We start from the raw sequence: 57,671 nt of genomic DNA on the forward strand, positions 1-57,671 counted from the left end.
CTTGCCGTTCTCGTCGCCGGGATACCAGTTTTGCACGGTCGAATATTTGATCTCCGCATCATCCATCGCGACCAGTTCGACCACGGCGGCGTGCAGCTGGTTCTCGTCGCGCATCGGCGCAGTGCAGCCTTCAAGATAGCTGACATAGCTGCCTTCGTCGGCAACGATCAGGGTGCGCTCGAACTGGCCGGTATTTTCCGCGTTGATCCGGAAATAGGTGCTCAGCTCCATCGGGCAGCGGACGCCCTTGGGAATGTAGACAAAGGTGCCATCGCTAAACACGGCGCAATTGAGCGTGGCGAAATAATTGTCGTGCATTGGCACAACTTTGCCCAAATATTTACGGACAAGGTCAGGATATTCCTTGATTGCTTCGGAAATTGACCGAAAAATGACGCCCGCTTCTTCCAGCTCCTGCCGGAAAGTGGTCGCCACCGACACGCTGTCAAACACAGCGTCTACGGCAACCTTGCGCGCGCCTTCGACGCCGGCGAGCACTTTTTGTTCCTCGATCGGGATGCCCAGCTTTTCATAGACCCGCAATATTTCCGGATCGACCTCGTCGAGGCTGCCCAGCTTTTCCTTCGCCTTGGGCTCGGCGTAATAATAGGCATCCTGATAATCGATCATCGGGATTTCCAGCTTCGCCCAGTCCGGCGATTCCATCTTTTCCCACTGGCGGAAAGCCTTGAGACGCCAGTCGAGCATCCACTGTGGCTCGCCCTTCTTGTCGGAGATGAACCGGACGGTTTCTTCGTTCAGACCCTTGGGCGCGAAATCTTGCTCGATATCCGAGGACCAGCCGAATTCATAGGTGCTGGCCTTGTCGACCGCTTCCTGCGCCTCGGCGTTCATTTCCGTGCGCTCGGCATCATAGTCAGAGGTTTTGACTGAATCACTCATAGCATTATCCCGTTCGTGTCGAGCGAAGTCGAGACACTCCGCCCGCTGTCACCGTCTCTCGATTTCAATCGAGACGAGCGGTGGTTCATGTTTGTTGAAGGCAAATCCGACAGGCTCGCCAGGCTGACATCGTCCAGCGCCTGGCGGATCGTCCGGTTAATCACGCCCCAATGGGGCTTCACTGTACAGCCACTCTCCAGCACGCAATCATGATTGCCGTCGATGGTGCAGCAGGTGATCGCCAGCGGGCCTTCGACCGCCTCGACAATATCGGCAAGACTGATTGATGACGGCGGCCGGGCCAGCCGGATACCGCCGCCGATACCGCGGGTTGATTCGAACAGGCCGGCGGCGGTCAAGCGGCTGACCAGTTTTTTCGCGGTGGGCAGCGGGACGCCGGTTTCCTGCGAGAGCTTGGTTGCGTTGAGCTTGCCTTCCGCGAGCAGCGCAGCACCACAATGGCGCGCGGCGGCGGACATCAGGACTACGGCATAGTCGGCAAGGTTGGAAAGGCGCATATTTCTCGAATCGCTGGGGGTTAAAAACCAAACAAGACCGATTTAGTCTCATTTATCCAACATTGCAAGCACAGCGCGGCTTCAAGGGATGCGAGAAAAGGCAAAAACATGCTTCCAATTCTTCCAATCACGTATCGGAAGTCAGCGTTGCAATCTTACCCTTCAAGTCACTGCGCTGATCAATCAGCCGGGCGGTCTCCCCCTCTCCCACCCGCAACTGGGTCGGGGTTACGCCGGCGAAAAATTTTACTTCGCGAATCATGTGTGACTGATCGTAAAAGGCGTCGACCAGTTCGAGCAATTCTTCTTCATTATGCTCGGCATAGGCCCGCGCTGCCCGCAAAGCGCGATATTTGCGCGCCAAATATTTGGGCGGCATGCCATAGAGCTTGTTCACCGTGCGCAGCACCTGCCGAGAGCTTTGCTCAGACCGTTCCATCAACTTGCTGACCGGCGGCGAGGGTTCCGACGACAGCCACTCGTCGATCATTTTGGTGAACGCTGCGGTTTCGGGCTTCAGCCGTGGTTTCAGCGCCCGATAAATCTTGTCCGCCCAGGCCACCATCTCTTCGGGAGTCTGGCAACTGCGCAAATATTCAAGGTTCTTTTCAATTTCCTGCGTAAAAACTTCCGCGGCGTTGACGGCCCGATCGGTATAGTCCGCTGCCGATTTCCGGGTAGAAATCGCCCAACCAGCGGGCAAAATGCCGACCCCGAACATGCGGAACGGTCCCGTCACATCAAAATGCATCGCCCCGGTCGAAGGCCCCTGCAGCATCGCACCGGAAGCAGGGAAACTGTTACCATTGGCAAAACTCAGGACCGCCTCGCCTTCCAGCAAAAAGCGAATCTGTGCGATAGCGGCCCGCTCGTTATCGGCGAAACGTGGCTCCTGTACCTCGAACAAATAATAAACCGAGACAAGGTCCCGGACGTCTTCCGCAGGCGCGAAATATCTCAAACTAACCAAATTACGACCCCTTTATCTGTCCCCCCTCAAGTTCAGATAGTCTACCGATGCGCCATTATAGCTAGAAAACAAAGGTAAAAAAAAGGCCTGACTAAAATAATAGCCAGGCCGATAAGGAAAAGAACTCTCGAACCTTCGCAATGCGATGGTCGGAGCCTTCAGGGTCGCAGAGCCCCTATGCACTTGCGAGAGTGCAGATTAATTGGACAAATACGACAGATTCATCGGGAGCATTTGACTATTTAGGCCATCTTTCCCGATTGCGGTGCCAACTCAGCTTTTCGCCTCGATCCAGGAATTCACCCTTTCTTCCATGATGTCGAGCGGCACCGGACCACTTTTCAGAATCACGTCATGGAATTCGCCCATGGTGAACTTGTCCCCCAACGCGTCCTGTGCCCGGTTGCGAAGCTCCAGTATTTTCAGCTTTCCGATCATATAGGCGGTCGCCTGTCCAGGGTAGACGATATAACGCTCGATTGCCTTGCGAATATCGCCTTCGGGATTAGGCGTATTGTCTGTGAGATATTGGATCGCTTCCTCACGGCTCCAGCGCTTGTGATGGATGCCGGTGTCGACAACCAGCCGGCAAGCCCGCCACAATTCCATCCCGAGCCGGCCGAAATCGCTATAGGGATCTTCATAAAAACCCATGTCCTTGCCGAGTTCCTCCGAATAGAGACCCCAGCCTTCGGTATAGGCAGTCCATCCGCCAAATCTCCGGAATGGTGGCAAATCTCCCAATTCGGTCTGAATCGACCGCTGCAAATGATGGCCGGGCAGTCCTTCGTGATAGGCCAGCGCTTCCAGTTCGGTTTTCGACATGCTCCGCAAATTATAGAGGTTGACGTAATAAGTCCCGGGACGCGAACCATCGACTGCGGGACTGTTATAAAACGCCTTGCCCGCAGATTTTTCGCGAAACGCCTCAACCGGCTTGATCACCAGTGGCGCTTTCGGCAGTGTGTTGAAATATTCAGGCAGCTTGGCTGTCATCGCAGCCAGCTTGCTGTCGACATCCGCCAGATAGGCCTCGCGTGTATCATAATAAAATTCGTCACTGGTCCGCAAATGCTGGAAAAAATCCTGCAAACTGCCGTCAAAACCGACATCCGCCATGATTTTGCGCATCAACCCGTGAATGCGCGCGACATTATCGAGGCCGATTTGATGGATTTCGTCTGCGGTCAAATCGGTGGTGGTATAGTTGTTCAACCGCTCGGCATAATAGGCGGCGCCATCGGTGAAACGCCAGATACCGTCACCGTCGACCGCCATGGCCTGTTGGCGTTCCATCTCGGCGATCAGCTTCTCATAGGCTGGCTTGAGACTTTCGTTCAGCGCTGTTTCACCGCGCGATATAAGACTCGCTTTTTCCGCATCGGCAATATCCAGTGCCGTCACTTTCTTTTTGAGATCGGCATAAATGGGCGAATCCGGTCCATCGCCAAAGGGGGCACCGCTGATCACATTCCTGGCATCGGCTATCACATAGGGGAACACCCAGTCTGGCACGATAATGCCCTTATTTGCCCGCTCCGCCGACTGGACGACCAGCGTCTCGATCAACGGACCAGCGCCATCAAGCCGGCTAACATAGGCTTCCGCATCCGCTTGATTCGACACCCGATGGATATTGATCATGAACGCTGGAATCTGGCTTTGCGCGCCGTTCATCTGATCAAAAATATAGGCATTGTGACGAAACGGAAAGGCGTTGGTCGATCGTTCGGCCCGCGCTTCAAACAGACGATAGCTCAATCGGCTGTCCGCATTGAGCTGATCGGTGTCAAATCCGGTCTTCATCTCCGCAAGAGCGGCCTGGCCACGTTCATATTCCGCTATTTCCGCAGCATCGCTCGGGTCATTCCATTTGCCATAATCGGCGTCCCTTATCCCGCGATAGGCTTTCGACATCGGAGAATGAGCAAGTTCCTGATCATCATATTGTTTGAAAAACTCGGACAGTTCCACATTGACGTCTGCCTTGGCCGGAACCGTAGCTTCGCGAGCCTGTGCATGGCTTGCCGGCCCGACCGTGACGCCGCCCAGCGCCAGAACAGAAACAGCGGTCAGCAACAGATATCTCATTCCATATATTCCTTGTGCAATTGGGATGCTCTTGGCCCTATCATCCCGACAGGATTTGCACAAATCCGCTTTTCTGTCGCCGGCATAGCAAATAGAAACGCATCTCGTCGATCGGGGGGCCTGTCGATCCGGAACAGGGTGATTTGACCCGGAGGATTGTGGGTTGCTGCGGCGATTGACCGCTGTTAGGCCGAACCATCATGCACGCACATCCACTGGACGCGTTGATCATCGGCGGGGGCCATAACGGTCTGGTCTGCGCCTATTATCTTGCCCGCGCCGGGATGAAGGTGCGCATATTGGAAGCGCGCGGCGTGATCGGTGGCGCAGCAGTAACCGAAGAGTTCCATCCCGGTTTCCACAACAGCACGGCGAGCTACACGGTCTCGCTGCTGCAGCCGAAAATCATCACCGATATGGAACTGGTGAAACGCGGCTACCGCGTAATCGAACGGCCCAGAAGCAACTTTCTGCCGCTTGGTGGCGGGGAATATCTGCTCGTCGGCGGTTCGCTCGCGGCCACGCAGCAGGAGATTGCGCGTTTCTCGAAGACCGATGCCGCGCGGTTGCCGGAATATTATGACATGCTGGAATCGGCGGCAGTCATATTGCGCGATCTGGCGCTGGAAATTCCTCCAAATGCCGGCGACCGGTCGCGTTCCCTGCTGGCAGGAATCCGGACGGCCCGCCAGTTCGCCCGACTGTCGGTGCTGAAACAGCATGAAATTATCAAATTGTTCACGCTGAGCGCACGCGAACTGCTCGACCAATGGTTTGAAAGCGCTCCGATCAAGGCCGCCTTCGGTTTTGATGCGATAGTCGGCAATTACGCCAGCCCGGATACGCCGGGCAGCGCCTATGTTTTGCTGCACCACGTCTTCGGCGAAGTAAACGGCAAGCAGGGCCAATGGGGTCATGTAGTCGGCGGCATGGGCCAGATCACGCAATTGATGGCCGAGGCTTGCGATGAAGCGGGAGTCGAGATCAGCCTCGAAACTCCGGTGGCAAAACTTCTGGTCGAGAACAGCACCGCGGTTGGTATATGCACGGCAAACGGCGAGCAGATTCATGCGCGAAAGATCATCGCCAATGTCGGCCCGAAACTGCTCTATGACCGGTTGATCGACGCCGCAGACCTCCCCGATGATTTCCGCCAGATGATGGCTGGCTATCGATGTGGCTCTGGCAGTTTCCGGATGAATCTGGCGCTGGACGGCCTGCCCGAATTCACCGACCTTCCCGGTAACGGGGATCATCTGAAATCCGGGATCATCATGGCGCCCTCACTGGACTATATGAATCGGGCCTATCAAGACGCGCGCCGATGGGGCTGGTCGCGCAAGCCGGTTGTTGAAATGCTGATCCCAAGCCTCGTCGACGATAGCCTTGCGCCAGCTGATCAGCACGTCGCCAGTCTGTTCTGCCAGCAATTTGCGCCTGAACTGCCAACGGGCCGCAATTGGAACGAGGAGCGCGATGCAGCGGTAGAGGCGATACTGACGGTTGTCGAAGATCACGCGCCCGGCTTTCGCAAGCTAATATTAGGACAGATGGCGCTGTCTCCACTCGATCTGGAACGAAAATTCGGTCTGGTCGGCGGCGATATATTTCACGGTCGCATGTCTCTCGATCAGCTTTGGGCGGCGCGGCCAGTCGTCGGTTCAGCCAATTACAAAGGACCGCTCAAGCATCTCTATATGTGTGGTTCCGGGACCCATCCGGGCGGGGGCGTAACCGGCGCGCCGGGCCACAATGCCGCCAAAGCGGTCATAGGGGACCGCAGCTTTTTGGGCCGATGGTTCGGCTGACGCTACGTCAGGCTAGCGAAATCGACTGCCTATTGCACACACGCCCAGAGACGGATAGCTTCAGGATATTGGGAGGGGAGACTCAATTATGCGTAAATCACTGATGTGGGCAGCATGCACGGCTGCTCTGGCTTTATCGGGCTGTTCGAAAATCGATAACGATGACGACGGCAGTACAGAGGTTACCAACACCGAATATCCTGAGCAGGTTTACTGGGGAGATACCCATCTCCACACTGACAACAGCATCGACGCATTCGGATTTGGCAATCGGCTGGACGCTGAGAATGCTCTCAGATTTGCGCGCGGAGAAGAAGTCACAGCCAGCAAAGGTGCCAAGGCCAAATTATCAAGGCCTCTCGATTTTCTGGTGATCGCCGACCATAGCGACGCGATGGGCGCAACCAAGGCGATCATGGAAGCGCCGCGGATCGCACTGCTCACCAATAAATTCCTGCTCCGCTGGCATGACATGATGAACGAGAGCGACGAGGGATCCTTGCGGGTGACGGCAGAGCTCATCGACGGTGCGGCCAAGGGCACGCTGCCGGAATCGCTTACTGATCCCGAACAATCGCGGGAACGCACAGCGGACCTATGGGAAAAACATGGCGAGACCGTCGACCAGTATAATGAACCCGGGAAATTCACGGCGTTCATGGGCTTTGAATTTACCTCGATGCCGGATGGCGACAATCTCCACCGGGTTGTCATGTTCCGTGACGGTCCAAAAAAAATGGGCGATACCGTCCCTTATGGCGCGCTGGGTTCGCAGGACCCGGAAAAGCTCTGGGCCTATATGGACGCCTATGAAAAAAATACCGGTGGCAAGGTGCTGGCCATTCCGCACAACAGCAATGTTTCCAATGGCCGGATGTTCGCAATGAACAAATTTGACGGCAGTCCGATTGACGCGGCCTATATCAAAACCCGCGCTCTGCGCGAACCGCTGGTCGAGGTGACCCAGATCAAGGGGGATAGCGAAACGCACCCGTTTCTGTCTCCCAATGACGAATTTGCCGATTTCGGCGTTGCTGGCTGGGACAAATGCAACTTGAGCTGTACGAGGGATATGCCGCCTGAAAGCTATGGCGGCAGCTATGTCCGAGAAGCATTGAAGCGGGGCCTTGAACTGACGCTTTCCGTCGGCGCCAATCCCTTCAAATTCGGAATGATCGGTTCGACCGACAGCCATACCTCGCTGGCGACTGCCGACGAGAATAATTTCTTTGGCAAGCACACCGGAAACGAAGCAAACAACAAGGCGCGCGCGCTAGACCCCCAGAATCTCGGGACCCGTGAAGGCCGTTTCGGCTGGCATTATCTGTCCAGCGGCTACGCGGCTGTCTGGGCGACAAGCAACACGCGCGAAGCCATATTCGATGCGATGATGCGCCGCGAAGTCTATGCAACCACTGGCCCGCGGATGCAGGTCCGTTTCTTCGGCGGCTTTGATTTTACTGCCGACGATATCAGTGATCTGGTCAAAGCCGGCTATGCCAAGGGCGTGCCGATGGGCGGCGATCTGAGTGGCGGTAACGGCGAAGCACCGAAATTCCTGATCAGCGCACTGATGGACCCGGAAAGCGCCAGCCTCGATCGGGTTCAGGTTATCAAGGGTTGGGTCGATGCGACCGGCAAGAGCCAGGAAAAAATCTATAATGTCAGCTGGAGCGGCGCGGATACCCGCAAGCTCGGGGCAGATGGCAAGCTAAACCCTGTTCCCAATACGGTCGATCTGACCAAGGGCACCTGGGACAATGCAACCGGTGCACCCGAACTGGTAACCTTTTGGCAGGATCCCGATTTCAATGCTGCGCAAAATGCATTCTATTATGTGCGCGTGCTGGAAATCCCGACGCCGACATGGCCGGTCTATGATGCGCTCAAATTCAGTCTGACCTTGCCTGATGACGTGATCAAAATTCAGCAGGAACGGGCCTATAGCTCGCCGATCTGGTATACACCGACCGCATAAGCCAGCTTCACCTTATCTCACGGCGCCCGTCCCCCGACAGCTCCGTGATCCATCGACTGGCTGCGACTGAATATAATGGGTTACATGATATATGTTGCGTAAATTTATCCGAGAACCGCTGGTCCATTTTCTTGGCGGGGCGCTCCTGATCTTTGCATTCTTCTGGGCCACCGGCAGTAGCCGAGATCCGGCAGATTATACGATCAGCATCGATGAAACGGATATCGCCCGGTTACGGTCGGACTGGGTTCGAAATTTTCGACGCGCCCCGACCCAGACCGAACTGGACAGCCTGATCGATCAGGAAATCGCAGAAGAAATATACTATCGCGAAGCCTTGCGATTAGGGCTCGACAAAAATGACCCCATGATCCGGCGTCGACTCTTCACAAAGATGCGCTTCGTCGATGGCCAAGAGGTTGATAATGTCGCGCCGACCGATGCTATGCTCCAGCAATGGATGGACAAGGATCCTGACAAATATGCTTTGTCTCCGCTCTATGATTTCGAGCAAATCTATCTCGGCCGGATTAGCGGGGCAGAAGCTGGCAAACGGATCGATCAACTGAACGCCGGCACCGGGGCCGCGGCCTTTGCACAATCCATTTCCCTGCCAGAGACTCTAAAGCAAGCCAGCATCGAAGAAATCGGCCGCCAGTTTGGCGATAAATTTGCCGGACAACTGGAGGGCTTGAAAACCGGCGTCTGGAGTGGCCCTGTCACATCGGGTTTTGGCGTTCATGCGGTCAAGGTCACCGCGAAGGCACCTGGCAAAGCGGCTAGACTGGACGATGTCCGGCAGCGGGTTGTCACCGAGTGGCGCGCGGCGCAACAGGCCGAACAGAAAGAAAAAGCACTTGCCCGCTACCGGGCACAATATGAAATCACGGTGGCCGGCCGACCATGAATCGCTGGTGCGCTGTCCTGTGGACCTGTCTGGCGCTTGCCCTTTGCCCGACCGCGGCCCGCGCGGATGAACTGCGTCCGGCCTATATCGAAATGACCGAACAGGCACCGGGCCAATGGTCTCTGCTGTGGAAAGCATCGGCCAATTCGCGTCTTGGCCATAGTGGCGAAGTCATGATACCCAAAAATTGCAAAATTGATGGCGAGTCTCAGCGTGAATTTGCGGCCAGCAATATCCTCACCCGCCTTTCGCTGCTCTGCGACGGGTCGGTGCAGGGCCAGACTATCGGTCTCAAGGGTCTGGAACTTTCGACCACTGATGCGCTGGTTCGTATTGCACCGATCGACGCCGCCATGCAGACCGTGCGGCTGACGCCGGACCAGCCGATTGCCACCCTGGCCAAGCCCTCGATAATCTCCAATGTCGCGGCGACCTATACGATCATCGGCATCGAACATATCCTGCTCGGCTTCGACCATCTGTTCTTCGTGCTGGCGCTGGTTCTGCTGCTCAAGGGCGGCTGGCTCGTAGCCAAGACCGTCACCGCCTTCACCATCGCCCACAGCCTCACCTTGGTCGGGACAACCCTCGGCTTGCTGTCACTGCCATCGCAGCCGGTTGAGGCCGTGATTGCGCTATCGATCGTCTTTCTCGCCGTCGAGGTCGTCAAATCCAGACCTGGCGATTTCCGGCTGTCCGAACGCTTTCCATGGATCGTCGCCTTTCTGTTCGGCTTGCTCCACGGTTTCGGTTTCGCGGGTGCACTCGCAGAAATCGGCCTGCCCGAAGGGGATGTCCCGCTCGCCTTGCTGACATTTAATCTCGGCGTCGAACTCGGCCAATTGGCCATTGTCGCCGTTGCTCTGGCGGCGCTGTACGGGATTCGGCAAGTCCGCATCCAGTGGTTGCAGCCGACCAAAACCGCCCTGGCCTATGGCATCGGAAGCATCTCCACCTACTGGCTCATTGAACGAATGGTTAGCTGATGATCGGCCCTGGTGCCATCCCCGCATAGAGTCCGGCCTTCGTCCCAAATTTCGGGACGAAGGCCGGTATATTCAGTCAATCAACAATATTTGTGAAGCAAATTATCCCGCTGGCGGACGATGTGCATTGTCGGACCAGTCCTGGCGAGCGGCCCATTCTTCGAGCGTTTCAAATTCAACTTCCGGTAACCGCTGCTGCATGAAGTCAGTGTCCACTTCAAAGGGCCTTGTTTCGTTATTGTTATTATATTCGTAGAAGGCGGTGATCCCGGCAGCCATGGTTTCACGATTTTCCGGTGGCACATCGTCGCCAAAGGCTTCGACCAGATAGTCGCCGAATTCCTTAGGTGTGCAGGGATCATATTTGATTTCATGCCCAAACACGCGGGACAGGGTCTCCGCTACTTCCGGTGGCCTCAGACGCTGTGGCCCGCCGATGTTGAGCCACGAGCCTTCAAAGTCGGGGCGATCCATCGCCGCGACCATGCATTTGCCAACATCGTCCAGACTGATCCAGTTGGCTTGAAGCGTTGCCTTGTGCGGATAGACATAGCGCCTTTCGTTCACGATGAACGGCCGCGCCCAGTTGGTTAGCAGATTGTCCATGAACAGGACCGAACCGAATACGGTCGCCGGCATTCCGGAACGGAAAATCTCGTTTACCGCGATTGTGTTGTTGCCATAAGTGAACGGATCACCGGGGCGCTCCGGAATCCAGCTCGACGTGTTCCAGACAAAACGTTCGGTACCGGCTTCCTTGGCGGCTGCGGCGACCCGGCCAACCATTGAGGCACGATCTTCCCGCGCTTGCAGCGGGTGGGTATAAAAAACGGCATCCGATCCTTCGAACGCCGGCACCCACGTCGATTCATCGGTAAGGTCGATCGTGCGACATTCATCCGCTACATTGGAACCGCCCAGATCGGGGTTTTCACTGCGCGACAAGGCGCGAACCTTGTGACCGGCTGCTGCCAATTGCCGTATTTGTGCCAGACCCTGCCGACCGGTTGCACCCACGACTGATACTAATGCCATGATATTCTCTCCTCTTGCATTTGCAGCAACGCTAGAGCCGAAAAAGCCGGTTCCCAATGCTCCTTTTTGTCAGGACATTTTTGTTAGGGGACCGTTTCTGTCAAAACGCTGTCAGGAAGCCTCTTTGGTCAGCATCGCCTGCCAGCGCTGCATACCCGAAATCCAGCGTTCTGGGTCGGCGCCCTTCTGCCTGACATAATCCCCCACCTTTGGGTGTGGCAGGATCAGGAACCGCTCATCGCCAATTGCCTCGACACAGATATCGGCCACACCCTCCGCGCTGATTATTCCGTCCTTTGCGACGGTCGATGTATCGATTCCGGCGATCATCGGCGTATCGACACCTTGCGGACACAGGACCGAGACCTTCAACCCTTCGGCACCGTGGGTTATCGCCAGCCATTCGGCGAAACTGACCGCAGCATGTTTGGTGACCGAATAAGGTGCGGAACCGATTTGCGCCAGAAGCCCGGCTGCCGAGGCAGTGTTGAGCAAATAGCCGCCGCCACGTTCCAGCATTTTGGGCACCAATATCCGTGCGACCCGGATATGTGCCAGAACATTGATGTCCCAGATATTCTGCCAGTCCGCATCGTCCACTTCAACACCACCGCCGGTGATGATACCGGCATTGGAAACAAACAGATCAATCGGACCGATATCGGATTCGACCGTTTCAATCAGATGGCTGATATCCTTTGCCAAAGACACGTCGGTCGTGATCGCGACGCCGCCAATTTCGTCGGCAACGGTTTGCGCACCTGCAAGATCACGATCAGCACAGACAATCGTCTTTGCCCCTTCAGCAGCGAAACGACGAGCCATGGCCGCCCCGATACCGCTGGCAGCCCCGGTAATGACGACAATCTTGTCTTTCAATATCATTTTGATCTTGTCCCGCTTGAATAAATTAATCACTCGCTTAAAGATGCGAACCGACTAGAACAAGAGCAAGATTGCCTGCGGGCCGAAACTCGCCCGAAAGTCTAGCCCGAAACAAAGGAGAGTGTAATGTACAGTCACATGATGGTCGGTTCGAACGACCTTGACCGGTCAAAGCAATTCTATGACGCCTTGTTTAAAAGCGTCGGCGGCCCCGAAGCCATGGTCGATCCGAAAGGGCGGCTGATGTATATTCACAATGACAATATTTTCATGGTCACCGCCCCGATTGATGGAAAGGATGCCACCTGTGGCAATGGCATGACCGTCGGTTTTGCCATGGAAAGCCCCGAACAGGCTGATGCATGGCACAAGGCCGGCCTCGAAGCCGGCGGCACCGCGATCGAAGACCCACCCGGGGTTCGCGACAATCCGGGCATGAAACTTTACCTCGCCTATTTGCGCGATCCCGACGGCAACAAGCTCTGCGCGCTGCACCGCATGGGTTGAAGCAAGTGGAGGACAAGCTAATCCGCATTGGCGGCGCGAGTGGTTTCTGGGGCGAAAGCGCCATGGCCACTCCGCAGCTGCTCGGTGCGGGCGTGGATTATCTTGTCTATGATTATCTCGCCGAGATCACCATGTCGATCATGGCCCGCGCCCATGCCAAGGATCCGACCGCAGGCTTTGCCGGCGATTTCATCAGCGCGGTCCTGAAGCCGCATGCCAAAGCCATTGCCGCGCAAGGGGTGAAGGTCATCGCCAATGCCGGCGGGGTCAACCCGGCGTCTTGCGGCGAAGCGGCCCGCGCTCTGATCAAGGAGCAAGGACTGGATCTCAAAGTTGCTGTGATCACCGGCGACAATTTGCTGGCCGATCTGGACGCAATCGCCGCCAAGGCACCAACCGAAATGTTCACCGGTTCGGCCTTTCCGGACAAAAACAAAATCGCCAGCATCAACGCCTATCTCGGAGCGTTCCCCATTGCGCGCGCGCTGGCAGAGGGTGCGGATATCGTGATCACCGGCCGCTGCGTCGACAGCGCAGTGACTCTCGGCGCCTGTATCCACGAATTTGGCTGGACCACAAGCGACTATGATCTGCTCGCAAGTGGCAGCCTCGCGGGTCACCTGCTCGAATGCGGACCGCAAGCGACCGGTGGCAATTATACCGATTGGGAAGACGCCGGCGATATATCCAATATCGGCTACCCGATTGGCGCCATTTCCGCTGACGGGTCGTTCACGGTCAGCAAACCCGAATGCACCGGCGGCTGTGTGACTGTAGGCACGGTTTCGGAACAGATGCTCTATGAAATCGGCGATCCGCAGGCCTATATGCTGCCCGACGTTGTCTGTGATTTCTCGAATGTCGAGATTGTCCAGACCGGCCCGGATATGGTCCTCGTTTCACCCGCACAGGGATATCCGGCACCCGACCATTACAAGACTTGCCTGACCTATGGCGAGGGTTTTCGCGGCGGGACATCGGTAAGCTTTTACGGCTTTGACGCCGCCAGAAAAGCACAGAAATTCTGCGACAATGTCCTTGTCCGCGCCAATAATATCCTGCGCGGCCACAATCTCGGCGACTATAGCGAGACCAGTATCGAGATCATCGGCGCAGGAAGTCAGTTTGGTGATTTTGCGCCAAGCCGTGAACCCCGCGAAGTCGTTGCCAAGATCGCGGCCAAGCATAGCGAAGCGGCAGCGATTGGCATATTGCTCCGCGAACTCACCGGCCTAGGCCTTGCAACCCCGCCGGGGCTCAGCGGCTTTTCCGGAGCGCGGGCAAAACCGTCCCCCGTCGTGCGGCTGTTTTCCTATCTCACGCCAAAAAAGGCGCTGCCCGTCGAGATTGATGTCGACGGCAAGACAATCGCGTTTCAGGACGCCGACGGCGTGACTTTTGATTCCTCTGCCATCCAGCGGCCACAGCCTCCACAAGCGCCGGACGGACAAGATGCCGTTACCAATGTACCGCTGATCCGGTTGGCCTGGGCCCGCTCTGGTGACAAAGGCAATAAGGCCAATATCGGCGTAATCGCGCGCGACCCCGCCTATCTTCCCTATATCTGGGCAGCTCTGACTCCGGATTCCGTGGCTGAACATTTTGGCCATTTTATCGAAGGCGGTGCCGATGCAGCCAAAGTCGAGAAATATAGCCTGCCGGGCTCCCACGCGATCAATTTCCTGATCGACACAATACTCGGCGGCGGCGGTATGGCGAGCATAAGAAACGACGCCCAGGGCAAAGGCTATGGCCAGATATTACTGGCTCATCCTGTTGCCATACCGGCTGCGCTGGCCGATAAGCTGGGCGATCAATAAGGAATATCTCGATGATGCAGGAAGCCCAGGATTTCAAAGACGAGAGCGATACGCTCGCAGCCGTGCTCGCCGATGCCGGGGATGATCTCTTTGCCACAGTCACCCAGTTCAAGAACTGGACTATCGAGGATGTCATCGGCCATCTGCATATCTGGAACGCAGCCGCCCTGATGACTCTGCAGGACCCGGATGCCTTCAAACAGTTTATCCGCGATATCATGGGCGCTTTCAAAACCGGCAAGGGCCATGTCGAAGTGCAATATGAATGGCTCGATGCAAATGCCGGCGGGATCCGCGGCAAAGCTCTGTTCGATGCCTATTGCGATTATTATCCAAAGCTCGCGGCCGCTTATGGCGAAGCCGACCCGGAACGCCGTGTCGCCTGGGCCGGTCCCGATATGACCACGAAGTCGAAAATCATCGCCCGCCAGATGGAGACGTGGTCGCACGGTCAGGAGATATTCGACATTTTGGGCAAGGAGCGTCCCGACGGTGACCGCATCCGCAATATCGCCCATCTTGGCATCACCACTTATGGCTGGACCTTCCGCAATCGCCGTCAGGAACCGCCCGCGCCCAAACCCTTCGTCCAGCTGACCGCGCCGTCGGGCACCGTCTGGGAATGGAATGATCCACAGGAAGATAATGTCGTTCGCGGCAGCGCAGTCGAATTTTCCCAGGTCGTGACCCAGACCCGCAATATTGACGACACATCTCTCGAGACGATCGGTGCGACCGCCCGTCAATGGATGGAAATTGCGCAATGTTTCGCTGGTGGCCCGGAAACCCCACCGGCCAAGGGAACGCGCACCATGGCGACGGGATGACAAGGCAGCGAGAGAAACGCCGTCCTCATGTCAATTTGTCTGTGAACTTTGGGCATGATTGCGACATAGGCATGGCTATATGACAGGTCCGTCGGGTCGGAGTTGAGAGACAGCCTGAAAAGAACCGTCGCTTTTATATGATACTTGGCAATCCAAATCCAAAAGAGTAACTCGCCTGTTCAGACGGGGGCAGATCGAAAACCAGCGCCGTTTTCGAGCCGCTAAATCCTAGGCACTTGCAAGTGCCGGATATCTCGATAGATCAGTGTGTCCGTTAGTGGGTCAGGTTTTTGTATGTTGGACGGAAAGATACCGCTGAAACAGCAGAGTGGAACAAGCCCTGGGACCACGTCGGTGGCATCGGATCTACAATTGTTCGGTGCTGTCGCAATATTTGTCTTTGCCAGCACATTGCTATTTTACGGTTTCAGCTATTCAGTACATCAAGACTTGGGGGGAAGCGCGCTGTCAGGGCGTTTGGCTGTCACACTCGGCGAGTCCTTTCGTGATTACAGCATTTACTTCCCGCCGGCCGAAAAGTTCTGGTTCTCGCTTGCCGCTCACTTAAGTAGCCTCACCGGGCTACGGCTCGATCTCGTGGTCATCGCAATGACCGATATAATGGTACTTTTCGGGGCCGGCCTCGCTTTCCAAATCCGGCGCGCAACAGTCGGTGCTTCGCCGCTCTTTTTCATTTCATCCGTGGCGGTGCTCGTCATTATACCAATCCTGTTCAAGAATGTCTTCGGATTGCGCGAGCATATGGTCGTGCTGGGGCTCTGGCCCTATCTGGTTCTTCGATTTTCGGACCAAGACGGGACCCGGATTGGCTGGCGACTGCGGATGGTCCTGGGCCTTTGGATGGGCGCGACGCTACTTTTCAAGACTTTTTACGCCGTCGTCGTCTTGCTGGTCGAAATCACCGATTCTCTTATAGAGCGCCGACTATTTTCACTCTTCCGGATCGAAAACGTCACGGCGGGCATAGTCGTCTTTTTATATCTCTTCTTCTGGCTCGGCTTGGACCCGTACCAGCGTGAGGTTATCGGCGCAATGATGGGCACAATCGATGCCAATCTCCTCGACCGCAACCAGAATTGGCTAAAATTGGCCGAGAACTTGATGCCCGCGATCCTTATGCTGATCGCTTCATGCTATTTTCGAATCCCGAAAAGATTGATCGCAATCGCTTGTGTCACCGTGATTGCGGCAGCGCTTGCGGCCTGGTCGCAGGAACGATGGTATTCGCATCATTTATTGCCGATCACTATGGCATATATTGCATGGTGGTGGATCGCAGCGCGACAATTTCGTTGGTTTATCAATATCGCCGTGGCGCTGCTGATCTTGCTGCCCGTAGCTGTCCAGTTTCTGAATACACGCATCTATCAAGAGCAATCTGCAGAACTAGAACAGGCGCTTGAGAATGATGGAAGAACGGTGGCAGCAAAGCGGGTCGCAGTCCTGACCATGCATCCTTCTCCTTATAATCAATATCTTGCTTCTCATGATGCGCTCCGCTGGAATCCGATGATGAACATCGCCTATGTAGCGGCCGAATTAAAGCCTTTCGACAAAATGGAATTAGTCGGCAAGACTCCGCCGGTTAAGCTCGATGATCCAGGACGATTGATGCTATATGATCAGATGATGCGGCTATGGGAAGACATGCCCCCCGATGTGCTGATCCTGGACCGAACCTACCGCTGGCCTCTACGCCATATTGATATAGACTGGATTCATGTCTTTTCAGAACAACCGAGGTTCAACACCTTCCTCAAAAACTATCGTCCGGTAGCAGCATACGATGGCGACAGGGTTAAATTCACTTATTATGTCCGCGCCCGATAGAGCAGCGATACTTGCCGGTACGCCGGACAATCCACCAAAAATGCTGATTTTCAGACCGCGGATTCAGCTGCCTCGCGGGGTTTGATGTAGCGTGCAAGCACGATCGATCCACTGATCAGGAAAGTCAGGCCGAAGGCGGCTATAGTGCCAAGCATGATGCCATGGATGCCCATGGTCGGTGCCCATAGAATGCTGAGCCAGATATTCAACGCGATAGTCAGCGCACTGCAAAGTGACATAACTCTGATATCCTTGTCGAAATGGAGAAACTTCATGTTGTGCATGAAAAACCCCTGCAGAACGATCGCGACCATGATGTAGCGAATGAGCGGAATGGCACTGTGAAATGCTTCACCCAACAGGATTGGCGCAACATAAAGTGATACCAGATAGAAGCTCAGGCCAGCGATTGCTGCAAAAAGGAAATATAGCATTGAAACCGAAAGAACTTCGCCGAGCCCTTCGGATTGCACAACCTTAAGCTTCCGGAACAACCAGGGAGTCCACGCCATTACGAAACTGTGATTGATAACCCAAAAAGCCGAAGCGAACAGCGCGGCAACCCCGTACATTGCGCTGGCAGAGACCCCAAGATAATGGGCTGCCACCACTTTGTCAGTCATCGCAACAGCCATGATCACCATCCCTGAAGGCCAATAGATGATGCCAAATTTCGCAATGTCACGGTAGAAAGAGCGGGGCGGCAGGCGAAAGAAAAATGACGGGCGATACCCCAATGCCCAAAGAGAAATCAGGATGGCGGTCGTCATTCCTAAAATTCTGCCAAGGATCACCCCACGCCAATCCCAGCCTCCCAGCAAAAATGCCGAAATCAGGGAAATACTGAGGACCGCCTGTATGACCTGAGTCATGAGAAACGCCCTACGCCGGTTGTGAAACTGGTGAAGCGCAAGCGCCGTATAAAAGACCTCGAAAAGAAGCGCCGCGACGACGACACTGACGAGCCAGTCTGCGGGAAACTTGGCGAGCGTAGCCAAAACATCACGGAAAATAAACGTCAGCGTCGAAACGCCAACCGCCATCAATATCATGACGAACAAAGCGGTGTGCGTAAACTGATCCAGTTGCTTCTGGTCAAAATCGTAAAATCGCATCCGGATCGCATCCTGCGTGGTCAAGCCGACGATCGGACGCAAGAAGGTCGCATAGGTGATGAAAAGTACCCATATCCCGTATTCCGCAGGGGCTAATATCCGTGTGAGAATAGGAGCAAGCAATAATGGCACGAGTGCTTCTATGCTGTTCGCGATTGCGTAGAAGAGCGATTGTACCGCCAGAAAGGCTTTCCCTTTCAATTCCAATGCTCTTCGTTTGATCTGCATCATTATATTAATTCGCTCATGTTTTTGCAAAACGTCGATGGTTAACAAGGCTTAAACCCAATTTATTAACAATTGCCTGCGATATGTCGCTCCAATCTCGCGAACAAAGAAGCGGGCCGGGCGATTGTAGTAAATAAATGGGGGCGTCATGGGGCGACAGGCAATATTTGGTTTGAAACGGACCGGGACAGCATTCGAGTCCGAAGCCAATTCTGCGGTTGTGGCAGAGTTGAAGGCCGGGATTCAGACAACGTCTGATCCCGATGTCGATTTTCGTGAGGACAGATATGATCTCGCCACCGCGCTGGGAATCATTCGCCGTATGGAAACATCCTCAGCCCGTGGTGCTGTTTTCGCGGAGATAAAGAATAAGAATATGGTCTACCGGTTGGTCGATGCTCTTTACGCCAAGGCTGGGGCCAAGGTCATGCAGCCCCTCGTGCTGCTTGCCTTTATGCTAAAATGCGTCCTTTCGCTTGGAAGGTTCGACCATGATCATCATGAAGCTGTCGCAATTTCGAACTTTCACAATGAACAAAATGCTATCAGTCGTTTGGTCGCATTAATACCCGGCAAGCGGATCATGATATTGTCGCCAAATTGGCGTAATATATTCGGGCGCGGCCAGTTGCGCACCACCATGAGCATGGTTGGTGCTGCGCTACGGGTGTTTCCATTTCTTTCACGGCTTGCACGATCCTACAACTTCATGCCATCGGCTCGAATTGCCAGCGGTCTGGCCTATTATATATGGTTCTCCCGGCTCTTCGCCCGACATCCCGGACTACATGCGGCCATCATTGCGAGTAACTACAGTCCAGAGGCCCTTGGCTTAGCGGCGGCCGCTCATGCGGCGGGCCGGAAGGTCGTTTACGTCAATCACGCGCCCGTTCCGGCGAACGGCGCCATGGTCCCTCCTGTGCTTGCCGATTGCGGGGTTTTTTATGGCGACGCAATCCGGTCTACCTATGAACAGAAAAGCCGCTGCAACGCGGATGTAGCGCTAATCGGTCAACCTGGAACGGCTCGTCCCATGGAATGGCGCGACGAGATCCGTACCGTCGGGATTTTTCTGACCGCGCTGACGTGCTCCAAATCCGTCGAGAAGCTCGTCACTGCGATAAGCGACAGCCGTCCCGACCTGAATATTCTGATCCGCAACCATCCTGTAGCGCTGCTGAAGTCCGACTTCTCAGATCTGGCGGCAAAATATAAAAATGTTGAAATCACTATAGGAAATCCCCTTGAGGACGAGATCGCTGCCTGCGATCTGATCTTGTGCGGCAACAGCGGCGTAGCAATGAATATATTGCGCGGAGGACGACCGGTGGCTTATCTTGACGCTCTTGATGGGCTGAATCACGATTATTGCGGGTTCGTTCAAAGTCGGCTCGTTTGTGAGGTCAAAAACTGGTCCGACGATCTTTATCCCATGATCCGGGCATTCTACACACGCCCAGACTGGCCACGCATAATGAAGGATTACGATGCCTCCTATCGCTCTGATGCCGAACAGTTGGAGCGTAAAGCAGCAAAGATAATCCTGCGCCACCTCAGCCCCAATCCAGACTGAGAGCGGGTGGCACGCCATTGCATCAGAAAGCGGGTAATCATCGACTGTTGGAATGTTCCCGTCCTGACCCCGTGCAAAGGCCGAAGAAGGGTTGCATCTTCCTGCATCATTTCCCTGCGTATCGGAAATAACTTGGCTCCGAGCCAATCGGTGCATTTTATGCGGAGTTCTGACTATATAAAAAATTTCTTTGGGTTGCTAGCGCCCCATCTTCATACTACCGTTCAGAATTGAACAGACAGGACATCCCCCCGTTTTTGCACAGCCATTGTCCAAGTCGGAAACAATCGTTGGCAGGTCAGCTTTTATATTTTGTCGAGGCATAGTAAATGATATGCGAATTTCACCGGTGACGGAGCATGACCGCAAACAGCACGAAGATGTCAGATATCGCCTCCTGAAATTGCTTGAGAATAACCCTGATATGAGTCAACGCGATCTGGCGAAAGCCGTGGGCATTGGATTGGGGAGCGTTAATTACTGCGTAAAAGCGCTGGTTGATCGAGGCCTCATTAAACTTGGCAACTTCTCGTCTACACGCAACAAACGTGGATATGCGTATATTTTGACGCCAAAGGGTATGTCCGAAAAGACATTTCTTGCCGGTCGGTTTCTGCAACGCAAAAAGATTGAGTATGAAACGATAAAAGCCGAGATTAGGTCTCTACAGACAGAGCTGGCTCAAGGAGACAGCGAGTCATGGGGAAGGGTGTAGCCTTGTTTAAAGTATTGTTTGTTTTTGGTACACGGCCAGAAGCTATAAAGATGGCGCCCGTCATTAAAGCGCTTAAGCAAGCTTCAGATATGGAAGTGCTTGTATGTGTAACTGGCCAACATCGAGAGATGTTGGATCAGGTACTGGATTTGTTTTCAATTGTTCCGGATCATGACCTCAATATCATGAAACCGGGTCAAGGGCTTACCGAAATTACTACTGGCATACTTGACGGTTTGAAGTCAGTGTTGGAGGTGACGCAACCGGATTTGGTACTTGTACACGGTGATACCACCACAACTCTTACAACATCACTGGCTGCATATTACCAGCGAATTCCAGTCGGACATGTTGAAGCAGGACTGCGAACGGGAGATATCTACTCGCCTTGGCCTGAAGAAATAAACCGTTGTGTTACGGGGAAAATTGCCCATCTGCACTTTGCTCCCACAGCTGGTTCCCGACAGAATTTACTTGCAGAAGGGGTGTGCGATAGCACTATTCACGTCACTGGAAACACCGTCATTGATGCGCTACTCGACGTCGTACAGATGCTTGAGAACGATCCGGATCAAAGCACCGCTTTTGATGAGTCTTTTGGCCTTGCCGCTGACAAGCGCATAATCCTGGTAACCGGACACCGTCGTGAGAGTTTTGGTGGCGGGTTCGAGCGTATTTGCAGGGCCCTTGCTGATCTTGCCAAACGTCCGGATATACAAATCATCTATCCAGTACATCTTAACCCCAATGTAAGCGGGCCGGTTCAGGAAAGCCTGGGTACGCTGCCGAATGTGCGCCTCATTCCTCCACAGGATTATCTTCCCTTTGTACATCTGATGCGCAAAGCAGATATCATCCTGACGGATTCCGGCGGCGTGCAGGAAGAGGCTCCCTCCCTTGGCAAACCGGTCCTTGTCATGCGCGATACAACCGAAAGGCCTGAAGCTGTCGGCGCAGGTACGGTGAAACTGGTCGGGACAAACGTCGATCTAATCAAACAAGAAGTCGCCAAACTCCTGGACGATCAAGCCATATATGAATCGATGTCACGCGCGCACAATCCCTATGGTGATGGGAAGGCTGCGCTAAAGATAAGAGCTATAGTTGAACAATATGCCGCCGAATGCGCGCAAAGGAAAGCTGCCGAATAAATGAGTGATAAGGATTTTAGTCGAATTTCGGTGGTAGGGCTGGGCTATATCGGCCTCCCGACCGCAGCAATGTTTGCCTCGCGCAAAATAGAAGTTGTAGGCGTGGATGTTAACTCCGAAACCGTTGCGATCATCAACGAAGGCAGGATTCATATTGTTGAGCCCGATCTCGATATGGTCGTACACGCTGCTGTTCAGGAAGGCTATCTGCGGGCCACCACGACGGTAGAAGCCGCCCAAGCTTTTCTGATCGCTGTTCCCACACCATTTCGTGGCGAAAATCACGACCCGGACCTTTCTTATGTAGAGGCTGCAAGCCGCGCAATTGCCAAAGTCCTCGAACCGGGGAATTTGGTCGTCCTGGAATCCACCTCCCCCATCGGCGCGACCGAAGCCATGGCTCAATGGTTGGCCGAAGCGCGGCCCGACCTCACTTTTCCTCAGCAGGCCGGTGATAAATCGGATATACGGATTGCGCATTGCCCGGAACGAGTGCTGCCAGGGAAAGTCATGCGTGAACTGATCACCAACGACCGTGTCATCGGTGGCATGACGCCGACATGTTCGGCACAAGCTCTGTTGCTTTACAAAAATTTTGTTGCCGGAGAATGCGTCATCGCTTCGGGGCCCCGCGTTGCCGAGTTGGCAAAGCTCACCGAGAACAGTTTTCGGGACGTTAATATCGCTTTTGCCAATGAACTGTCGATGGTTTGCGACCGCCTCGGGATCAACGTTTGGGAGTTGATCGAATTGGCAAATCGCCATCCCAGGGTACAGGTGTTACAGCCTGGTCCAGGTGTTGGCGGCCATTGCATAGCCGTCGATCCTTGGTTTATCGTCAGTTCAGCTCCAGATGAGGCCAAGCTGATCCGGACCGCCCGCATTGTCAACGATTACAAACCGAACTGGGTATTGGAAAAGTTTGATCAGATGCTTGCCGATCTCTTGCAAGCGCAGCCAGATCTGACAGCGCGTGAAGTAACTGTTGCCTGTTACGGAATCGCTTTCAAACCCAATATTGATGACCTCCGAGAGAGTCCCGCGCTCAACATCGTATCCGATCTTGCCAATAGATTTCCAGGAAAGCTATTGGTGGTTGAACCCAATCTTGAAGATCGCGATAGGCCTGTCATCGGTAATGCAGAGTTTAGCAATCTTGCGAGCGCGCGCGAAAATGCAGATATTCATCTCATGCTCGTCGACCACAACGAATTTTACGCAACAGAGCCGCCAAGCGGTAGAATTTTGGATACGCGAGGCGTGTGGGCGTAGTCCACATCTTGCCATCTCATCAAGAACAGGAAAATTATAATGCTTGAAAATAGTACGATCCTCATAACCGGCGGGACCGGGTCATTCGGACACGCATTCGTGCCAATGACGCTCGAAAAATATAATCCGAAAAAGCTGATCATTCTGTCTCGTGATGAAATGAAACAGTGGGACATGGCAAAGAAATTTGAAAATGATCCCAGAGTTCGGTTTTTTATCGGCGATGTCAGGGATAGGGACCGTTTATATCGCGCCCTTGATGGCGTAGACTATGTGGTCCATGCTGCAGCGACCAAAATCGTTCCGACGGCTGAATATAATCCGTTTGAATGCATCAAGACCAATATCCATGGCGCCATGCATTTAATCGACGCATGTATCGACAAGGGCGTGAAAAAGGTCGTTGCCCTATCCACGGACAAAGCATCAAGTCCGGTCAACCTTTACGGAGCCACCAAGCTCGCATCGGACAAGTTATTTGTGTCAGGCAATGCCTATTCGGGGGAACATGGCACTACTTTTTCTGTCGTTCGATACGGCAATGTCATGGGCTCGCGAGGGTCAGTGATACCGTTTTTCATGTCAATCCGGGACGGGGGTGTCTTGCCGATAACCGATCCCCGTATGACACGGTTCATGATTTCGCTTGAGCAGGGCGTGGAATTGGTCTGGCACGCGTTTGACGATATGGTTGGAGGCGAAATTTACGTCAAAAAAATACCGTCCATGAGAGTGCCGGACATTGCAACAGTTGTCGCCCCGGAAGCCAAGCAGGATGTGGTCGGAATCCGGCCTGGCGAAAAATTGCATGAACAGATGATTGGCGTCGAAGATGCGATGTTCACTTATGAATATGCACAGCATTTCAAAATATTGCCTTCAATCAATGACTGGAACGTTTCGCCTGAACGCATAAAGGATGGCGTTCCTGTGGACGAAAACTTCACATATTCTAGTGACAATAACAGTGAATGGATGACTTCGGAACAGCTTCAAGTCTGGATCAAAGCCAACCAAGCCAAGATCGGGGTGATCTGATGATTCCCTACGGCAGACAAGACATCCGGCAAGAGGATATCGATGCCGTGGTCGAGGTATTGCAATCTGATTTTTTGACGCAAGGCCCCAAAAACCCTGAATTTGAACACCGGCTCACCGATTTTGTCGGCGCAGCACATGGTATCGCGGTCAATAGTGCTACATCTGCATTACATATAGCCTGTCTGGCCTTGGATCTCGGGCCCGGCGATATGCTGTGGACCAGCCCGATTACATTTGTCGCTTCGGCCAACTGCGCACTATATTGCGGGGCTGACGTAGATTTTGTCGATATTGATCCGGACACGTTTAACATGTGTCCCGTCAAACTCGCGGAGAAACTGGAAGAGGCAGCCAAATCCGGTACCCTGCCGAAAATAATAATTCCGGTGCATATGTGCGGTCAGTCCTGTGACATGGCCGCCATCGGAGCATTGGCGCGGCAATATGGCGTTGCGGTTATTGAGGACGCCTCCCACGCTATCGGAGGGAAATATCAGGGTCGCCCGATCGGCGATTGTGCCCATAGCGATATTACGGTGTTCAGCTTCCATCCGGTCAAAATCATTACCTCGGCAGAAGGCGGCATGGCGGTCACACAGGATGCTTTGCTCGCCGAAAAAATGGCATTATTGCGCAGCCACGGTATTACCCGCGATCCGGACCGCATGACCAAAGCGCCTGACGGGCCGTGGTATTATGAACAGATAGATCTGGGATTTAACTACCGGATGACAGAACTGCAGGCCGTACTGGGACTTTCACAAATGTCTCGGTTGGAAGAATATGTCCGCCAACGGAACCTGCTGGCAGAATATTATGATCAGGAATTGCGTGACTTGCCGTTGAAGACGCCGGTGCGTTTGAAAGATTGTTATTCCTCCTTCCACCTTTACATTATTCAACTGGACGATGCCGACCGTCACGTTACGGTTTTCGAAGGCCTCAAGGCGCGGAATATTGGGGTAAACCTTCACTATATTCCCGTGCATCTTCAACCCTATTATCGCAATCTAGGATTTGCTGAAGGTCAATTCCCGATTGCTGAGAATTATTATTCCCGCGCGATCAGTATACCATTGTACCCCACCATTGAACCCGCTGATCGGGACATTGTGATCCAAGCGATAAAAGATTGCACAGCCAAATGACCACGGTTGCTGTGTTGCAGGCGAGAACGGGATCATCTCGGTTGCCCGCGAAAGCGTTGCTGGATTTTCATGGGCTGCCACTGGCGATTTTAGCGGCAAAACGCGCAGCGTCTACAGGCCATGCGGTTATTGTTGCCACGTCGGATGACCCGGCCGACGATCATCTGGCGCAAACATGCGCCGACCATGGGATCGAGGTTTTTCGTGGGCCGCTTGATAATGTACTGCAACGTTTCGTAAGCGCGCTCGCCGAATATCCGGATGACACGCCGGTGGTACGTTTGACGGGTGATAATATCGTCCCCGACGGCTCTTTTCTAGACTTGCTGCTCAACGAATTCAAAGAGCGCCGCCTTCGTTATCTTGGTACGGCATCCGCAGAAACCGGGTTACCCTATGGCCTGAGCGCCGAGATTTTCTATCTTGCTGATTTGCGGCAAGCAAATGTTGAAACAGATTCCAGCTTTGATCGCGAACATGTCACCCCCTGGCTCAAAAGGGCCTTCGGTGCGACAATGACGACCCAGTTCACAAAACTGGCGCGCGGCCACAACCGTGTCACGGTAGACACGCTGGATGACTATCTGTCCCTGCAAAAAATTTTTCCTGACACACAGGATCCCGTTTCAATACCATGGGCTGATATTGTCGGCTTGGTAGATCACGGGTTATATCAGCCAACATCCCCCCGGCCGGCTGAAAAATTTGTTCTGGGCGGCGCACAGTTCGGAATGCCATATGGTATCGTGTCTGCAGGGCAACCTGACCAGGCTCGCAGCACTCATATTATCAAAACCGCGATTGCCAATGGGGCATCAACGATCGATACCGCACGAGCCTATGGCGAGAGCGAGAAAGTCATTGGAAAAGCGCTTGCAACCGGCTGGGAAGACCGCGCTTCGGTTGTGACGAAGCTCCCACCCGAACTGGGACTCCCGGACGATGCGGCCGACTATGCGGTCGAACTGGCCGTGCGCAATTCGATTCAGGCCTCTTGTCTGGCTTTGGGACAGCCAAAGCTCGACTGCCTACTGCTTCATCGCGCCAATCAGATGACGGCTTTAGGTGGCGCCATCTGGTCATCCTTGATGCAGATGAAAGATAACGGCACGGTGGAATCGATCGGTGTGTCGGTCCAGTCGGCAGACGAACTGAGGCAAGCACTAGATAACGGCGATGTCGATCATGTGCAGATGCCTTACAACATTCTCGATCATCGCTGGGAGGAAATGGTTCCGGCCATTCTCGCGGCGCGCGACGCCAGACCCTTGAAAATCCATATCCGAAGCGCCTTGCTTCAGGGTTTGTTGACATCAAACGACAGTGATTTATGGGCGCGCGCGCATATCACGGACCACGGCGCTATAGGCCGCTGGCTAGATAGCATGATGCAACAAACTGGCCGGACCGACAGGATTGATCTTTGTCTGGCGTGGGCACGGTCTCAACCCTGGATTGACGGCGTCGTCGTCGGCGTCGACAATATCGACCAACTCCACCAGAATTTGCAATATTTCCGCAAACCTGTTTTGGAACAGTCGGATATCAGCCTTGTAAATAACGAACGCCCCCGGGTTGACGACAACACACTTAATCCAGCCAACTGGAAGGCAGCCTAATAATGCAACCTCCGTTTGATCTGACCGGCAAGACAATTTTTATATCGGGCGCCACCGGACATTTGGGGCAGCATATGGCGAGATCCGTTGCTGCTTCGGGTGGGAACGTGCTGGTTAACGGTCGTAATGCGGTCAAATGTGAGGCACTTTGTGAGGAGCTCCGCGGTAACGGGCAGAAAGCCGAAACCGCGATCTTTGATATCACGGATTCCGAGGCGACGGAGCACTGGTTCCAGAACTACGGTGATAAAGCCTTGGATGGATTGGTGAATAATGCGTATGCAGGCGGCGGGGGAACAATCGAAACCGCACACGATGAAGAGTATCAGTCGGCTTATAATTCCGCAGTGGTTTCAGCCCAGCGCCTAATCCGGTTCGCATTGCCAGCATTGCGCAAAGCGAAACTGGACCATGGCGACGCCAGCATCGTCAACATAATATCCATGTACGGCCTGGTGAGCCCGAATCCGGCCAATTACAGTCAGCCCCAGGCTACAAACCCTCCTTTCTACGGAGCGGCAAAGGCGGCGCTAGCACAGTTCACTCGATATTCCGCTTGCGAATTCGGCGCCGAAGGATTGCGAACCAATGCCGTCGCTCCCGGCCCCTTTCCTGCACCAAATGTTTGTGCTGAACAGCCTGAATTTATCGAAAAGCTCGAGCAGAGTGTTCCCATGAAGCGGGTCGGTCAGGGTCATGAGATCGGCGGACCAGTGACGTTTCTGCTGTCTCCGGCCGCCAGCTATGTTAACGGCGCGACGCTCACCGTCGATGGGGGGTGGACGAGTTGGTAACTCCCAGATTGCAATCCGTCGTGTTCCGATGCGATGCTGCGCTATTTATCGGCAATGGCCATGTCATGCGCTGCCTTACACTGGCCGACGCCATTGCGGCCATGGGCATAAAATGCACTTTCATATGTCGCGAATTTGAAGGTCATCTAGGCCCGACCATCACGCAACGCGGGCACGATTTGCGCCTGCTACCGAAACCCACGTCCGAGGCAATGGCGCGAATAGGAGACGACGGCCCCTATACAGGCTGGCTCGGAACGTCCGTTGAACAAGATGCAGCGCAAACTGCAACCATTATCAAGAAAACCGGAGCTGATCGGGTCATTACTGACCATTATGCCATCAATGCGGATTGGCACTCAATGGCAGCTCCGACTGGCATTCCAATTTTCGCTATAGACGATCTGGCCAACCGAACACATGCATGCGATGTTTTGCTCGATCAGAATCTGGGGCGCAAAGAGGAAGATTATGCGGGGCTGGTTGACCCCTCCACAATCTCCCTTATTGGCCCGAAATACGCACTGTTAAAACCCGAGTTTGCTGAAAAACGCGCCTCTAGTCTCCTCCGCCGCCGTTCTTCGACGCTGCGAAAAATCCTGGTTTCAATGGGTGGCGTCGATGCAGATGATGCCACCTCAAAGGTTATTAATACATTGAACCATGCTGAATTGCCCATTGAAACTGAAATCACAATTGTACTCGGCCCTTCAGCACCGCACAAGGAAGCTGTCCGGCAGCGGGCAGCAACAATGCCCTATCCAACTGAGTTCAAGGAGAATGTCTCCGATATGGCGTCCCTTATGGCATCGGCAGATTTGGCGATCGGTGCCATGGGTTCAACTGCTTGGGAAAGATGTTGCCTGGGGCTACCCATTCTGGCGCTTGTCGTCGCTGACAATCAGAACAGCGCCGCCGCGGCCCTTGAAGCAACCGGGGCAGGATTGTTACTGGGCAATCTGTCGGACCCGGAATGGACTGGAAAGCTCGAAGCTGGATTAGAGCAAGCCAAAGTCCCGGAGACGCTGGAGTGCTGGTCACTTCGCGCTGCGAATGTTTGCGATGGGAAGGGAAGCCAGCGCGTATTGGCCCATATTTTGCCGGAGCTCGTTCAATGAACACCGATACATGGCCTGTTTCCAAGACTGTTTCAGTCGTCGTCGATACGGCTGGCTGGTTCGATCCTTTTGCCCAACGACTGGTGAAAGACCTTATATCTTCCGGACATCAGGCCGCACTGATACGCGACTATGACGATGTACCGGCCGGTAATGTGGCGTTTTATCTGAGCTGCATGCGGATCACGCCATTAGAGATTCTGGCTCGCAACGAACGCAATCTGGTGGTCCACGCCAGCGACTTGCCAAAAGGTCGGGGCTTTTCGCCGATAGTATGGCAGGTCCTGGAAGGGGCGGATGAAATTCCGGTGACGATGATTTACATGGCCGAAGAAGTAGATGCCGGTGAAATAGTGCTTCAGGATACAATTTACTTGGAAGGACATGAACTGAATGACGAGATGCGCGACCTGCTGGGCAACAAGATTGTCGAAATGTGCCTAGACTACACAAATTCTGCAGATTTGCCGGAATCTCGTCCGCAATCGGGAGAATCCAGTTGGTACCCGCGTCGTCGCCCGAATGACAGCCAACTTGATCCTCACCAGTCGCTAGCAGCACAATTTGAATTGTTGCGTGTGGTCGACAATGAGCGCTATCCTGCCTTTTTCGACTATCGGGGCTTTCGATATACGTTGCGCATAGACAAACAAGGCGCCATCCCTACGAGTGAAACCAAAGGTTAGACTATGCACCCTACCGTAACTATCAACGGTCGTCCGATCGGCCCCGACCATCCTCCCTATGTGATTTGCGAATTATCGGGAAATCACAATGGCTCGCTCGACCGCGCCTTGCAACTGATCGATGCGGCGGCGGCTACTGGCTGCGACGCGATCAAGATACAGACCTATACGCCCGATACCATGACCATCGACAGCGACCGGGATGAGTTCCGGATCAAGGGCGGCCTATGGGACGGCTACACACTTTATGATCTGTACAAGGAGGCGCATACGCCCTTTGAATGGCACAAGGACATGTTCAAACGAGCTGCAGAGCTTGGAGTCACAATGTTCTCGACACCTTTCGATGAAACGTCAGCAGATCTTTTGGAGGAACTCGGCGCTCCGGCATATAAAATTGCATCTTTCGAGGCCAATGACGTTGCCCTTATCGCTCATGTAGCGCGCAAGGGCAAACCCATGATAATCTCCACCGGACTGGCAAACATGGGCGAAATTGAACGAGCGACGAATGTCGCTCGGCAAAACGGTTGTGAGGAGTTGATTCTGCTGCATTGCATCAGTTCTTATCCGGCACCATCGGACCAATCCAACCTGCGTACGATGCCTCATCTTGCGGAGGCTTTCGGCGTGGTCGGCGGACTATCTGATCACACCCACGGCTCAGCAATTTCCGTAGCAGCCATTGCACTTGGCGCATCCGTGATTGAAAAACACTTCACTTTGGCGCGCGCAGACGGCGGGCCCGACGCAGCCTTCAGCCTGGAGCCTGACGAATTTAGACGACTATGCGACGATTGCCGCAATGCGTGGACCTCGCTTGGCAAGGTGTCCTATGAAACCAAAGCTGCCGAAGAGGCGAATCTGGTCTTCAGACGTTCATTATTTGTCGTTGAAGACATTGCCGAAGGAGAGGAGCTAACAAGCCAGAATATACGGTCCATTCGTCCTGGCTACGGGCTTCAACCGCATTTGATGGGTACGGTATTGGGCAAGCGCGCGCGCGGCGCGATTGCACGCGGAACACCACTTAGTTACGATTTAATAGGGTGAACTCGAAATTGCCTGCATGGCTGTATCCGAAGCTTGTACGATTGAGCTTTTCGCAACAAACAGCTTTGTCATGATCACCATAATTCTTTCACGCCGCATGAGTGAGATTATTCGCTTGCCGACGTGGTCGCGATCAAGTTGAACGGAATATCGCCCCGATGACGTTTTCCGAATTTTATCACATGCTTGCGGGACGATCGAAGGAGCTTTGGCTCCGGATCGTTCTCATGGGCGGAATTCAGCTGATAAACATGATACTCGCATATTTGGTATTGCCAGCGAAATACGGACAAATCGCCTTAGCTGCATTTGTCGTTAAAAACTGTCATCAAGCAGTACTCGGCTTGAGTCAGGGTTACATATATGCCCATTTCAACCTCAAAGGAAAATATCTGGGAACATATGCTCCGGCATATCTTGTCCTTGGCCTGATTTATATCATTGCTACCAGCTTGTTCATGGACATGCCTCTGGCGCTTGCGGGAATAGCTCTGGTGGTTATTTTTCTGGTCGAGCCCTATTTGCGGGTCCGCAGAGAATTCAGTGTGATATTGATTCCTGAATTTTATTTTCTGGTTGCGGTGCTGGCAGCTACCGCCGGATCGATGCTCGATATCGACATATCCGAGCCCCTGGCGGTCTTTTCTCTCTGCTCCATATTCACTGCACTCTTTATATTGCGTTTCTGGAATCGATCACTCAAGGATTTTCTGCAGGAAGCTACCGGGACCCATTTTTCGTGGCGCAATTTTATGCTGCTCGTTCGGAGCGGTTCACAAGCATATTTTTCTACCATACTCGCTTTTTTCGTACTGGTTATCGACCGTGCCTATATCACCGAAATGTATGGCGATTCTGTTCTCGGTACATTCATGCTGGCTTTTCAATTCTGTCTGGCGATCACACTTTTGTCATCGCTTTTTAACGCGACATCGGTTGTTGATTTTGGAGAGTTAATGCAAGGTGAGCGAAAAACTATGCTAGTGCACCTGCGCAACAGATATAATATTTCACTATTCGTGAACGCGGTTTTATGGTTTGCGATCATAGGGTTTCTTTTCGTTTTTGCGCAGATCCTGTTTCCAGAGTTTGAAGGACTTCTGATAATTACTGCCGCTCTCGGGATTGGAATCGTTGCCCAAGCAGCATTCAATGCCGTTTCACCTGTTCTATTTCATCTCGACAAGCAATTCATAACCAATATATTCTTCGCGGCAGTTTTGGTAGCCAAGGTCGCGGCATATCATATTTCATTTGAAGCAGGTCTCACTGCAATCCCGGCCATTGTGATCCAGAGTGGAATTCTGTTTGTTGGCGTAACGGGCAGCAGCCTTTACCTGTATCGCGTTGTCAAACAATGATAGATTTGACATTCAGTCTAGCTGGAGGGAATTACAAACATGGCCTTGCTCGGTAAGATACGGCATCATGCACAACGCCAGATAAAAGGTTTTGACAATCGCCGGAAGTTTGCCCGGCTGGTTGGCGCAACGCTTCCACAAGCGCCCGATCCAATAGATCCGGATGCGATACGCATTACTGGACAAATAAGGCAGGATGGGCTTGCGGTCCTCCCGAAAATTATATCGCAATCGCAGATCAAGGATATTCTATCCTATCTATCAAATCATAAAGTGGAGAACCCCTATCGCCCCGAACTTGGTCAGTTCGAAGTCGGCGACCGCACCAACGGGTCAAATATCGGTGCCTATAGCAGCGAAGTTTTATCCCGATGCCCACATCTCTTGGAAATCGCAAACACGCCGATCGTATTAGATGTTATTTCTAGCTTCTTTGGAAAAAAGCCGACCCTGTCAAAGATCGCACTTTGGCACAGTTTTGCAACTAATCAGGCCGCTCAAAACGCCGAGAACTATCACCGCGATGTCGACGATGTACTTTTTCTGAAATTCTTCATTTACTTGACCGATGTTGATGAGATGTCCGGTCCGCACGTATTCATTCGCGGTAGTCAGAACGATAAAAAGTTTCTTGATATCAGAAGATATTCTGACTCGGAGATCGAAACCAGTTATCCAGCAGATGATGTATTGAAGATTACGGGCAAATCGGGCTCCGCTTTTATTGAAAACACCTATGGCCTGCATAAAGGTCTGGTTGCCCGTGCAAAATCACGCATACTTCTTCAGTTCGAATATAGCCTTTTCCCGATTGGCGCCTATAATTATGAACATGGATATATTGATGCCGCTCGGTTCGATAGTTACATCAACAGACTGCACGCTGCATGAGAAAATTGATTAAAGCATGCTTTATCAGCGCTGGTTTTGTTCGACAAAAATTTGTCGGAGCCATTGCTCGCATTCGTGCCTGGGCACTATTGCCCGATATTGGCCCCGGGTCTCGGTGTCCCTTGTCGGTGGATTTGAAATTCCCCTCCAACATCCGCGTCGGCAGCCGTGTTGCCATTGGTCCCGAATGCACAATCGGCGCAAAGGAAATAGTGACCCTCGAGGATGATGTTCGTATTTCAAAAGGCGTGACGATTGAAACTGCCAGTCTGGATTTGAGCAAGCCGGTACCCTATCCTCACGTGGCGGGCGCCATAACGATCAAGCGGGGCGCTTGGCTTGGCGCACGCTGCATCGTACTGGGCGGGGTCACGATTGGAGAATATGCAGTGATTGGCGCGGGTGCAATTGTCTCAAAGGATGTTGCTCCCGGTGAGGTTGTGGTATCGGCCCGGTCACGTGTCATTACGACGATCACGCCGGTTCAATAACGCCATGGATCGGATTCCCGGTCGCATCCCGATCAATCAAGGTAGCTAAGAAATGGTGTCACCCCCTGTGCTGGTTTATGTGCGTCCCTGGAATATGGCGCAATTTAGCGATCTTGCGCAAGGAATATGGCCAGACGTGTCGCAAGTTCATGTTTCCGAACATGGAGCTGTCGATCAAGGTGGCCTGAAAACGGCGTTTTATGCTGCCTATAAGCATATTTCGGAAGACTTGCAGCCGCTGTGTCTTGCCGAGGATCAGATCGCCGATATCCTATTGCGCTGCCGCCTTTTGCGCTCGATTCCCTTGCGCCGAGCCCGGCGGCTATTGCTTGCCGCAGAGCAAGCGATTGAAGAAGTCCTGGATCATCACAAACCCAGAGCCATGCTCTCAATCACCGTCGACAGCTATATTCTCCAGATTTTCTACCTCGCCTGTCAACGCCGGAACATTCCCTTTTATGGCTTGGTCCCCAGTTTCATAAATGGCTATTTCCGCCTCACCGCCATGGGCGAGCGGGTTGTTGCACGCGACGTCCCTCAGCAAGAAATAGACGCTGTTACGGAACAATTGCTGAGCACCAGTTACAAACCGGATTTTCTGCCGAAATCTTCCCATGCCTTGCGAACAAAGGCCCGAAAGCTCTGGCGTCGCAATCTCGTCAAGCCGGCATATTTTGAAGCCCGGCGGCGCCTGTCCGGCGATCCGCTAAATTATCATTATTGGAGCACGTCAATCACCGCCCGGCGATATTGGTCGTTGCGTATCCAGGATTACGATGGATGCATTCCCCGCAACAGAACTGATCTGCCAACTATATCGCTCGAAAAGCCTTTGATTTTTCTGCCTTTACAGATGTCACCAGAGGCAACCATCGATTATTGGAGTACCGATACCAGTTGGATCGACTATGAAGCCCGGGTTTTAAAATTGCTTAAAACTACCGCCGATAGTCACACAATTCTGGTCAAAGAACATCCTAATTTATTGGGTTTCCGTAGCCCCGGATTCTACCGGCGGCTGGCAGAATGCAGCAATGCAATTCTGGTGGATGCCGGAGTATCAGCAAACCAGCTGATTCAAATCAGTGATGGAGTCATAATTTGTACGGGTACTGTCGGGTTTGAAGCGGCACTGAGAGGCCTGCCGGTCTATACGAATAGTGCACCCTTCCATCTGCCAGATAATGTAGCGCTGCCGCTTGAAGAGCTTGCAAAGCCATGTCCAGCACGCCAAAACAACATCACAGTTCAGAAATTGATGATTCGCCATGTGTTGGAGGGGTTATTGCCCGGAGAATTCATTAACGATGGATCCTGGCAACAAGGCCGCAACCCCCAGTCTGAAATGATAAATTCGCTCCGACAGGCTATCGAACGAGGAATTTAGCGTAATGCGCTTGAGTCAATTCAGTCTGGTCGACAGGATGTTTATCCTGTTTATCGGCTTAGTGATAATCCTGTCGTTTCCCGCGACGCTGTTCCGTCTTGCGGGGATAGAATTTGTTGCGGACTATTATTTTGACACAGTATTTCTTATCTTTACTGGCCTTGCACTGGCAAATTTTCTACTCGCATTAAATGTCCGTGTCCCGGAACCTGTATTTGTAATTTCTCTCGTTGGATTCCTTGTATTTATATTCGCGATCGGAGTCGTTCGTAATACGGAAGACCCGATAGGAGGATTACGGTATTTTGTACTGCCATTGATAGCTTATCTATTACTGATCGGGCGAAGCTATCTGCTATTTTTCATAACCTCAGAGCGATTCTGGAAGCTGGTTATGATAATGCATATTCTCGGCCTATCAGTATATTATTCGGGAATTCTTGGGCCGATGTATCCCGGTATCGGCGAGACATCAATTGCCTACGCAGCAATCTTTATGTTCGCCAACGGCCATCCTCTATTATTGCTTGCCGCACTGGTGATGATCTTCCTCGAAGGCAAACGGAGCGTCCTTTTTGCGATGCTAATCACGCTCGCATTCATCAGACTCATCAAGTTCAGCGCAGGCGGCCGATTGCTATACTCGGCTATTGCCGGTCTTCTGGCCTTAATCGTGCTGGGCGTATTTCTTTACGTCATTGCCGACGGGGCAGGAAGCTCAACAACAGTGGCCCGGATTAACTATATCAATCCGTTTTCTGACCAATTTGACCTTTATCTTGGCTCTTCAGGCCGATTTGGCGAGCTTGAGAGCTTTTGGCAGGGTAAGACTGTGATGGAGATTCTCACCGGATCTGGTTCTGGATTCAAATATGAATGGGATCTTGGCTTTGCATCTTCACAATCGGGAGAAGTTAAAGGCTATTTTCATATGTCGATAGCCAACTATATTGCAGTCGGGGGGCTCGTGGGTTTTGCAGTATTTATTTACCTGGCGGCATTTCCCTTCAAGGCCAGCCAATTAAAACTGCCGTCAAAACAGCGAATGACTTTGTTTGGTTTCGGTTTTTATTCGATCGTACAGAGTTTTTTTGGCTTCACCCTTGCTGTGGATACCGTCGCTCTTATCTTCATTATCGGTCCGGCGGCGCTGCTGAGTCTTCACACATCCCGCTCCAGAAACTCATCTACTCCGGTGCAGCCGCAGCGGAGTACCGCCTAAATGTGTGGCATAGCAGGATATTCCCTTCGACCGGGAAAAACGGATCGTACAGCCTTCCCATCACATGCAAAACCGGACCTTGTAGCAGCATTGGCTGCCATCCGGCATCGCGGTCCAGACGGCAGCGGCATTTTCGAGGATGCTGATAATCGGATCGGCCTGGGGCACGTCCGGCTGTCCATCATCGATCTGCATGAAACCGGCGCGCAACCGATGCAAAACCCGGACAATGAAAATGGCATGGTGCTGTCCTATAACGGCGAAATATACAATTATCTGGATCTTCGCGCAGAGCTGGAAGGGCAAGGTTACAAATTTCGCGGTACCTCCGATACGGAAGTATTGCTGCAACTTCTGGAAATTCAGGGACTGGACGCTGTTCACGCGCTCAACGGGATGTTCGCATTTGCCGCATATGATCGTGCCGCTGACCAGGTAACAATCGTACGCGATGCCTATGGGGTAAAACCGCTATATTATACTGAAAACGAGAATGGCTGCTTTTTTTCCAGCGAAGTTCGCGGGCTCATTGCCATGGGGGTTACTTCAGACGCTCCGGCAGCGGATGTTGTCGGTCGATATTTGACCTTTTTGTGGAATCCCGGCACGCAGACGCCTTCGCCCAATATTCGCACGCTGGCCCCAGGCGAAGCGATCACCATCAAGGCCGGCAGAATCGACCGCCAATGGCAATGGTTCCGGTCACCCACCTTGCAGCCGCAGCCGGTTTCCCAGGACGTGCACAAGACCATCGTGAACACCGCCACGCATCTGCGCGACGCCGTCCATCGACAGATGATAGCGGACGTACCAGTCGGCGCGTTTCTTTCCGGGGGTCTGGATTCCAGTGCAGTGGTTGCTTTCGCCCGGGAACATGCGCCCGATATCAAATGTTTCACAATTGACCCCACGGGTGGGCCGGAAGAAGGTACCCCGGATGATCTCCCCTATGCCCGCCGTGTAGCAGACCATCTTGGCGTTCCCCTGGAATTGGTAAAGGTTGATCCCAATACCATGGCGCGAGATCTCGAGATGATGGTGGCCCAGCTGGAGGAACCGCTGGCAGATCCGGCCTGCTTGAACGTGCTTTATATTTGTCAACTTGCGCGGGAGCAGGGGATCAAGGTTCTGTTATCGGGATCTGGCGGTGACGATTTATTTACAGGCTATCGTCGCCATCGAGCGGTAGCATTTGATCGCCACTTCAAGCATCTTCCCACTGCAGTGCGCCGCGGTTTCAGTTCCTGCAGCTCGTTGCTAAATCAGAAAAATCCGTTTCAGCGCAGGGTTGCCAAATTTCTTTCGGGCTTTGCACTGAATGGCGATGAGCGCTTGATCAATTATTTCGCATGGACGGCCCGGAGTGATATTCTCGCACTCCTGTCGGATTCTGCGCGGGCGGCGGTCAGTGACGTGGACTTTACCGGGCCGATGCTCGATTATCTGGAGGAGATGGACGAGGGAATTGATGACATCGACAAAATCCTGGCCCTCGAACAGCGCTTTTTTCTCGCCGAGCATAATCTGATTTACACCGATAAAATGTCGATGGCTGCCAGCGTCGAAGTTCGTGTTCCATTTCTCGATCTCGAGCTTGTTTCCTACGCTGCCACTATCCCCCATCACCTCAAGCAGCGGGGCAAGGAAGGCAAATGGATATTGAAAAAAGCCATGGAGCCTTATCTGCCCCATGACGTCATCTACCGCCCGAAAGCCGGATTCGGGGCGCCGTTGCGGCATTGGCTGCGCGGCGAGTTGCGCGAAATGATGCAGGACCTCCTGTCTTCTGAAAGTCTGAACCGACGCGGTATTTTCAATCCCGACGCCGTTCAGGCGCTGATCGCTGATGATGTGGCGGGGCGCAAAGATGCCAGCTACACTATCCTTTCAATGATGTGTCTTGAATTATGGTGCCGCAATAATCTAGGGGGGACCGATACTGAAAACCGGAAGTATTCAGCCAATAACGCAAACGCGGCATGACTTCCGGGAACCTCTCTAGATTTAGGTCTTATCACTGATTTATGAAACAAATATTGCAAGATATGTCGAATGGCGAAACCCGCCTTGTCGAATCTCCCGCGCCACAGCCACGGAATAATCATCTACTGATCGAAACCGCTGTCTCGCTGATTTCCACCGGGACCGAACGGATGCTTGTTGATTTTGGCAAGGCCAACATGATTCAGAAGGCACGCCAGCAACCCGACAAAGTGCGGCAGGTTCTGGAAAAGGTTCAGACTGACGGATTAATGACCACTGTAGAAGCAGTACGTTCAAAACTCGGGCAACCGTTGCCGCTTGGCTATTGCAATGTAGGACGGGTTATAGGACTGGCTACCGGGAACGGAAATTTCCAACCCGATGACCGGGTGGTTTCCAACGGCCCGCACGCCGATATCGTGCGCGTACCGACAAACTTGGCCGCAAAAATCCCGGACGGGGTCACCGATGAGACGGCTTCATTCACTGTAGTAGCGGCAATCGGTCTGCAGGGAATTCGTCTCGCACAACCAACTCTGGGCGAAGCATTTGTTGTTACCGGAGTGGGACTGATTGGTCTTTTGACCGTTCAAATGCTCAGAGCTCATGGCTGCAGAGTACTTGCGATTGATTTTGATCCGGCCAAGCTGGAACTGGCGCGCAGCTTTGGTGCAGAAACCTGCAATCCCGGCGCGGGAGAAGATCCTATATCGGCAGGCATGGCATTCAGTCGCGGTCATGGCGTGGATGGCGTAATTATTACAGCATCAACCAAGTCGAGCGATCCGGTGAGCCAGGCTGCAAAAATGAGCCGCCAGCGGGGAAGGATTGTTCTGGTTGGCGTGACCGGACTGGAATTGAGCCGCGCCGACTTTTATGAAAAGGAACTGTCGTTTCAGGTTTCCTGCTCTTATGGACCGGGCCGCTATGACGCCGCATATGAAGAAGGCGGGCAGGATTATCCATATGGATTGGTACGCTGGACGGAACAACGCAACTTCGAAGCCGCGCTCGATCTGATGGCTAGCGGCCAAATTGATGTCTCCAATCTAGTCACACACCGGTTTCCATTTGAGAGCGCGATCGATGCGTACAAGATTTTGTCCGAAGACAAGTCCGCTCTGGGACTGATACTAAACTACGATCACCCCAAAGGCCCCGCTCGCCAGGTGAGCAGCGTGGCTCTTCGTCCTCCTTCTGTGGCAAGGATCACCGGTGCCCCGGCGGTGGGAGTGATCGGCGCTGGGAACTATGGTTCACGCGTTCTGATTCCGGCGTTCAAGGCGGCAGGGGCCAATATGCACAGCCTCGCATCGTCGGGTGGTTTGAGCAGTGTGATACATGGAGAACGCAATAATTTTGAAACAGCGACGTCAGATACCGATGAACTGCTGAACAATCCCGAAATCGATGTCGTGGTTATAGCCACACAACACAATACCCATGCTAGAATGACTGCTCAGGCGTTGCGCGCTGGCAAGCATGTATTCGTTGAAAAGCCATTGGCCTTGACTGCCGAGGATCTGGAATTGGTACAAGCGGCTCATAGCGAATCCGATGGGCTATTGCTTGTCGGATTTAATCGCCGCTTTGCCCCCCAGATACAAAAAATGAAGCAGCTGGTTTCGACAGTGTCAGTTCCGAAAACCTTTGTAATGACCATGAATGCCGGCGCAATACCGGCGGACCACTGGACACAATCTCCGGAAATCGGCGGTGGGCGTATCGTGGGAGAAGCATGCCATTATATCGATCTGATGCGGTTCCTTGCTGGCAGTCCTGTGACGTCCGTTCAAGCTCGGCGCATGGGCCGCACCGCTGCAGAACCTCAGGTAGATGACAAGGCAGCCATCATTCTCGGCTTCGCCGACGGCTCGTTCGGGACGATACATTATCTGGCAAATGGTGGTGCAGCGTTTCCCAAGGAACGGATTGAAGTCTTTTGCGAAGGACGCACACTGCAACTCGATAACTTTCTGAAGCTCAAAGGCTTCAACTGGCCGGGTTTCCGCAAAATGTCCCTCATGCGCCAGGACAAAGGGCAGAAGGCCTGCGTGCAGGCCTTTCTGTCTGCAATTGGCACTGGCGATGCATCGCCTATTCCAGCAGACGAATTATTCGAGGTCGCCAGGGTTTCATTGGAAGTCAGCGAAATCCTTCAGGAGCAAAATGATTGATCATCTGAGGCGTTCGGGGCGATGCCAACGATTGGAGCCAAGCATTGAAGCCGTCTGATCTCTTTCGACTATTTCGTACGGTGCGATATTTGCGTCGCGAGCAAATTATCGGCCGCGTCATGTTCAAATTGCACAAACCCCACCCCGATCTATCGCCCCCACCTGCACTGCGCGTTCCTTCCGGGCCGTGGGTCGATGGAGCAAGGCGTCGGCCAAGCCTGTCAGGAGCGACTGAATTTAACGTGCTGGGAAACCGGTGGGATATTGGTGAACATGGATGGGATTCCCAGCATATCCCTAAACTTACACGCTATAATCTGCACTATTTTGATGACCTGAACGCAGCCGGTGCGGAATCGCGCCGTGCCTGGCATCACGCTCTGTTAAGCCGTTGGATCGTTGAAAATCCGCCCGCTGAGGGCAGTGGGTGGGAACCATATCCGCTTTCCCTGCGCATCGTGAACTGGATCAAATGGGCGCAGACCATCAAATTCGGCCTGACGCCCGAAATGATAGAGAGTCTTGCAACACAGGTGAGATATCTTTCCCGCCGGCTTGAATGGCATATTCTCGGCAATCATCTGTTTGTTAACGCCAAGGCTCTGGTTTTTGCCGGGTTGTTTTTCGAGGGCGTCGAGGCGGACGACTGGTTGCGCACCGGCTTGTCAATTCTTGACCGCCAATTGAGAGAACAAATCTTGGCTGATGGCGGACAGTTCGAACTCAGTCCGATGTATCATGCCCTCGCAGTCGAGGATTTGTTGGACCTGATAAATATTGCCCGGCGGTACGAAGCATTTTTGCCTCCTGATGCTTTGGCACAAGCCGGAAATTGGGCTGCCCATCTGCCCCGAATGCTAAGCTGGCTTCAAACAATGTCTCACCCCGACGGTCGCATCGCGTTTTTCAATGACGCCGCTTTCGGGATAGCTCCGGAGAATAGCGAGCTCTATGACTATGCCCGAAATCTCGATATAAACCGGCCATTGTCGCTCGACGAAGGATTACACCTGTTGCCTGAAAGCGGCTATTGCCGCCTCGCGCAAGGACAGGCAGTGGCGATTGTTGATGTGGCTGAAGTCGGTCCCTCCTATTTGCCCGGCCACGCCCACGCAGATACGCTCAGCTTTGAATGGTCATTGGGAAATCAGCGCATTGTCGTCAATGGTGGAACTTCCGTTTATGGAACCGATGCCCAGCGGCAGCAGCAGCGGGGAACCGCGGCACACTCAACCCTTGCTATCGACGCGCACAATTCGTCGGAAGTCTGGAGCGGATTCCGGGTGGGTCGGCGTGCGCAGGTCAGCAATATCTATAGCGATGCTTCAGGGAAAGCCCTGGTCGTCGGCGCCACCCACAATGGCTATAGCCATCTACCCGGACGTCCCCTGCACCGACGCGACTGGAAACTTGATCACAACAAGCTAATAATCACAGACCGGGTTGATGGGCGGGGCCGCCATACTGCAGAGATCAATTTTCACCTGCACCCAGATGTGCAAGCGGCGCCGGGCCAAGGACACGAAATTGATATCGTCCACAAGAACGGTGAGAAACTGGCGACAGTCATAGCATCCTGTATTGATGGAATTGAGATTGCGAAGAGTAGCTGGCACCCGGAATTCGGTATGTCCATCGAGAGCCAGTGCCTTCGTATTTCCTTGGCAGGGGAAGCACCTCTATCCAATCAGACGACATTCAAATGGAGCGGGTTTTGAAAATACTGATCTTGAGCTTCTATTTCCCTCCCGATTTGAGTGCGGGTTCTTTTCGTACTTCCGCTTTGGTCGATGCATTGAAGCGGCTCGGTCACGAGCAACTCGAAATAGATGTGATCACAACTCAGCCCAACCGCTATTCGCAAATCGCCGACACCGTTGATGCGATTGAAGATCACGGGTGGCTCCGGATAAAACGGATAGAACTTCCCGCACACAACAGCGGGATGCGCGATCAGTCCGTCGCGTTCGCGAAATTTGCGAAAAAGGTCCTGGACCTCACGAAGGGCAATAATTGGGATATGGTTTATGCCACATCGTCACGTCTGATGACTGCGGCTCTGGGTGCGCATGTGGCACGACGACTAAAACTACCGCTATATCTGGATATTCGCGATCTTTTCCTGGACACTATGAATGACGTACTGAGCGGCAGCCATGCCCGTCATCTTCTGCCGGTCTTCAAATGGCTCGAAAAGAAAACTTTTCAAAAAGCAACGAGGATGAGCATCGTTTCCGAGGGCTTTCTGGATCATCTTTGCGGCATCACGTCCAGCAGTAAATTTTCTGTTTTCACAAACGGGATTGACGAGATATTCCTGACCAGCGATTTTCGCAAAACCACCAAGTCAACGGACCCGACCTCGCTGCCTTGTATTTTATATGCCGGAAATATTGGAGAAGGTCAGGGTCTGCATCACATCCTCCCTCAAGCTGCTGTCGCGCTGCAGGATATTGCAAGGTTTCGCGTGGTTGGAGGCGGCGGGCGGGCGCCGCTTTTACACTCCATGCTCGACCAAACAGGCCTACCCGACGGCGTGGTCGAAACAAGTTCTCCTGTCCCTCGAGCAGAGCTCCTTGAGGAATATCGACAGGCCGACATTCTATTCCTCCATCTGAACGACTATGACGCATTCAGAAAGGTTCTACCGTCCAAGATTTTCGAATATGCCGCAACTGGAAAACCCGTGGTTGCGGGAGTGGCCGGTCATGCGGCTGATTTTTTGAAACAGCATGTGCCGCATGCCGAGGTTTTTGATCCCTGTGATGTCAATGGCATGATCGCTGCCGTGAAAAAGGCTGTCAAGGCTCCTGCTCATGTAGATCGGTCGGATTTCTGTCATGCCTATGCCAGATCTGCAATCATGGATCGCATGGCCAAAGAAATGCTCACGCTTATTTCCTCTTCGAAATCTGGGACCTGATTTGTCGACCCACATTATGAAACGGTTCACGATGGAGCACGCTTACTTATGAAAATTGTAATAACCGGAGCAAGTGGGTTCGTAGGGCAGTTGCTTGTCCCCCGGCTCGCCAAGCGGGGAATAGATCTGCTTTTGGTGGGGCGAAATCAGAAACAGATGGAAGCGCTTTTCCCCGATTTCCAAACTTGCGATTACGATCAGATGGAGGCTCTCGGTAAAGGTGCAGACATATTGCTGCACCTCGCTGTCGCGAACACAAATTCGAACTTGTCTGATGCGGAATATCAATCTGTAAATGTCGATTTCTTGATGGAAATTGCCGCCCGGTCTCGAGCTGCTGGCATTCGACATTTTATAAACGCATCGTCAATCCATGCTTTGGACGAGACAAACTCTTCGGTTTATGCCCGTTCCAAGCGCGCGGGCATCCATGCGCTTTCAAGTCTAGATGGGATAAAGGTACATACTATATATTTGGCCGCTGTTTACGGCGAGCGCTGGGCAGGGAAACTGGCAATTCTCAACAGATTACCCAACTCTTTGGCGGGAAGATTATTCCTTCCAATTGCCGCCTTGAAGCCAACTTTGCATGTGGACGCCATAGTTGATTATCTGCTTGGGCCGTTTGCGGTCGATGGACAAGAATATCCGGTCATTCTTTCAGACGATAAGTCGGATAACCCGTTTTATTCCGGAACGAAGCGGCTGATAGATTTGATGTTCGTTCTGCTAGTGACTGTTTTTATGGGTTGGATGATGCTGCTGGTTTGGATAGCGATCAAGCTGACGTCGTCCGGGCCAGGGGTGTTCAAGCAAGTCCGCGTCGGCAGAAACACAGAACCCTTCACTTGCTATAAATTTCGCACCATGAAAATTGGTACCAAGCAATTGGGAACCCATGAGGTTTCGTCAGCTTCGGTGACCAAACTGGGTGCATTTCTCCGCAAAACCAAGATTGATGAACTGCCGCAGATTATCAATATTCTGCGAAACGAATTGAGCCTCATTGGACCTCGTCCGTGCCTACCCAATCAGGAGGAGCTGATTGGTGCCCGCAAGCATCTTGGCGTATTCAGGATCAAACCGGGGATCAGTGGTTTGGCGCAAATCAATAATATCGACATGAGCACCCCAGAATTATTGTCGCGGTGGGACGCCAGATATATCGCACTAAGAGGATTGATTCCTGATTTATCAATCGCGGCTGCGACTGCGACCGGGAAGGGGCAGGGAGACAAAATCATCTGACCAACCCTCGAAATTTCTCCTTTGCTGTCGAGTTCTGACTCACCCCAAATATTGATTATTTTGTACCAAAAATCAGGTTATCTAGTGAAAAATTTTGGAATTTGACGCTAGAACCAATCGCTGCCAAGGGTGGAATATGACATCACTACTGACCCAGCATCGATCATTCGACCAACATGTGTCGCTCCAATTGGATTCGTTGAGGGGACTATCTGCACTGGCAGTACTGATTGGTCACAGCTTTCAGGTATTCATTGCGCCAGTTTCACCAAATCTGTTCCCAGTATTCGGCTTAATGGCACAAGCTGCGGTTATGATTTTCTTTGTTTTGAGCGGTTTCCTGATTACAAAATCTATAACGCGAAATTCTGCTCGACCCAGTGGCTTTTCAATAGGCTCGTTCGCGAGAGACCGCTTCAATCGAATCTATCCGCCCTTGGTGTTCGCGATAGTCTTGGTCGTTGCCCTGTTCGTGCTGGCTCCTTACTTTTTCCCCAGTAGATCACATGACTTCCTCCCGGGAGGAAGTTTTATTGCGCGAGATGGCTTTTTTGTTGGCTTTCCAGAGGTGGCGGGGACGCTAATATTTCTCAACGGCTTCGTTGTTGAAAATATCTCGGCGAATGGTCCGTTGTGGAGCTTATCATTCGAGGTCTGGTACTATGTAGTCGCCGGTTTCATTGCCTGGCGGCCAAGACTGGGATTACCGATTGGCATCGCTATTCTGGTGGGTCTCGCTCTTTCGAATACTCTATTTGGTATCTATTCGATCATTTGGTTTGCTGGCGCGGTCGTAGCAATGCTCCATAATCACGAAATCAACGTCAAGCCCATCGCATATACCGGTGCTATCAGCAGCGGCATCATGGCCCTAGCCATTGGCACTCTATATTGCCTCCAGGCGACAACTACGGCGACACCTTCCGATTTAACGGTATATCTCTTGGTAGCTTTCAATCTTTGCTCGGGTTTGTCGTTTGCCGCGTTCCTATATCTGATTGTGATAGGCGTGGTATCCTTCAAACCGTGGCTGCCGACATCGTCGCAATATTCCTATACTCTTTACGTGACCCACCTGCCGATTTTATTGTTCATATTTGGTATCGTTCAGCCCAACATCTTAGATCGGCCCCTACTCAGCTCTATAACCGCCGCGTTGGCGTTCCTGCTGGCGATCACATTGGCAGCATTTGCTGCACCCAAAGTTGAGAATTTTGTTCTCATCAAAAAATATAGAAAAGATAGTCCCACCCAATAATCGGGCGAGACCCAGTGCTCGTCCGCTCCCTCTCAGCGAACGGGAATCTGCTACGCAGAATATTATGGTTTTGAACGAAATAATGACACGGGTGTTTCCCGTCAGATCTTGGAAGTTATCAGAAATTGTCAACCGGATACTGATCAGGCGATACCGGCAGGTTCATAGCTCTGGCTATAATATTTTACAGCTATAAGCAGGCAGCATCACGGCAAAGATTTCAGATTAAACTATGGGTCTAAGAGATATAGAATCTAATGAAAGGTCAAATCCATCGAGGCCTTCGTCGGATCTGCCAACGACAGAAAGCCAATAATATTGACATTCGGATTTTTCATTGCTGATTTTACTGATAACCGATTTTTCAAGAAGTCTTACTTTTATCGGATTTGATTTTGCTATGTTTTTCTCCGCGCAAGCAAGATCGAGCGACAAATGTGCATTGCTCGGTATGGCTTGATCCAATGCGACACGCAATTGCAGCAACTTTTTTGGTAGCTTGATGATTTGACGCGCAAACACACCCCCAGAACCTCCGATCGCGCTCATTTTCAGTTTTCCATCAGCAATAGACGCGCCAAACTGTCCGTTCATCGTCAACTGCCAATCGATAGGCGGATAATCATTTTCCGATGCGAAATTCCCGTTTCGAATAATCAATTTACGATTTTTTGAGTCCGTGAACAAATCGTACAATTCTTCGGCGGAAACATATTGCTGTTGCCTTATCAAAGCTTGAATAATTCTGGAATCCCTAGCTTCGGTTCCGTTTCGTTCTCCCCGATTAAACGTCGCTTTTCTCAATTCCGCAGCATTATCGATTGCTTCGGGTGTAGCCAACGCTTGTAGCCAAAAGCTCTCTACCCATGGTGGTTTGTTGCCCAGAAAGTCCGCCATGGGATCAACAAAATCGTCATTTTCAAGCGCCTTTGCCAAGATGGGAAGCACTATGGGTTCAGAGGATGAACTGGTTCGCAGAGCACTGTCATAATAGCGAAGGATCGAAGGGATGTTATTTTCTGCAGCACTATTCACGATCAGCCATCCGGTCACCAATTGTTCGCGGCGGGACAGGTTATAGGCCTGCTCTATCAGTTGACGCTGGCGATTGCTGTCCGTCGTCAGGGCAATCACCGTGACAGCTTCTGGGGTCAGGGGCTCTCTCTCAAAAGCTTTTTTAGCCTGCCTCAGCGCTTTGTCAGAAACGACATTTGCAAAATTGCCATTATTCTGTGCAATATCCAACTTCACCCGATTTGACGAAACAGTCTCCGCTGCAAAGCCGTTAAGTGGCACAACAGCCATTGCAAGATCCGGAGCCTTGTTCTTTGAGATAGCGCCAATTGCTGACAGGGCTGACAGAGAACCTATCACGACAGCTATCGCCCAAATCACGACTTTTCTTAACATTGGCGGGTCAATCGTCGATGAATCTCACACCTCTTCCGCTGTTTTGCTGCCGTAGCTATATTGATATTCATAACTGTAACCATAGCCCGGCTGCTGTTGAACTTTAGTTATAATTCCGCCAAAAATATGAGCGTGGGCATTCCGAATCCGTTGGATGGAAGATTGTATATCGCGGAGCTTTGCCCCTCCAGATTCAATCGTGTAAATTACACCTTCTACTGATCTGGCCAGCAATGGAATGTCGGCAAAGCCCAGAACCGGCGGGGCATCGATAATAACCGTATCATAACTTTCACCGAGTTTAGCGATCAGTTCGATTATGCGGTTACCACTAAGGAGTTCTGCAGCGTTGGGTGGAATTGGACCGGCGCTCATCGCGTCAAATCCGAAAACATCAGATTTATGGATCAATTTGTCGAGATCATCATCCCCAGCCAGATAGTTGCTGAGTCCGTGAATATTTTTTTCGCCAAGCATCGAGTGGAGAGACGGATTGCGCATATCTCCGTCCACCATGAGAATTCTCTTCTTCGAACTCGCCAGAACAGTCGCCAGAGCCAGCGCAGACGTACTTTTCCCCTCGTTTGGTCTGGTACTGGTCAACAGGAGGGATTTTGGAACTCCATGATCGGTCAGAAAGGTAAGACTGGTGGTGATTGACAGATAAGCCTCCCACGCAACCGATTTTTTATCCGACAGACTGGCAAGAATGTCTTCTTTGCTGACATTGGGGATGGAACCCAGCGAAGCGAGCCCCAATTTGCCTTTCATCTCGGCTGGCTCTTTGATTGTCTGGTCAAGCTGCTCAACTATCAGAACATAGCCCCCAGCTACGGCCAGACCGACAAATATTGCCAAAGCCAGATTCAATAGAAGCAAAGGACTGGAAGGACTGTCGGATGGCTTGGCCCGGTCAACCAGAGCAATATTATTGGTGCCCACGCCGGCAACGCCAATTTCCTTGTATCGCTGCAACAGGCCATCGTAGAGTTGCCGATTGGTATCCACTTCACGCTGCAGGATATTATACTGGAAGGAATCCCTGCGTTCACTACGGAACTGGTTTTTCAACTGGTTCACCTGTGCGCGTAATTTCTGCTCCCGCTCCGCGGCTTCACGATATCGGGCATTTGTTCCGATCCGTGAACGCCGTTCCTCGGCCGCAATACTTTTGTTCAAGGCCGCAATTTTGGACTCGAGCGCTTTTGCGGCGGGATAGCCAGGCTCAAATTGTGTCATCAACTGTGCATATTCGGCCTGTACAGTCGCACGCTCTCCTCGCAAGATGTTCAGGGTAGAATTGTTCAGCGCGTTTTTATCCCCCGATGACTGGCGCGCTTCACTAGCTGCTGCAATGAGGTCTGCGGTCGCCCGCGCCAACTCGTTGTTAAGTGTTTCAAGGTTCGTCGATGCGAGGGTTTTTTGAGAAACGGTTTTACCCTCGTTCGTTTGTGTCGTGGATAAAGTGATGATTTCCTTGCTATCGGCATAGCCTGATAGATTACGTTCGGAATCCTCCAGCCGTTGCTTGAGCTCTGCCAGCTTTTCTTCAAGGAATTTCCTGGCGTCGGAAGTGGAATTAAATCTCCGGTCCAGATTATATGCGATAAACTCATCGACCCATGCGTTTGAGATTTCGGCCGACAACGCCGCGTCTGGACTTTCAAAGCTGATATCAACCAGACTTGAACCTTTCACGGGAATGATATCGACATGGTCTATCAGTATTTGGGTCGCCAGTTCCAGCCGTCTGTTTCTCTGAGCCGCAGATTGTGCATTTCCGGTTCCGGACAGCAAGCCACCATCAGGCTCAACGCCAAAAATTTCAAAAAACCTGTCTTTTGAAGTGAAATTTCTTGTTCTGGCAACGCGTTCGGCAAGCGACCGAGATTCAAGAAGCGCATATTGCGTCTGGTAGAATTCAAGCTGCATGCCTGCATTCTCTCCAGAGCTAACAGCCTCGACATTTGTTACTTTATCTTGCTCCCGATCTATTTCTATTCTCGCGGTCGACGTAAAATAGGGGGTCATCAGCAATGTGATGATAATGCCCAGCGTAACAAAAGCCGCGACTATTGACGCTATGGCAATCTTGTGCCGCAGCACAGCGTGCCAATAGTGAAGGAAGGTGACCGCTCCCTCTGGGGTATCGCTTTCGGAATCCGGGCCCAAGAGAACCTCGTCTTGATTTTCGGTCATTCTACTCAATCTTTAACAAATATGAATCTGCAGAACCATCATCGTGTCAATATGATGAGCGGCGTAGTAATTAATGGCGATGCTTGGAGTAAATCCTTGAACAGTCTTCTTGCTTGTGAATCACCGACCACGATAACGTCATTGGCAAACACTTCAGGATCCTTGTAATTACCCCGACGAATGGCTTTTAAATTATACAAACCAGCAAGTTGCTGTCCGTCAACATTCCGGAATATAACCACATCATTCAATTTGGCAAATTCCGAAGTACCACCCGCTGTTGCAACCGCGCGCATGAGAGTCATCCGCCCAACAACCGGATAAAGTCCGGGCTTATCAACCTGCCCGTCCACCGTAATTACTTGGCTGACCGTTTCTTGCAGGTTGACCGTAACTTCCGGCTTGCGAACATATTGCCCTTGCAACCTGCGTTCAATTTCGTCCGCTAGTTCGCCCGGCGTTATACCAGATGCTTCAACCACACCGATCAACGGAAACGACAAACGCCCACTGGCGTCGATCTGAACCTCCTTGCTCAATTCATCAATCCCGAAAACATCAATTTTCAGCTTGTCGAATGGGCCAATCAAATAGGGACGATTGGAACTTAATAAATCAACCCGCGTCGGCTCGGGCAACCCGTCCCCCGCAACGTGCGTAACGTCGACACTATTACCCAAAATGGTCTGCCCACAGGATGAGAGCAATATAAGGCATCCCAGTACAAAGCATTTTTTGATCATTGTAAATTCCATAAACTTCGAACCCGTTAAGCGATTTGTCATAGCACGTAAACCTGTCAATCATCCCGAACGGAAAATTCCGCATTATCCCCATAGCTCCAGCGGCTATTCACGGCGGTGCCGCTGAAGGGATCGTACATTATCGTTCAAAATGCAGGCGAGGACCGCAAAAGTCGCCGCGATCGAAGGAACGCGCAACGGATAGTCCCCCAAACTGGCTAGTAACAAGAGACCCATAACTATGAGACACATCAGCCCTTGCTTCGCCGCAGTTGCCGAAGCAAGCCGATTCTTGAATAAAACGGCAACCCGAGTGACAATCCAGACGAATGCTGCCGCAGCTATTCCCATTGCAGGTAGACCGCCCTCTATTAGAAATTGAAGCCAATCATTGTGAGCCTGGTTTAAATATCTCGTACTAAGAAGGTTCTGGGGTTCGTAGATTTTGTACAAATGCTCGAAAGAACCAAATCCGCCACCCCAGGGAAAGTAGATCTCAACCATATGTATCAGGGTAGGCAGCGTCTGAAACCGCAGCTCCAATAACCGGTCTGCTCCCAATAGCCGATCAAGAGCCAATGAACGGGAGAGCAGAACTGATGACGCCGCTATGCCGATAATTGCGATGACACTGGCAATGAAAAGCACATTCCGCGTGGAAAATGTCATGGATTTCTGTTTCGCACCGCGCCCCGCGCGCCTTTTGGTTGCCGAACGAAAATGTTCAAAACCAATAAAAGACAGAGCCAGAGCGATTGCCGGAAACATAAGCAGCAAACCTGCTCTTGATCCAATAATGAAAATCAGAGGTACAAATATCAATATCGCGATAATGCTGGCATAATATTTCCGGTCGACTGATTTCCCGCCCTGCGTACGCGAAGCTGCGTACCAACCCAGCATCGCGATTGCACAAGCAAGCATGATCGCTTGATGGTTGCGATTTGCAAAAAGACCTATGGCCATTCCGTTATTGCTTATGCGGTAAAGATAAAATGGTCCGCGAGGCGGCCCGACGATTTGAAAAATTCCCCACAACGCACTCACCGCACAAAGAACAATGATGACCGGTACCGCGCGCCTGCGATACTCCCGATCAAGATTCAGATATAGCATCATCGCGGCAATCGGCACTGCAAGCGAGAACAAGCTGTTCAAGGTTTTTGAAGGCGACAGGGTTAAGGGCCGCCACGGCTGCTCGATACCGGCGAGATTCGCAATTTCAGCGAATATCTGCCGTTCCGGTAATGCCGTCCAGACAGAAGGGGGCAGCGGTATCAACTGGATGACCATTAGGGCCAGCAGAGCACCCGCAATATAAAGCGGGAACGCCCGCCCCTTCCATTGCTCAGGAGCCTTTACGGTGAGTGCATAAGCACAAAAAATAACCGCAAGTGGCCGTAGCACAAGTAACGACTGGATGTCGTCCCTCGCTCCACCACCCATGAAAAACACGAGCACGAAGAAAGCAACAAACGCATAGAAGCCCGTTGCTGGCGTCGAAAGATTGTGTGTGATTTTCCTCAGTTTTTTCTTGGTAGAGGTCATATCTTCAATTTTTGCGCTCTGTTTACAATAACGGGCTCGATTCAATTGAGCTCTAATCGAACAAACCGATGATGGCTATCCGTAAAACGAGGTCGGTCTTTTTTTGCAATATCTCATTACGCCGGAACCGTTCCAACCCACTGATTTCCTGTATATTCCATAGAATTGCCGTGCGTTTCGGCAACGATCTGAGCGCCTGATCCCATAGGCGCGGCAGGATTATCTATCTTGATGCCTGTCGAGCGGGAATGAACATATAACATATATTGTCTTCGCTCGTCCCGACCACGATAGATTTGTCCGCTGGCGAAATTGCCATAACGGACATTGCTCTTATAATTGTTTTCGTTGTCCGGATTTGCTTTATCCCTATATTGAAGATGATGTCTATTCGGTAGGGGCGGCGGAAATGACGTTTTTCAGTTGGCTATGGCCTAAAAGCAGTCCGGAACTGCCTGAAACGACCGAACCGAATTTATTGCTCAAACTAAACAGTGAATTTGACAAGTCAAAAAGAGTCTTACTCTGGCATGCGACTTTGACGCTTTTAGTTGGATCAGCGACCTTGATGAATCAGGATAGTAAATGCTTTCGTTTCGCAATGGTGAGTAATTTCAGCCTGCCTCCGGGATTTCTCTCCATGCTATTGCTGGTTTACGGATTATATCTCTGGTGGATGTTCGAGTACCATTTAAAACGGGTGGAGGCTCGAAATAGTCCCAAAATGCACAAGTCAGAGGAAGACCGCTTTGATATTCAAATCAAGGCATTGGCAGGTGACATTGAAAAACATCGAGAGTTGTTGAATCAACATGGCGATTTAAATGTAGTTGAAAATCGAAAAAATTTCGAATTAGTTAGTTCAAAAATCAATGACCTTTTAAATTCAGGAACAAAATCGGGTAGTGTCGCTGATTTTCTTCAAATCATGGAAAAAACAATATCGGATAAAATAAGCAACTTTGTCGAAAATTACAACGGTAACCTCTCATCACACCGGACTGACCGAAATCAAATGGGGGAACAGATACATCAAGCAAGTGCAGAGGCCCGTCGCTGTATCGAAAACCATTTAGCAGAACAAACTAGTGCGCTTGAGCAACAATTACAAATGACACTCGGGTCTCTGAACAGCAGTGAGAGTTCTGCGAAAGAGGCCGCTACCAGCTTAAATGAAGTAGTTGATGTCGTTAAGAAGCTTGCGACTTCGGTAGGAAGCTTGAGCAATGAAATAAGGAACGCGGATATACAAAAATTCAAATTCTCTGATAAGTTTGTACCGCGCTTTATGGCTGCTGGAACACTGCTTCTGATGTTGGGAACGCTTGCCAGCCTATTTTCCTCTAATTCACCATTTTGGTCGTGTAGCACACTCTAGTCAGCACAATATTGGCTGCCGTAAGTACGCTATTTCACGTTCTAATCACGGAGACGGAAAGCCAGCAGGTCTTTGTGGAAAAGCTCGAAATAGCGAGCGAGAGTAAGTTACGTGAACGCACTGAAACCCCGGGAGACAACCTAAGATTCGGGATTTTCAGCGATGAAATGAACAAGCCAGTGGCGGACACGGAGTCCGTATAATATATCTTCTATATTGTTGATAATCTTATATATAATCTATGACTATATTATTTTCCCCACATTATTGCCCACGTTTACAGCTTGTCACTGCTTCGGAGCGAAGATGCGGTCGGCATATCGGATAGCCATTAAACTGGACGTTACGGCCTCCAATTAACTTCTGGCTCGGAGCAAATATCGCGCTGGAATTCAATTTTAATCTCATCACAAATAAAGTCTGCGCCCGCCTCAAAATCACGTTCTAGATATTTTGGCGAACCAGGGCGAAAAGATCGCGGGTACATCTCTGCCATCAATTCGTTCGAGATTACCCTGCCATCGATTTCTGCTCGCCCAGCTTCTGCAACTAACGAAGAATTGGAATCGCATGACCCAATAAGTGCAAGGGCGGGCACCCAAAGCCAAGGCATTAATATTAAGCCCAGCCCCTTCATGCGTCTAGAATAGTCCATCTCAGCTCCCCTGCGACTTCTATTGGCGATAGATATGCCGATAATGGAAGTTCCGAGCAATCAAATACCATCCTTTACTTACGAGAATCCACAGCATCGCGCGCCATGTTCGCTCAATTCCCTCGCGCGCGGGCGAGAAACTGTATTAACGCTATCACCGTTGATTGGAGCCGGTGTCCGGTTTAGTGGCCCCAGAGATTGCAACGCCCCCCGAAGCCATAGCTGTGAATGCGGGAGCATTGCGCTGGCTACGCTGTTCGGAATCAAGTGCTTGATCTTTTGACCCGCCTCCTCTGTCTTTTGATGGTAGCATGGATGCGGTGGAAGCATTGCGGAGCCAACGTCTGATGAAGTAGGATTAGCGCAGCAGCGAGAGGAGGCAAGAATTGACTATTGGGAAAGAAGAGGCCGAGGCCGCTTGGCTGGGGTTGAGTAATCGGATTAATAGGCTGGAGAGTGAAGTCGACAATGTAGACAGGTATTACGACCTGGAACTTGAAGATCTTCAAGATCGCATCGATAGCCTAGAGACGATGCTCGGGTTGTTTGCCGTTTCTCTGCTTACGACCTTGGTAATCTATTTTCTTGACCACTTGTTTGATCTGGATGGCTTGTCAGCAGGCGTTTCCGGCGTAATAGTGTGGCTGACTTTTGCTAGTTTATTGCTGGTGGAACGCATGCGAAGGGAAAAAAGAAGGTGGATCGCGCGCGACGCGAAGCGTTAATGCGAGGTGGATTTATTGTTTGTGGCCATCTCGGACAATATCCGCGAAAGCTTTCAGACATAGTTTGGGGCCGTTCGCTTCCGCCGAATAGCCGATAGCGTGCGAGACATGGCAACACCGCATTTTTCTCGAGCATGCGGAATATGCAGATTCTGCGTTCATGTCACAAAAACTGTGTCGTCAAAAATCTCTTGTTTGTCTCTCTGACCGCTCCATGCGCCTCTTCACCGACAATATGTGAAAATGGCTCGTATGTACTATCTGCTAACTCTAGCGCTCCCGCAATTCTAGCCGCTTCAATTCTCTTGTCTGCAGGATTATCTTCGTCCCATGAATACGATTCAAGCCAAGAATCAGGAAAATCGGAATAAGGCTCAAAATCTGTTGCCATTGACCCCAAGCCCCCGAATTGTTCTGCCAACAAAGATTTTATCGCGGGGCGTGTAAAATGTTCTGATATATATTTGCGAATTATCATCCGTCGAATTCCGCAAACTATTATCGCGCCAAACCAAAAAGCGGATATCCAGATGAATGTACTTACCCTTTCATCTGGTTGACTCACGAAATAGGTGATGGTGGCAATAATCAGGCAATCTACTACAAAACTATAGAAACCAACCTTTCCTTTTGATTGGTCTAGAATATGAACAATCGTCATCTTTTTACCCCCGAATTTTGAGACGGCCCCGTCGCTTTACGCTAGTCTTGCTCCCTTCATCCTAGAGAGGCAAGTCCGCCCTAATTCACAAATCGCGCCATCGCTTTCGTCAATTTCACCGCAACCAAAGTATCTGCCGAATAAGCTCCATGCTTCCAAGCGTTCCGATTACCTTTAGGAGCCCCCGGATTAGTCCCGCCGTGCATCCTGCACCGCTTCTTGCCCTTTACTGCTGGCGATTGGCACTCCGTTCCCTTGCGGGTCATGGCCAAGCATCGGGGAGCCTTCGTCGCACTTTGCATGGGATTGTTTGTCGGTTTTTTCATTATGCCCCCCTGTCTGGACGGTATCGGCAATAACTGCTTGGCCGCCACGGTTATCGACATGAACATGTTTTACGGTTTGCGTGCCATCCCGCACCATTTTATCCAAAGTCTCGATAGTCGTTCGGCATTGCGATTGCGCCTTGAGCGCCATCCGCATGAACCGTTCTGAAGCATCAAGATGCTTTTCGACATTTGCCTCCGATCTCGCCACCAAAAGAGTAAATATGGAATCGAGCGCCATCGCCTGAGAAGTCAGAATATCTTTCTGGTCATCTAGGCTATTCGCCCGGACATTTGCACACGCCTCCGCCATGATCTCGACGGTTTCGGTAAAATCCGGTTGCTTGCCGTTAAAATGCTTCCCGCCCATTGAACCAACGATATAGCCATTGCGGATCATCGGTCGCATCGCTGCTTCAGTCAAAATACGGCTGTCCGATTTACCGCCTTCCCGTTTGATGTTCAAATGACCTGCCTTGTCGCTTTCTGACGCTTTACTCATTTCGCTAAACTCCTGTGCCTATGGCTATAGATGTATATGTGGACGGATTTTCCGCCCTCGAACTGGACCAATTGTGACCATTCACGGCTGGATTTTCCTGCCTGTCGGAACAAGGGGGGACAGCCCTTTTACCGTCACGGCTGGATTTTCCGTCCCTGCCTGTTGGTTTTTCCGTCCCGTCGTTTTTTTCGGGCTGCCATCTCATGAATGTTTTTTCGGCTGGCTTGTCGCCAATCGGATACATCGTGAGCGCCCATTCCGTCGCACGGCTTTCTGTTGGGGACTTTCGGTTAAAACCGCCCCGCTGCATCGCCTGAATGAAGCCAGTCGCTTCCAACTCTCGCACATATTTAGCGATAGTTTGTCGGTCGCTAACTTTGATGGCCTCAGCCATATCCCGTTGGCTGAAGATGATCCTGCCATTGTTCCTGCCATTGAAGCGGCCATGAAACTCGACGAGCAACGCACGCGGTCCCGGCTTGAGTGAACGATAGGCCGGACAAGCCAGCATCCAGAACGGCAGTTTGACGAATTGCTCATTTACCGACCGGCCCTTGGCATTCAATTTGGTCTTTTTATGTCGCATAAGATTGTCGGGACGACCGTTGCCAGCCGCCCCGCCCCGTATAAGCCGCTAGGCTGCCTTCTTAGGCTGTTTAACGTCGAGGATGGTTACTGGCGTCGTCAGTTCATGTCTGCCGTGCCAGCCGCCCTCATGCGGCTCTTTGTGGGTTACAATCGTCAATCCATGCTTGTGCCGAAGATCAAAGCAATATGCAGAGAACCGATAGGCCCAGGATGATACTTCCTGAGCTGTCACACCCTTCCGCCCTGCATCCGATAACCGCAGCAACGCCTTGGCGGTCTGCCCTCGCACCGTAAACTGACCCAGCGGTCCAAGCGCGGTCACCTTGAACACGCCGCTCATAGGTCACCCCCGATCCCGCTGTTGTCGAGAATGACAGAGGCGAGTTCATATCGAACTAAATAGCGTTCACCCAATCGGCACAATATTTGTTTTTTGTGCGTAGAGATTGTGCTAATCGGTTTTTCGAGATTGCTTGAGAGAGCCTTCTTGTTGGCCTTCGTCCCGGTGACCGCCGGGACGTTGGCTTTTTCTTTTGGGGCGAGCGATTTGTCGGTCTGTATCGTCATCATGCCGCCTCCCCTTTATATTCTGGGAGGCTTGCCGCCCATGCTTCCGCATCTTCGCGCCGGATACGGCTGGCCGTCCCCATTTTAACGATGGTCAGTTGTTTCGATGCTGCGAGACGATAGGTCTGTGAGCGCGAAATTGAGTAACGCTTCATGAAGTCGTTTATTGTCATCAAGTCTGCCATTGGGCTTTCCTTTCGGGCGTTTTGAAAGCGCCAAGGTTATCCAATGGCGCACCGAGCAATACCGGTGAGCATCGTAGAGCATATTCAAGTGGTGATTCGAAAAGCCCTATTGAGGGTCAATTTCTGGCGGCAATAGGGCAGGCCGTTTTAGATGAAGCCGAATAGAATCTCGCATGACCTTATCAAGATTCGTTGAAGCGCCTCTGTAACTGGCGGCATTTAACATTCGAACGAAAAAGTCAGGCCAGTGCCCAAATTGCTCAGGTTCGTCATTAGAGCCATATCCATACCCGGCGTGAGCGACCTTGCAACCAAAAGCCCCTTCGAAAACAGCGGCAAGGGCCACTCCAAGATAGACTCTCTCTTGCATTTTTGCAGACTGCTTCCAACGCGTAGGTTGTTTCTGTTTTCGCATTTGATCCGCAGCATTCTGGGTGAAAATTGCCAACCAGTGTAATTGAGCCTTCGCAGCGGTGAAGTCTTTGAAACTGATTGGCTCTCCAACAGTATAGCCCTCTGGAGTGGTATAACCATCAAGGTCAGATGTTTGCCAAGCAAAGTGATATAGCGCATTCTCGGAGTCGGCCGAGATAGAATAGATGTTCTCATATAGCTGTCGGGCTTGAGCCGCAAAACCGTCCAGT

Annotated in this window: 52 protein-coding genes (1 of these 52 running past the window's edge); 32 read left to right on the plus strand and 20 right to left on the minus strand. The window is 52.1% G+C overall.

Annotated features, from left to right (window positions below; translation table 11 throughout):
* The 4 genes from sufB to ACN0VD_RS04310 all read right to left on the minus strand — a co-directional run.
* Positions 1-855: Fe-S cluster assembly protein SufB (gene sufB, locus ACN0VD_RS04295; RefSeq protein ID WP_417592330.1), on the minus strand; the 855-nt coding region annotated here is incomplete at its 3' end.
* Positions 856-899: 44 nt separating this feature from the next.
* Positions 900-1,421 (minus strand): SUF system Fe-S cluster assembly regulator, encoded by a 522-nt coding sequence (locus ACN0VD_RS04300; protein WP_417591981.1) that lies wholly within the window; start codon positions 1,419-1,421, stop codon positions 900-902.
* Between the two features lie 127 nt (positions 1,422-1,548).
* Positions 1,549-2,391, minus strand: coding sequence for a DUF6597 domain-containing transcriptional factor (locus ACN0VD_RS04305; protein WP_417591983.1), 843 nt, complete (start codon positions 2,389-2,391; stop codon positions 1,549-1,551).
* A gap of 273 nt (positions 2,392-2,664) precedes the next feature.
* A complete protein-coding gene (locus ACN0VD_RS04310) occupies positions 2,665-4,482 on the minus strand; it encodes a DUF885 domain-containing protein (RefSeq protein WP_417591985.1) in 1,818 nt (605 codons plus the stop codon).
* A gap of 200 nt (positions 4,483-4,682) precedes the next feature.
* Between ACN0VD_RS04310 and ACN0VD_RS04315 the strand changes: the two genes are divergently transcribed.
* The 4 genes from ACN0VD_RS04315 (at position 4,683) to ACN0VD_RS04330 (ending at position 10,161) form a co-directional block, all read left to right on the plus strand.
* Positions 4,683-6,290, plus strand: a complete 1,608-nt coding sequence (locus tag ACN0VD_RS04315) for a phytoene desaturase family protein (protein ID WP_417591987.1) — start codon at positions 4,683-4,685, stop codon at positions 6,288-6,290.
* An 88-nt stretch (positions 6,291-6,378) separates the two neighbouring features.
* Positions 6,379-8,268, plus strand: coding sequence for a DUF3604 domain-containing protein (locus ACN0VD_RS04320; RefSeq protein ID WP_417591989.1), 1,890 nt, complete (start codon positions 6,379-6,381; stop codon positions 8,266-8,268).
* 91 nt (positions 8,269-8,359) lie between these two features.
* Positions 8,360-9,175, plus strand: a complete 816-nt coding sequence (locus tag ACN0VD_RS04325; protein WP_417591991.1) for a peptidyl-prolyl cis-trans isomerase — start codon at positions 8,360-8,362, stop codon at positions 9,173-9,175.
* Positions 9,172-10,161: a HupE/UreJ family protein gene (locus ACN0VD_RS04330; RefSeq protein ID WP_417591993.1), complete on the plus strand. Its 990-nt coding sequence runs from the start codon at positions 9,172-9,174 to the stop codon at positions 10,159-10,161. Before ACN0VD_RS04325 ends, ACN0VD_RS04330 begins: the two co-directional genes overlap by 4 nt.
* 102 nt (positions 10,162-10,263) lie before the next feature.
* Here the strand turns inward: ACN0VD_RS04330 and ACN0VD_RS04335 are convergent, their stop codons facing one another.
* Positions 10,264-11,196: an SDR family oxidoreductase gene (locus tag ACN0VD_RS04335; protein WP_417591995.1), complete on the minus strand. Its 933-nt coding sequence runs from the start codon at positions 11,194-11,196 to the stop codon at positions 10,264-10,266.
* A gap of 111 nt (positions 11,197-11,307) precedes the next feature.
* Complete coding sequence (locus ACN0VD_RS04340; protein WP_417591997.1) at positions 11,308-12,081, minus strand: SDR family oxidoreductase; 774 nt, start codon at positions 12,079-12,081, stop codon at positions 11,308-11,310.
* A gap of 126 nt (positions 12,082-12,207) precedes the next feature.
* On the opposite strand from ACN0VD_RS04340, the gene ACN0VD_RS04345 reads away from it, so the two are divergent.
* From ACN0VD_RS04345 to ACN0VD_RS04360, 4 genes are all read left to right on the plus strand, one after another.
* On the plus strand, positions 12,208-12,588 hold the full coding sequence (locus tag ACN0VD_RS04345) for a VOC family protein (RefSeq protein ID WP_417591999.1): 381 nt from the start codon (positions 12,208-12,210) through the stop codon (positions 12,586-12,588).
* A gap of 5 nt (positions 12,589-12,593) precedes the next feature.
* Positions 12,594-14,408 (plus strand): acyclic terpene utilization AtuA family protein, encoded by a 1,815-nt coding sequence (locus tag ACN0VD_RS04350; RefSeq protein ID WP_417592001.1) that lies wholly within the window; start codon positions 12,594-12,596, stop codon positions 14,406-14,408.
* Between the two features lie 11 nt (positions 14,409-14,419).
* The gene (locus ACN0VD_RS04355) at positions 14,420-15,235 is read left to right on the plus strand and encodes a TIGR03084 family metal-binding protein (RefSeq protein WP_417592003.1); all 816 of its coding nucleotides are present in this window, start codon (positions 14,420-14,422) and stop codon (positions 15,233-15,235) included.
* Positions 15,236-15,529: 294 nt separating this feature from the next.
* On the plus strand, positions 15,530-17,086 hold the full coding sequence (locus ACN0VD_RS04360) for a hypothetical protein (protein ID WP_417592005.1): 1,557 nt from the start codon (positions 15,530-15,532) through the stop codon (positions 17,084-17,086).
* 50 nt (positions 17,087-17,136) lie between these two features.
* Here the strand turns inward: ACN0VD_RS04360 and ACN0VD_RS04365 are convergent, their stop codons facing one another.
* On the minus strand, positions 17,137-18,432 hold the full coding sequence (locus tag ACN0VD_RS04365; protein ID WP_417592007.1) for a lipopolysaccharide biosynthesis protein: 1,296 nt from the start codon (positions 18,430-18,432) through the stop codon (positions 17,137-17,139).
* A gap of 145 nt (positions 18,433-18,577) precedes the next feature.
* Here ACN0VD_RS04365 and ACN0VD_RS04370 point away from each other — a divergent pair, with 145 nt between their 5' ends.
* The 22 genes from ACN0VD_RS04370 (at position 18,578) to ACN0VD_RS04475 (ending at position 45,540) form a co-directional block, all read left to right on the plus strand.
* On the plus strand, positions 18,578-20,002 hold the full coding sequence (locus ACN0VD_RS04370; RefSeq protein ID WP_417592009.1) for a hypothetical protein: 1,425 nt from the start codon (positions 18,578-18,580) through the stop codon (positions 20,000-20,002).
* Positions 20,003-20,336: 334 nt separating this feature from the next.
* Entirely contained in the window at positions 20,337-20,717 is a 381-nt protein-coding gene (locus ACN0VD_RS04375; RefSeq protein ID WP_417592011.1) for a MarR family EPS-associated transcriptional regulator, read from the plus strand.
* Between the two features lie 2 nt (positions 20,718-20,719).
* On the plus strand, positions 20,720-21,868 hold the full coding sequence (wecB, locus tag ACN0VD_RS04380; protein ID WP_417592013.1) for a non-hydrolyzing UDP-N-acetylglucosamine 2-epimerase: 1,149 nt from the start codon (positions 20,720-20,722) through the stop codon (positions 21,866-21,868).
* A complete protein-coding gene (wecC, locus tag ACN0VD_RS04385) occupies positions 21,869-23,140 on the plus strand; it encodes a UDP-N-acetyl-D-mannosamine dehydrogenase (protein ID WP_417592015.1) in 1,272 nt (423 codons plus the stop codon).
* 39 nt (positions 23,141-23,179) lie between these two features.
* A complete protein-coding gene (gene pseB, locus ACN0VD_RS04390) occupies positions 23,180-24,178 on the plus strand; it encodes a UDP-N-acetylglucosamine 4,6-dehydratase (inverting) (protein ID WP_417592017.1) in 999 nt (332 codons plus the stop codon).
* Positions 24,178-25,329 (plus strand): UDP-4-amino-4,6-dideoxy-N-acetyl-beta-L-altrosamine transaminase, encoded by a 1,152-nt coding sequence (gene pseC / locus ACN0VD_RS04395; protein WP_417592019.1) that lies wholly within the window; start codon positions 24,178-24,180, stop codon positions 25,327-25,329. The genes pseB and pseC overlap by 1 nt, the downstream gene beginning before the upstream one ends.
* Entirely contained in the window at positions 25,326-26,948 is a 1,623-nt protein-coding gene (locus ACN0VD_RS04400) for an aldo/keto reductase (RefSeq protein ID WP_417592021.1), read from the plus strand. The genes pseC and ACN0VD_RS04400 overlap by 4 nt, the downstream gene beginning before the upstream one ends.
* Before the next feature lie 2 nt (positions 26,949-26,950).
* On the plus strand, positions 26,951-27,742 hold the full coding sequence (locus ACN0VD_RS04405) for an SDR family NAD(P)-dependent oxidoreductase (RefSeq protein WP_417592023.1): 792 nt from the start codon (positions 26,951-26,953) through the stop codon (positions 27,740-27,742).
* A complete protein-coding gene (gene pseG / locus ACN0VD_RS04410; protein WP_417592025.1) occupies positions 27,727-28,860 on the plus strand; it encodes a UDP-2,4-diacetamido-2,4,6-trideoxy-beta-L-altropyranose hydrolase in 1,134 nt (377 codons plus the stop codon). The genes ACN0VD_RS04405 and pseG overlap by 16 nt, the downstream gene beginning before the upstream one ends.
* Positions 28,857-29,546: a formyltransferase family protein gene (locus tag ACN0VD_RS04415; protein WP_417592027.1), complete on the plus strand. Its 690-nt coding sequence runs from the start codon at positions 28,857-28,859 to the stop codon at positions 29,544-29,546. The genes pseG and ACN0VD_RS04415 overlap by 4 nt, the downstream gene beginning before the upstream one ends.
* A gap of 3 nt (positions 29,547-29,549) precedes the next feature.
* A complete protein-coding gene (gene pseI, locus ACN0VD_RS04420; RefSeq protein ID WP_417592029.1) occupies positions 29,550-30,599 on the plus strand; it encodes a pseudaminic acid synthase in 1,050 nt (349 codons plus the stop codon).
* 158 nt (positions 30,600-30,757) lie between these two features.
* On the plus strand, positions 30,758-31,960 hold the full coding sequence (locus tag ACN0VD_RS04425) for a hypothetical protein (protein ID WP_417592031.1): 1,203 nt from the start codon (positions 30,758-30,760) through the stop codon (positions 31,958-31,960).
* Positions 31,961-31,999: 39 nt separating this feature from the next.
* Positions 32,000-32,851: a phytanoyl-CoA dioxygenase family protein gene (locus ACN0VD_RS04430; protein ID WP_417592033.1), complete on the plus strand. Its 852-nt coding sequence runs from the start codon at positions 32,000-32,002 to the stop codon at positions 32,849-32,851.
* A 134-nt stretch (positions 32,852-32,985) separates the two neighbouring features.
* Entirely contained in the window at positions 32,986-33,342 is a 357-nt protein-coding gene (locus ACN0VD_RS04435; RefSeq protein ID WP_417592035.1) for an acyltransferase, read from the plus strand.
* A 52-nt stretch (positions 33,343-33,394) separates the two neighbouring features.
* Positions 33,395-34,729: a hypothetical protein gene (locus tag ACN0VD_RS04440; RefSeq protein ID WP_417592037.1), complete on the plus strand. Its 1,335-nt coding sequence runs from the start codon at positions 33,395-33,397 to the stop codon at positions 34,727-34,729.
* 4 nt (positions 34,730-34,733) lie between these two features.
* Positions 34,734-35,951: a hypothetical protein gene (locus ACN0VD_RS04445; RefSeq protein ID WP_417592039.1), complete on the plus strand. Its 1,218-nt coding sequence runs from the start codon at positions 34,734-34,736 to the stop codon at positions 35,949-35,951.
* Positions 35,952-37,934, plus strand: coding sequence for an asparagine synthase (glutamine-hydrolyzing) (gene asnB / locus ACN0VD_RS04450; protein ID WP_417592041.1), 1,983 nt, complete (start codon positions 35,952-35,954; stop codon positions 37,932-37,934).
* A 62-nt stretch (positions 37,935-37,996) separates the two neighbouring features.
* On the plus strand, positions 37,997-40,111 hold the full coding sequence (locus tag ACN0VD_RS04455; RefSeq protein WP_417592043.1) for a bi-domain-containing oxidoreductase: 2,115 nt from the start codon (positions 37,997-37,999) through the stop codon (positions 40,109-40,111).
* A gap of 242 nt (positions 40,112-40,353) precedes the next feature.
* Entirely contained in the window at positions 40,354-41,829 is a 1,476-nt protein-coding gene (locus ACN0VD_RS04460) for a heparinase II/III family protein (RefSeq protein WP_417592045.1), read from the plus strand.
* On the plus strand, positions 41,826-43,034 hold the full coding sequence (locus tag ACN0VD_RS04465; protein ID WP_417592047.1) for a glycosyltransferase family 4 protein: 1,209 nt from the start codon (positions 41,826-41,828) through the stop codon (positions 43,032-43,034). The genes ACN0VD_RS04460 and ACN0VD_RS04465 overlap by 4 nt, the downstream gene beginning before the upstream one ends.
* A 48-nt stretch (positions 43,035-43,082) precedes the next feature.
* Positions 43,083-44,282: a sugar transferase gene (locus tag ACN0VD_RS04470; protein WP_417592049.1), complete on the plus strand. Its 1,200-nt coding sequence runs from the start codon at positions 43,083-43,085 to the stop codon at positions 44,280-44,282.
* 136 nt (positions 44,283-44,418) lie between these two features.
* On the plus strand, positions 44,419-45,540 hold the full coding sequence (locus tag ACN0VD_RS04475) for an acyltransferase family protein (protein WP_417592051.1): 1,122 nt from the start codon (positions 44,419-44,421) through the stop codon (positions 45,538-45,540).
* A 225-nt stretch (positions 45,541-45,765) separates the two neighbouring features.
* On the opposite strand, the gene ACN0VD_RS04480 is transcribed toward ACN0VD_RS04475, so the two are convergent.
* The 4 genes from ACN0VD_RS04480 to ACN0VD_RS04495 form a co-directional block, all read right to left on the minus strand.
* Positions 45,766-46,950, minus strand: coding sequence for a hypothetical protein (locus ACN0VD_RS04480; protein ID WP_417592053.1), 1,185 nt, complete (start codon positions 46,948-46,950; stop codon positions 45,766-45,768).
* A gap of 24 nt (positions 46,951-46,974) precedes the next feature.
* Positions 46,975-49,149, minus strand: a complete 2,175-nt coding sequence (locus ACN0VD_RS04485) for a GumC family protein (protein WP_417592055.1) — start codon at positions 49,147-49,149, stop codon at positions 46,975-46,977.
* A 38-nt stretch (positions 49,150-49,187) separates the two neighbouring features.
* Complete coding sequence (locus tag ACN0VD_RS04490) at positions 49,188-49,892, minus strand: polysaccharide biosynthesis/export family protein (RefSeq protein ID WP_417592057.1); 705 nt, start codon at positions 49,890-49,892, stop codon at positions 49,188-49,190.
* A 105-nt stretch (positions 49,893-49,997) separates the two neighbouring features.
* Positions 49,998-51,485, minus strand: coding sequence for an O-antigen ligase family protein (locus ACN0VD_RS04495; RefSeq protein WP_417592059.1), 1,488 nt, complete (start codon positions 51,483-51,485; stop codon positions 49,998-50,000).
* Between the two features lie 364 nt (positions 51,486-51,849).
* Between ACN0VD_RS04495 and ACN0VD_RS04500 the strand changes: the two genes are divergently transcribed.
* Entirely contained in the window at positions 51,850-52,818 is a 969-nt protein-coding gene (locus ACN0VD_RS04500) for a hypothetical protein (protein WP_417592061.1), read from the plus strand.
* Between the two features lie 343 nt (positions 52,819-53,161).
* On the opposite strand, the gene ACN0VD_RS04505 is transcribed toward ACN0VD_RS04500, so the two are convergent.
* Positions 53,162-53,473: a hypothetical protein gene (locus ACN0VD_RS04505; protein ID WP_417592063.1), complete on the minus strand. Its 312-nt coding sequence runs from the start codon at positions 53,471-53,473 to the stop codon at positions 53,162-53,164.
* Positions 53,474-53,859: 386 nt separating this feature from the next.
* On the opposite strand from ACN0VD_RS04505, the gene ACN0VD_RS04510 reads away from it, so the two are divergent.
* The gene (locus tag ACN0VD_RS04510; protein ID WP_417592065.1) at positions 53,860-54,198 is read left to right on the plus strand and encodes a hypothetical protein; all 339 of its coding nucleotides are present in this window, start codon (positions 53,860-53,862) and stop codon (positions 54,196-54,198) included.
* Between the two features lie 163 nt (positions 54,199-54,361).
* Here ACN0VD_RS04510 and ACN0VD_RS04515 read toward each other — a convergent pair whose 3' ends face one another.
* The 8 genes from ACN0VD_RS04515 to ACN0VD_RS04550 form a co-directional block, all read right to left on the minus strand.
* Positions 54,362-54,859: a hypothetical protein gene (locus ACN0VD_RS04515; RefSeq protein WP_417592067.1), complete on the minus strand. Its 498-nt coding sequence runs from the start codon at positions 54,857-54,859 to the stop codon at positions 54,362-54,364.
* An 80-nt stretch (positions 54,860-54,939) separates the two neighbouring features.
* Complete coding sequence (locus ACN0VD_RS04520; protein ID WP_417592069.1) at positions 54,940-55,125, minus strand: HGGxSTG domain-containing protein; 186 nt, start codon at positions 55,123-55,125, stop codon at positions 54,940-54,942.
* Positions 55,049-55,687: a hypothetical protein gene (locus ACN0VD_RS04525; protein WP_417592071.1), complete on the minus strand. Its 639-nt coding sequence runs from the start codon at positions 55,685-55,687 to the stop codon at positions 55,049-55,051. The genes ACN0VD_RS04520 and ACN0VD_RS04525 overlap by 77 nt, the downstream gene beginning before the upstream one ends.
* 4 nt (positions 55,688-55,691) lie before the next feature.
* Positions 55,692-56,273, minus strand: a complete 582-nt coding sequence (locus ACN0VD_RS04530; RefSeq protein WP_417592073.1) for a hypothetical protein — start codon at positions 56,271-56,273, stop codon at positions 55,692-55,694.
* A 48-nt stretch (positions 56,274-56,321) separates the two neighbouring features.
* A complete protein-coding gene (locus tag ACN0VD_RS04535) occupies positions 56,322-56,615 on the minus strand; it encodes a winged helix domain-containing protein (protein ID WP_417592075.1) in 294 nt (97 codons plus the stop codon).
* Positions 56,612-56,845 carry a hypothetical protein gene (locus ACN0VD_RS04540; RefSeq protein WP_417592077.1) on the minus strand — a complete coding sequence of 78 codons (234 nt, stop codon included), beginning with the start codon at positions 56,843-56,845 and terminating at the stop codon, positions 56,612-56,614. The genes ACN0VD_RS04535 and ACN0VD_RS04540 overlap by 4 nt, the downstream gene beginning before the upstream one ends.
* Positions 56,842-57,027, minus strand: a complete 186-nt coding sequence (locus tag ACN0VD_RS04545; RefSeq protein ID WP_417592079.1) for a helix-turn-helix domain-containing protein — start codon at positions 57,025-57,027, stop codon at positions 56,842-56,844. Before ACN0VD_RS04545 ends, ACN0VD_RS04540 begins: the two co-directional genes overlap by 4 nt.
* A gap of 106 nt (positions 57,028-57,133) precedes the next feature.
* Positions 57,134-57,671, minus strand: the 3' portion of a protein-coding gene (locus tag ACN0VD_RS04550) for a hypothetical protein (RefSeq protein ID WP_417592081.1). It continues 233 nt past the right edge of the window; only the last 538 of its 771 coding nucleotides appear in the window; its start codon lies beyond the right edge, outside the window; its stop codon occupies positions 57,134-57,136.

Origin of the sequence: Parasphingorhabdus sp., assembly GCF_048267785.1 — a bacterium.
GTDB lineage: Bacteria > Pseudomonadota > Alphaproteobacteria > Sphingomonadales > Sphingomonadaceae > Parasphingorhabdus.

Bases quoted from the DNA above. Each gene is read 5' to 3' on its own strand.
- ACN0VD_RS04485 (WP_417592055.1), bottom strand. From the start codon at position 49,149: ATGACCGAAAATCAAGACGAGGTTCTCTTGGGCCCGGATTCCGAAAGC.
- ACN0VD_RS04530 (WP_417592073.1), bottom strand. From the start codon at position 56,273: ATGCGACATAAAAAGACCAAATTGAATGCCAAGGGCCGGTCGGTAAAT.
- ACN0VD_RS04525 (WP_417592071.1), bottom strand. From the start codon at position 55,687: ATGAGTAAAGCGTCAGAAAGCGACAAGGCAGGTCATTTGAACATCAAA.
- pseC (WP_417592019.1), top strand. From the start codon at position 24,178: ATGATTCCCTACGGCAGACAAGACATCCGGCAAGAGGATATCGATGCC.
- wecC (WP_417592015.1), top strand. From the start codon at position 21,869: ATGAGTGATAAGGATTTTAGTCGAATTTCGGTGGTAGGGCTGGGCTAT.
- ACN0VD_RS04365 (WP_417592007.1), bottom strand. From the start codon at position 18,432: ATGATGCAGATCAAACGAAGAGCATTGGAATTGAAAGGGAAAGCCTTT.
- ACN0VD_RS04490 (WP_417592057.1), bottom strand. From the start codon at position 49,892: ATGATCAAAAAATGCTTTGTACTGGGATGCCTTATATTGCTCTCATCC.
- ACN0VD_RS04405 (WP_417592023.1), top strand. From the start codon at position 26,951: ATGCAACCTCCGTTTGATCTGACCGGCAAGACAATTTTTATATCGGGC.
- ACN0VD_RS04470 (WP_417592049.1), top strand. From the start codon at position 43,083: ATGAAAATTGTAATAACCGGAGCAAGTGGGTTCGTAGGGCAGTTGCTT.
- ACN0VD_RS04500 (WP_417592061.1), top strand. From the start codon at position 51,850: ATGACGTTTTTCAGTTGGCTATGGCCTAAAAGCAGTCCGGAACTGCCT.
- ACN0VD_RS04535 (WP_417592075.1), bottom strand. From the start codon at position 56,615: ATGAGCGGCGTGTTCAAGGTGACCGCGCTTGGACCGCTGGGTCAGTTT.
- pseI (WP_417592029.1), top strand. From the start codon at position 29,550: ATGCACCCTACCGTAACTATCAACGGTCGTCCGATCGGCCCCGACCAT.
- ACN0VD_RS04515 (WP_417592067.1), bottom strand. From the start codon at position 54,859: ATGACGATTGTTCATATTCTAGACCAATCAAAAGGAAAGGTTGGTTTC.
- ACN0VD_RS04375 (WP_417592011.1), top strand. From the start codon at position 20,337: ATGCGAATTTCACCGGTGACGGAGCATGACCGCAAACAGCACGAAGAT.
- ACN0VD_RS04520 (WP_417592069.1), bottom strand. From the start codon at position 55,125: ATGACCCGCAAGGGAACGGAGTGCCAATCGCCAGCAGTAAAGGGCAAG.
- ACN0VD_RS04430 (WP_417592033.1), top strand. From the start codon at position 32,000: ATGGCCTTGCTCGGTAAGATACGGCATCATGCACAACGCCAGATAAAA.
- asnB (WP_417592041.1), top strand. From the start codon at position 35,952: ATGTGTGGCATAGCAGGATATTCCCTTCGACCGGGAAAAACGGATCGT.
- ACN0VD_RS04300 (WP_417591981.1), bottom strand. From the start codon at position 1,421: ATGCGCCTTTCCAACCTTGCCGACTATGCCGTAGTCCTGATGTCCGCC.
- ACN0VD_RS04545 (WP_417592079.1), bottom strand. From the start codon at position 57,027: ATGGCAGACTTGATGACAATAAACGACTTCATGAAGCGTTACTCAATT.
- pseB (WP_417592017.1), top strand. From the start codon at position 23,180: ATGCTTGAAAATAGTACGATCCTCATAACCGGCGGGACCGGGTCATTC.
- ACN0VD_RS04425 (WP_417592031.1), top strand. From the start codon at position 30,758: ATGACGTTTTCCGAATTTTATCACATGCTTGCGGGACGATCGAAGGAG.
- ACN0VD_RS04360 (WP_417592005.1), top strand. From the start codon at position 15,530: ATGTTGGACGGAAAGATACCGCTGAAACAGCAGAGTGGAACAAGCCCT.
- ACN0VD_RS04325 (WP_417591991.1), top strand. From the start codon at position 8,360: ATGTTGCGTAAATTTATCCGAGAACCGCTGGTCCATTTTCTTGGCGGG.
- ACN0VD_RS04320 (WP_417591989.1), top strand. From the start codon at position 6,379: ATGCGTAAATCACTGATGTGGGCAGCATGCACGGCTGCTCTGGCTTTA.
- ACN0VD_RS04505 (WP_417592063.1), bottom strand. From the start codon at position 53,473: ATGGACTATTCTAGACGCATGAAGGGGCTGGGCTTAATATTAATGCCT.
- ACN0VD_RS04480 (WP_417592053.1), bottom strand. From the start codon at position 46,950: ATGTTAAGAAAAGTCGTGATTTGGGCGATAGCTGTCGTGATAGGTTCT.
- ACN0VD_RS04475 (WP_417592051.1), top strand. From the start codon at position 44,419: ATGACATCACTACTGACCCAGCATCGATCATTCGACCAACATGTGTCG.
- ACN0VD_RS04370 (WP_417592009.1), top strand. From the start codon at position 18,578: ATGGGGCGACAGGCAATATTTGGTTTGAAACGGACCGGGACAGCATTC.
- ACN0VD_RS04355 (WP_417592003.1), top strand. From the start codon at position 14,420: ATGATGCAGGAAGCCCAGGATTTCAAAGACGAGAGCGATACGCTCGCA.
- ACN0VD_RS04440 (WP_417592037.1), top strand. From the start codon at position 33,395: ATGGTGTCACCCCCTGTGCTGGTTTATGTGCGTCCCTGGAATATGGCG.
- ACN0VD_RS04400 (WP_417592021.1), top strand. From the start codon at position 25,326: ATGACCACGGTTGCTGTGTTGCAGGCGAGAACGGGATCATCTCGGTTG.
- ACN0VD_RS04310 (WP_417591985.1), bottom strand. From the start codon at position 4,482: ATGAGATATCTGTTGCTGACCGCTGTTTCTGTTCTGGCGCTGGGCGGC.
- ACN0VD_RS04315 (WP_417591987.1), top strand. From the start codon at position 4,683: ATGCACGCACATCCACTGGACGCGTTGATCATCGGCGGGGGCCATAAC.
- ACN0VD_RS04330 (WP_417591993.1), top strand. From the start codon at position 9,172: ATGAATCGCTGGTGCGCTGTCCTGTGGACCTGTCTGGCGCTTGCCCTT.
- ACN0VD_RS04445 (WP_417592039.1), top strand. From the start codon at position 34,734: ATGCGCTTGAGTCAATTCAGTCTGGTCGACAGGATGTTTATCCTGTTT.
- ACN0VD_RS04335 (WP_417591995.1), bottom strand. From the start codon at position 11,196: ATGGCATTAGTATCAGTCGTGGGTGCAACCGGTCGGCAGGGTCTGGCA.
- ACN0VD_RS04345 (WP_417591999.1), top strand. From the start codon at position 12,208: ATGTACAGTCACATGATGGTCGGTTCGAACGACCTTGACCGGTCAAAG.
- ACN0VD_RS04415 (WP_417592027.1), top strand. From the start codon at position 28,857: ATGAACACCGATACATGGCCTGTTTCCAAGACTGTTTCAGTCGTCGTC.
- ACN0VD_RS04340 (WP_417591997.1), bottom strand. From the start codon at position 12,081: ATGATATTGAAAGACAAGATTGTCGTCATTACCGGGGCTGCCAGCGGT.
- ACN0VD_RS04455 (WP_417592043.1), top strand. From the start codon at position 37,997: ATGTCGAATGGCGAAACCCGCCTTGTCGAATCTCCCGCGCCACAGCCA.
- ACN0VD_RS04540 (WP_417592077.1), bottom strand. From the start codon at position 56,845: ATGATGACGATACAGACCGACAAATCGCTCGCCCCAAAAGAAAAAGCC.